The 57671-nt window shown below is 50.6% G+C and carries 54 protein-coding genes and 1 tRNA gene (1 of these 55 only partly in view); 27 read left to right on the top strand and 28 right to left on the bottom strand.

Features of this window, described 5'->3' with window-relative positions:
* Positions 1-852, bottom strand: partial view of a hypothetical protein gene (locus tag ACFMKP_RS13845; RefSeq protein WP_382292556.1) — the beginning only. Its footprint begins 1488 nt before the window's first position; only the first 852 of its 2340 coding nucleotides appear in the window; it begins with the start codon at positions 850-852; its stop codon lies off the left edge, out of view.
* Between the two features lie 347 nt (positions 853-1199).
* Positions 1200-1850, bottom strand: coding sequence for an NAD-dependent epimerase/dehydratase family protein (locus ACFMKP_RS13840; RefSeq protein ID WP_382292555.1), 651 nt, complete (start codon positions 1848-1850; stop codon positions 1200-1202).
* Positions 1851-2332: 482 nt separating this feature from the next.
* Between ACFMKP_RS13840 and ACFMKP_RS13835 the strand changes: the two genes are divergently transcribed.
* Positions 2333-2869 (top strand): methylated-DNA--[protein]-cysteine S-methyltransferase, encoded by a 537-nt coding sequence (locus ACFMKP_RS13835; protein ID WP_382292554.1) that lies wholly within the window; start codon positions 2333-2335, stop codon positions 2867-2869.
* A gap of 11 nt (positions 2870-2880) precedes the next feature.
* Positions 2881-4344 (top strand): DNA-3-methyladenine glycosylase 2 family protein, encoded by a 1464-nt coding sequence (locus ACFMKP_RS13830; protein ID WP_382292553.1) that lies wholly within the window; start codon positions 2881-2883, stop codon positions 4342-4344.
* A gap of 134 nt (positions 4345-4478) precedes the next feature.
* Here ACFMKP_RS13830 and folK read toward each other — a convergent pair whose 3' ends face one another.
* The 3 genes from folK to ACFMKP_RS13815 all read right to left on the bottom strand — a co-directional run bounded on the left by folK (position 4479) and on the right by ACFMKP_RS13815 (position 7378).
* A complete protein-coding gene (gene folK / locus ACFMKP_RS13825) occupies positions 4479-4964 on the bottom strand; it encodes a 2-amino-4-hydroxy-6-hydroxymethyldihydropteridine diphosphokinase (protein ID WP_382292552.1) in 486 nt (161 codons plus the stop codon).
* Positions 4961-6088 (bottom strand): patatin-like phospholipase family protein, encoded by a 1128-nt coding sequence (locus ACFMKP_RS13820; protein ID WP_382292551.1) that lies wholly within the window; start codon positions 6086-6088, stop codon positions 4961-4963. Before ACFMKP_RS13820 ends, folK begins: the two co-directional genes overlap by 4 nt.
* Before the next feature lie 87 nt (positions 6089-6175).
* Entirely contained in the window at positions 6176-7378 is a 1203-nt protein-coding gene (locus tag ACFMKP_RS13815; protein ID WP_382292550.1) for a hypothetical protein, read from the bottom strand.
* Positions 7379-7575: 197 nt separating this feature from the next.
* Here ACFMKP_RS13815 and ACFMKP_RS13810 point away from each other — a divergent pair, with 197 nt between their 5' ends.
* Positions 7576-8601, top strand: a complete 1026-nt coding sequence (locus ACFMKP_RS13810; protein WP_382292549.1) for an AAA family ATPase — start codon at positions 7576-7578, stop codon at positions 8599-8601.
* Here the strand turns inward: ACFMKP_RS13810 and ACFMKP_RS13805 are convergent.
* From ACFMKP_RS13805 to ACFMKP_RS13790, 4 genes are all read right to left on the bottom strand, one after another.
* Positions 8598-8894, bottom strand: a complete 297-nt coding sequence (locus ACFMKP_RS13805) for a hypothetical protein (protein ID WP_382292548.1) — start codon at positions 8892-8894, stop codon at positions 8598-8600. The two genes, ACFMKP_RS13810 and ACFMKP_RS13805, sit on opposite strands and share 4 nt — an antisense overlap.
* A gap of 99 nt (positions 8895-8993) precedes the next feature.
* Positions 8994-9155: a hypothetical protein gene (locus tag ACFMKP_RS13800; RefSeq protein ID WP_160319534.1), complete on the bottom strand. Its 162-nt coding sequence runs from the start codon at positions 9153-9155 to the stop codon at positions 8994-8996.
* A 137-nt stretch (positions 9156-9292) separates the two neighbouring features.
* Positions 9293-9368: transfer RNA gene (locus ACFMKP_RS13795), tRNA-Arg, on the bottom strand.
* A gap of 122 nt (positions 9369-9490) precedes the next feature.
* Positions 9491-10222 (bottom strand): hypothetical protein, encoded by a 732-nt coding sequence (locus ACFMKP_RS13790; RefSeq protein ID WP_382292547.1) that lies wholly within the window; start codon positions 10220-10222, stop codon positions 9491-9493.
* Between the two features lie 1010 nt (positions 10223-11232).
* Between ACFMKP_RS13790 and ACFMKP_RS13785 the strand changes: the two genes are divergently transcribed.
* The 7 genes from ACFMKP_RS13785 (at position 11233) to ACFMKP_RS13755 (ending at position 18947) form a co-directional block, all read left to right on the top strand.
* A complete protein-coding gene (locus ACFMKP_RS13785) occupies positions 11233-12528 on the top strand; it encodes a glycosyl hydrolase (protein ID WP_382292546.1) in 1296 nt (431 codons plus the stop codon).
* A gap of 128 nt (positions 12529-12656) precedes the next feature.
* Complete coding sequence (locus ACFMKP_RS13780) at positions 12657-15131, top strand: DNA translocase FtsK 4TM domain-containing protein (RefSeq protein WP_382292545.1); 2475 nt, start codon at positions 12657-12659, stop codon at positions 15129-15131.
* Positions 15132-15284: 153 nt separating this feature from the next.
* A complete protein-coding gene (locus tag ACFMKP_RS13775; protein ID WP_382292544.1) occupies positions 15285-16469 on the top strand; it encodes a phosphoglycerate kinase in 1185 nt (394 codons plus the stop codon).
* Between the two features lie 233 nt (positions 16470-16702).
* Positions 16703-17056, top strand: coding sequence for a hypothetical protein (locus tag ACFMKP_RS13770; RefSeq protein WP_382292543.1), 354 nt, complete (start codon positions 16703-16705; stop codon positions 17054-17056).
* A gap of 10 nt (positions 17057-17066) precedes the next feature.
* Positions 17067-17651, top strand: coding sequence for a hypothetical protein (locus ACFMKP_RS13765; RefSeq protein ID WP_382292542.1), 585 nt, complete (start codon positions 17067-17069; stop codon positions 17649-17651).
* A 142-nt stretch (positions 17652-17793) separates the two neighbouring features.
* On the top strand, positions 17794-18207 hold the full coding sequence (locus tag ACFMKP_RS13760) for a hypothetical protein (RefSeq protein WP_382292541.1): 414 nt from the start codon (positions 17794-17796) through the stop codon (positions 18205-18207).
* Between the two features lie 299 nt (positions 18208-18506).
* On the top strand, positions 18507-18947 hold the full coding sequence (locus ACFMKP_RS13755; RefSeq protein WP_382292540.1) for a hypothetical protein: 441 nt from the start codon (positions 18507-18509) through the stop codon (positions 18945-18947).
* Positions 18948-18991: 44 nt separating this feature from the next.
* Here ACFMKP_RS13755 and ACFMKP_RS13750 read toward each other — a convergent pair whose 3' ends face one another.
* From ACFMKP_RS13750 to ACFMKP_RS13740, 3 genes are all read right to left on the bottom strand, one after another.
* Positions 18992-20386 (bottom strand): glucose-6-phosphate isomerase, encoded by a 1395-nt coding sequence (locus ACFMKP_RS13750; RefSeq protein WP_382292539.1) that lies wholly within the window; start codon positions 20384-20386, stop codon positions 18992-18994.
* A 101-nt stretch (positions 20387-20487) separates the two neighbouring features.
* Positions 20488-20796, bottom strand: coding sequence for a hypothetical protein (locus ACFMKP_RS13745; RefSeq protein ID WP_382292538.1), 309 nt, complete (start codon positions 20794-20796; stop codon positions 20488-20490).
* 411 nt (positions 20797-21207) lie between these two features.
* On the bottom strand, positions 21208-22896 hold the full coding sequence (locus ACFMKP_RS13740) for an ABC1 kinase family protein (protein ID WP_382292537.1): 1689 nt from the start codon (positions 22894-22896) through the stop codon (positions 21208-21210).
* Positions 22897-23263: 367 nt separating this feature from the next.
* Between ACFMKP_RS13740 and ACFMKP_RS13735 the strand changes: the two genes are divergently transcribed.
* Entirely contained in the window at positions 23264-23899 is a 636-nt protein-coding gene (locus ACFMKP_RS13735) for a bifunctional 2-polyprenyl-6-hydroxyphenol methylase/3-demethylubiquinol 3-O-methyltransferase UbiG (RefSeq protein ID WP_204755693.1), read from the top strand.
* A 171-nt stretch (positions 23900-24070) separates the two neighbouring features.
* On the opposite strand, the gene ACFMKP_RS13730 is transcribed toward ACFMKP_RS13735, so the two are convergent.
* Together ACFMKP_RS13730 and ACFMKP_RS13725 are read right to left on the bottom strand one after the other, a co-directional pair.
* On the bottom strand, positions 24071-25339 hold the full coding sequence (locus tag ACFMKP_RS13730; protein WP_382292536.1) for a sensor histidine kinase: 1269 nt from the start codon (positions 25337-25339) through the stop codon (positions 24071-24073).
* Positions 25332-26012: a response regulator transcription factor gene (locus tag ACFMKP_RS13725; RefSeq protein ID WP_382292535.1), complete on the bottom strand. Its 681-nt coding sequence runs from the start codon at positions 26010-26012 to the stop codon at positions 25332-25334. The genes ACFMKP_RS13730 and ACFMKP_RS13725 overlap by 8 nt, the downstream gene beginning before the upstream one ends.
* A 145-nt stretch (positions 26013-26157) precedes the next feature.
* Here ACFMKP_RS13725 and ACFMKP_RS13720 point away from each other — a divergent pair, with 145 nt between their 5' ends.
* The 6 genes from ACFMKP_RS13720 to ACFMKP_RS13695 all read left to right on the top strand — a co-directional run bounded on the left by ACFMKP_RS13720 (position 26158) and on the right by ACFMKP_RS13695 (position 33605).
* The gene (locus ACFMKP_RS13720; protein WP_382292534.1) at positions 26158-27018 is read left to right on the top strand and encodes a PepSY domain-containing protein; all 861 of its coding nucleotides are present in this window, start codon (positions 26158-26160) and stop codon (positions 27016-27018) included.
* Positions 27019-27029: 11 nt separating this feature from the next.
* On the top strand, positions 27030-27458 hold the full coding sequence (locus ACFMKP_RS13715; RefSeq protein WP_382292533.1) for a hypothetical protein: 429 nt from the start codon (positions 27030-27032) through the stop codon (positions 27456-27458).
* A gap of 10 nt (positions 27459-27468) precedes the next feature.
* Positions 27469-28368: an FAD:protein FMN transferase gene (locus ACFMKP_RS13710; protein ID WP_382292532.1), complete on the top strand. Its 900-nt coding sequence runs from the start codon at positions 27469-27471 to the stop codon at positions 28366-28368.
* 5 nt (positions 28369-28373) lie between these two features.
* The gene (locus tag ACFMKP_RS13705) at positions 28374-29300 is read left to right on the top strand and encodes a hypothetical protein (protein WP_382292531.1); all 927 of its coding nucleotides are present in this window, start codon (positions 28374-28376) and stop codon (positions 29298-29300) included.
* 73 nt (positions 29301-29373) lie between these two features.
* Positions 29374-32292, top strand: coding sequence for a VWA domain-containing protein (locus tag ACFMKP_RS13700; protein WP_382292530.1), 2919 nt, complete (start codon positions 29374-29376; stop codon positions 32290-32292).
* A 35-nt stretch (positions 32293-32327) separates the two neighbouring features.
* On the top strand, positions 32328-33605 hold the full coding sequence (locus ACFMKP_RS13695) for a glycosyltransferase family 87 protein (RefSeq protein ID WP_382292529.1): 1278 nt from the start codon (positions 32328-32330) through the stop codon (positions 33603-33605).
* Between the two features lie 55 nt (positions 33606-33660).
* On the opposite strand, the gene ACFMKP_RS13690 is transcribed toward ACFMKP_RS13695, so the two are convergent.
* The 4 genes from ACFMKP_RS13690 to dnaX form a co-directional block, all read right to left on the bottom strand.
* A complete protein-coding gene (locus ACFMKP_RS13690; protein ID WP_054536454.1) occupies positions 33661-34023 on the bottom strand; it encodes a roadblock/LC7 domain-containing protein in 363 nt (120 codons plus the stop codon).
* Positions 34024-34107: 84 nt separating this feature from the next.
* Positions 34108-34722, bottom strand: coding sequence for a recombination mediator RecR (gene recR, locus ACFMKP_RS13685; protein WP_054536455.1), 615 nt, complete (start codon positions 34720-34722; stop codon positions 34108-34110).
* A 71-nt stretch (positions 34723-34793) separates the two neighbouring features.
* Positions 34794-35102: a YbaB/EbfC family nucleoid-associated protein gene (locus ACFMKP_RS13680; protein WP_382292658.1), complete on the bottom strand. Its 309-nt coding sequence runs from the start codon at positions 35100-35102 to the stop codon at positions 34794-34796.
* A gap of 74 nt (positions 35103-35176) precedes the next feature.
* Positions 35177-36925, bottom strand: coding sequence for a DNA polymerase III subunit gamma/tau (gene dnaX, locus ACFMKP_RS13675; RefSeq protein ID WP_382292528.1), 1749 nt, complete (start codon positions 36923-36925; stop codon positions 35177-35179).
* Between the two features lie 476 nt (positions 36926-37401).
* Between dnaX and ACFMKP_RS13670 the strand changes: the two genes are divergently transcribed.
* The 4 genes from ACFMKP_RS13670 (at position 37402) to ACFMKP_RS13655 (ending at position 41018) form a co-directional block, all read left to right on the top strand.
* A complete protein-coding gene (locus ACFMKP_RS13670; protein WP_382292527.1) occupies positions 37402-38484 on the top strand; it encodes a YihY/virulence factor BrkB family protein in 1083 nt (360 codons plus the stop codon).
* 199 nt (positions 38485-38683) lie between these two features.
* Complete coding sequence (locus ACFMKP_RS13665; RefSeq protein ID WP_382292526.1) at positions 38684-39103, top strand: hypothetical protein; 420 nt, start codon at positions 38684-38686, stop codon at positions 39101-39103.
* A 14-nt stretch (positions 39104-39117) separates the two neighbouring features.
* Positions 39118-40011: a 16S rRNA (cytidine(1402)-2'-O)-methyltransferase gene (gene rsmI / locus ACFMKP_RS13660; RefSeq protein WP_382292525.1), complete on the top strand. Its 894-nt coding sequence runs from the start codon at positions 39118-39120 to the stop codon at positions 40009-40011.
* A gap of 278 nt (positions 40012-40289) precedes the next feature.
* Entirely contained in the window at positions 40290-41018 is a 729-nt protein-coding gene (locus ACFMKP_RS13655) for a PIG-L deacetylase family protein (RefSeq protein ID WP_382292524.1), read from the top strand.
* On the opposite strand, the gene ACFMKP_RS13650 is transcribed toward ACFMKP_RS13655, so the two are convergent.
* From ACFMKP_RS13650 to ACFMKP_RS13635, 4 genes are read right to left on the bottom strand one after another with little or no spacing between them, the layout of a single operon-like run.
* Positions 40990-41691 carry a hypothetical protein gene (locus ACFMKP_RS13650; protein ID WP_382292523.1) on the bottom strand — a complete coding sequence of 234 codons (702 nt, stop codon included), beginning with the start codon at positions 41689-41691 and terminating at the stop codon, positions 40990-40992. The two genes, ACFMKP_RS13655 and ACFMKP_RS13650, sit on opposite strands and share 29 nt — an antisense overlap.
* A gap of 13 nt (positions 41692-41704) precedes the next feature.
* Positions 41705-42361, bottom strand: a complete 657-nt coding sequence (locus ACFMKP_RS13645; RefSeq protein ID WP_382292522.1) for an SDR family oxidoreductase — start codon at positions 42359-42361, stop codon at positions 41705-41707.
* Positions 42358-43131 (bottom strand): rhodanese-related sulfurtransferase, encoded by a 774-nt coding sequence (locus tag ACFMKP_RS13640; RefSeq protein ID WP_382292521.1) that lies wholly within the window; start codon positions 43129-43131, stop codon positions 42358-42360. The genes ACFMKP_RS13645 and ACFMKP_RS13640 overlap by 4 nt, the downstream gene beginning before the upstream one ends.
* 11 nt (positions 43132-43142) lie before the next feature.
* Positions 43143-44345: a WXG100 family type VII secretion target gene (locus ACFMKP_RS13635; RefSeq protein WP_382292520.1), complete on the bottom strand. Its 1203-nt coding sequence runs from the start codon at positions 44343-44345 to the stop codon at positions 43143-43145.
* A gap of 174 nt (positions 44346-44519) precedes the next feature.
* Between ACFMKP_RS13635 and chrA the strand changes: the two genes are divergently transcribed.
* A complete protein-coding gene (chrA, locus tag ACFMKP_RS13630) occupies positions 44520-45686 on the top strand; it encodes a chromate efflux transporter (RefSeq protein ID WP_382292519.1) in 1167 nt (388 codons plus the stop codon).
* 270 nt (positions 45687-45956) lie between these two features.
* Here chrA and ACFMKP_RS13625 read toward each other — a convergent pair whose 3' ends face one another.
* The 5 genes from ACFMKP_RS13625 to ACFMKP_RS13605 form a co-directional block, all read right to left on the bottom strand.
* Positions 45957-48509 (bottom strand): ATP-binding protein, encoded by a 2553-nt coding sequence (locus ACFMKP_RS13625; protein ID WP_382292518.1) that lies wholly within the window; start codon positions 48507-48509, stop codon positions 45957-45959.
* A 63-nt stretch (positions 48510-48572) separates the two neighbouring features.
* Positions 48573-50615: an NAD(P)/FAD-dependent oxidoreductase gene (locus tag ACFMKP_RS13620; RefSeq protein ID WP_382292517.1), complete on the bottom strand. Its 2043-nt coding sequence runs from the start codon at positions 50613-50615 to the stop codon at positions 48573-48575.
* Between the two features lie 130 nt (positions 50616-50745).
* On the bottom strand, positions 50746-50988 hold the full coding sequence (locus tag ACFMKP_RS13615) for a hypothetical protein (protein WP_054536469.1): 243 nt from the start codon (positions 50986-50988) through the stop codon (positions 50746-50748).
* Positions 50989-51022: 34 nt separating this feature from the next.
* On the bottom strand, positions 51023-51889 hold the full coding sequence (locus ACFMKP_RS13610) for a hypothetical protein (RefSeq protein WP_054536470.1): 867 nt from the start codon (positions 51887-51889) through the stop codon (positions 51023-51025).
* 20 nt (positions 51890-51909) lie between these two features.
* Positions 51910-52593, bottom strand: a complete 684-nt coding sequence (locus ACFMKP_RS13605; protein WP_382292516.1) for a hypothetical protein — start codon at positions 52591-52593, stop codon at positions 51910-51912.
* Between the two features lie 361 nt (positions 52594-52954).
* Between ACFMKP_RS13605 and ACFMKP_RS13600 the strand changes: the two genes are divergently transcribed.
* The 5 genes from ACFMKP_RS13600 to ACFMKP_RS13580 all read left to right on the top strand — a co-directional run bounded on the left by ACFMKP_RS13600 (position 52955) and on the right by ACFMKP_RS13580 (position 56818).
* Entirely contained in the window at positions 52955-53938 is a 984-nt protein-coding gene (locus tag ACFMKP_RS13600) for a zinc-dependent alcohol dehydrogenase family protein (RefSeq protein ID WP_382292515.1), read from the top strand.
* Between the two features lie 10 nt (positions 53939-53948).
* Entirely contained in the window at positions 53949-55112 is a 1164-nt protein-coding gene (locus tag ACFMKP_RS13595; RefSeq protein WP_382292514.1) for a methionine aminotransferase, read from the top strand.
* Positions 55112-55630: a hypothetical protein gene (locus tag ACFMKP_RS13590; RefSeq protein ID WP_382292513.1), complete on the top strand. Its 519-nt coding sequence runs from the start codon at positions 55112-55114 to the stop codon at positions 55628-55630. The genes ACFMKP_RS13595 and ACFMKP_RS13590 overlap by 1 nt, the downstream gene beginning before the upstream one ends.
* A gap of 604 nt (positions 55631-56234) precedes the next feature.
* A complete protein-coding gene (locus ACFMKP_RS13585; RefSeq protein ID WP_054536475.1) occupies positions 56235-56492 on the top strand; it encodes a GlsB/YeaQ/YmgE family stress response membrane protein in 258 nt (85 codons plus the stop codon).
* Positions 56493-56560: 68 nt separating this feature from the next.
* Positions 56561-56818, top strand: coding sequence for a GlsB/YeaQ/YmgE family stress response membrane protein (locus ACFMKP_RS13580; RefSeq protein WP_054536476.1), 258 nt, complete (start codon positions 56561-56563; stop codon positions 56816-56818).
* Positions 56819-56883: 65 nt separating this feature from the next.
* Here ACFMKP_RS13580 and ACFMKP_RS13575 read toward each other — a convergent pair whose 3' ends face one another.
* Positions 56884-57663: a polysaccharide deacetylase family protein gene (locus ACFMKP_RS13575; protein ID WP_382292657.1), complete on the bottom strand. Its 780-nt coding sequence runs from the start codon at positions 57661-57663 to the stop codon at positions 56884-56886.
* Positions 57664-57671: the final 8 nt, after the last annotated feature.

Below are 57671 nucleotides of genomic sequence, written 5' to 3'. Positions count from 1 at the left end.
TTGGCCGTTAGCTGGCGCGCGCCACGATTGAATCCGTGGCTTGATATCGCTGGGATCGTTGTTGCGTGGAAAGTCGTCGTTGAAGGCTAATTGATTGCCATTGCTATCGTAGAGCGTCAACGAAAGGTCGAGGCCATCGGTCATTTGTGTAACATCGATGGTGTAGACTTTGCCCTCTAAACCGCCAAACAAAAGCCAGTCTTCATCGCCAACTGGACAAATTGCATGGATTTGCGGCACATCGACTTCAATTCGGCGCGCTTGGCTGCGGGTGTTATCAGGCTCGAATTTATCGTTGAGCGTGCCACCACTGCCATTACATACGCGGCCCGGTGTACCAGTCGTTGTGCCTGTTGGTGCTGTTGCGGTTGGTGTTTGGGTTCGGGTTGGTGTTGCAGTTGGCGCTACAATTCTAATTTGAATATCTACAATACGGGTAATTTGAGTTGTGCCTGACGTACCACGTACGCGTAAGCGTAATGCATATGTTTGTAATGCAACCGTTGTGCCAACATTTACAGTTGCAACAATTGTAATAGAGTCCCCAGTAGGTACTCCGGTCACTGGATTAATAGGATCGTCAGTAAAACCTGTGGGCAGGGGATCAAAGAAAAAATCATAATTCAGAGATTCAAATCCTGGTCCGTTTGACGTATTATAAACTTGAAATGTAAATTGAACAGTTGATCCTGGAGTTGTAACAACTGAGAACGAATTTGGATCAACATAAAAATTAGGCACATTTGGGGCTTGGGGCTGAACTGGGGGCGGCGTGACAGGCCGCGCCAACACGCCAAGCGGCGTTAATAGGCCAGCGAGCACCACAAACATCAATAAACGCATCCGTTTCATAGGCAACTTCTCCGCTTCAAGGCAGGTGATTAATTGAAAGACATAGGGTTAAAAAGAGCAGCATTGCTATTCTGGCCCATTATAACGTCAAATATTGATTTTGGGGCAAGTGATTAAAGGTTCCCTCACCCCAACCCCTCTCCCGTGGCGCGGGCGAGGGGCTTTAATCATGTGGTTCTTGCAAAATGCGTTGGTGTACTATAGATTCCCTCACCCCAACCCCTCTCCCGTGGCGCGGGCGAGGGGCTTTAACACGCTGGTTCTTGCGCAATTCCTTGGTGAACGACGGATGCTCCCCCTCGCCCGCGTTCAGTGGGAGAGGGGGCTGGGGGGTGAGGGAATCTCACTTACAACTGGTTAATCATGCTGTTTTCGAGAATTGGCTGGGCTGCGCCATTTTGGGCCACGCGCAGCATGGCTTGGGCTAATTGATCAGTCGTGGTCACATATTGGGGCATGAAGCGTTTTAATACAGGATACAACGGGCCAATCAGGCGATAGAGCAGTCGATAGAGCCGCGTTTTGGAAACCACGCCATGCTGCGGCTGAATAAAGCCCGGGCGCAGCATAAAAGCCTCAAACGGCAGTTTCAACAACTCTTGCTCGGTTTGGCCTTTGATTCGTGCCCACATTGTGCGCGAATTGGGATTGGTTCCAGAGCCAGAAACATACAAAAAGCGCGATTGCGGATTAAGCCGCGCCAAGGTTTGAGCCACATGCATGGTTAAATCGTAGGTGATTGAACGATAAGCAGCCTCAGTCATGCCCGCTGCCGAAACTCCGAGGCAAAACAAACATGCATCATAACCAACTAATTCATGTTCAATCGGCGCTAAATCATAGAGATTGCAATGCACAATTTCACCAAGCTTGGGGTGGCTTTGGCCTGTCGGGGTGCGGCCAACACACAACACTTGCGCAACCGCCGGATTCAACAAACTCTCGCGCAACAACCCTTGCCCAACCATGCCAGTTGCCCCAAAAATGATTATCTTCATCGGCAGTTCCTTTATTTTTTAAGCTAAAGCCTAAAAGCCTTAGCAATCCACAAGCTAAATAGTAGATGTAATGGTACATGAGGTTAACCACCGCCTGATCCCCTCACCCCAACCCCTCTCCCGTCGAACGGGAGAGGGGCTTTACCGCCGTGGTTCTCTCCCAATTCCTTGGTGCACCACGGATGCTCCCCCTCGCCCGCGTTTTCGTGGGAGAGGGGGCTGGGGGGTGAGGGGACACGGTTGCCAAGCCAATGAACCATTACAAGTAGCCCAGTACAGGCAATGAAAGATCATCGCCTAAGTCCCTCGCCCGCTCTGTGGGAGAGGGGTTGGGGTGAGGGAACGCAGCTGTGTCATTTAAGCCTAGCACGATTTATTGCCAACCGACAGCCAAAATTAGTGCGAAGAAAAACGGTAGCCGCAAACCCCAACCATCGCTATACTGAATTCAGTCAATCGGTCATAACCACAGGAGTGTCGCAATGCAACAACTAATGCTCGAACAAGTCGCAACGCCGATTGGCGATGTGGTCATTATCAGTAGCCCTCAGGGCGTGGTGTATCTCGATTTTGGCGATAATCAAGCTCGCTGCCAACGCTTGCTTGGCCATCGCTATGGCACGTTTGAATTGATTCCAACCCCGCAAAGCGCTTTGAGCGCAGCAGTTGCCCACTATTTTGCTGGCGATCTGGCGGCACTTGATCTAATTAAGGTTGATCTGGCAGGCAGCGAGTTTCAGCGCAAAGTTTGGTTGACCCTCCGCGAAATTGGCGTGGGTCAAACGATGAGTTATGGCCAATTGGCGGCCAAAGTTGGCACGCCCAGCGCTGCCCGCGCCATCGGCATGACCAACGGCCTAAATCCAATTAGCCTTGTGTTGCCCTGCCACCGCGTGATTGGAGCCAACAAAAGCTTGACTGGCTATGCTGGCGGCTTGGAACGCAAACGCTGGTTGTTGCGCCACGAAGGCGCTCAATTTAAAGATCTGCCCAAGCAAACGAGTTTTGAATTAGTCTGAAAGCAGCAAAAATGTTAACTGAAATTGAGCCAACGCTTCCAAGCCACAACGAAATGGTTGCGCATATGTTGCAATCGGATGCCAGCTATAACGGCAAATTTATTACCGCCGTCAAAACCACAGGCATCTATTGTTTGCCAAGCTGTCGTGCGCGCAAGCCCAAGCCCGAGAATGTTGAGTTTTTTCATAATCCCAATGCGGCCCAAGGGGCGGGCTATCGTGCCTGCAAACTTTGTCGGCCTGATGATTTTTATCGTGGCTTCGACCCTGAAGAACATTTAACCGAGCAATTGATCGAATCAGTGCTGGCCCAACCTGCTGCGTTTGGCGATGTTAAGGCTATGGCCCAAGCAGCGGGCGTTGGCCAAACCAAATTATTCGAATTGATGCGGGTTTATTATCACACCACGCCAGCAGATTTGTTGCTGCATGCGCGCATTGAGGCTGCCTGCGCTTTATTGTTGAACAGCGACCAAACGATTATTGCGATTGCGAATGAGGTTGGTTTTGATAGCCTTTCGAGCTTCAACGAAAATTTTCGCAAGCAGACGTTGCTCACGCCAAGCGATTATCGGCGCATACCCGAAACTGGCCATTTTAGCCTTAGCTTGCCGAGCGATTATCCAAGCCGCCAAATTTTGGGCCAGCTTGGCCGTGATCCAGTCAGCTTAACTGATCGGGTTGTGGATCAGACGTGGCTCAGCACGTGCCGCTTGAATGGGCAAACTGGGGTTTTGCTCAGCGTCACAATCAACCAAAATCATGCAGAATGTTCAATCGTGGAGCAGCCAACGCTCACGCCCAGCGACTATGCCACAATTCACCAGCATATCGTCGCTGGCTTGGGCTTGCGCAACGATCCTAGTCGCTTCGAGGCTCACGTTGCCAAATCGCCAGCACTTTTGCCCTTGATTGAGCAACAACGCGGCCTGCGCATGCCTTTGGTGCATAATCCGTTCGATGCCTTGGTTTGGGCGATTTTGGGCCAGCAAATCTCGCTCGCAGTAGCCTATCGCTTGCGCCAACGCCTAACTGCGCTGGCAGGGCAACCATTAATCAATGATTTTTACCTTGCGCCAACCCCAAGCGCCGTTGCCGAACTAAGCATTGAGCAACTGCTGCCGTTGGGCTTCTCCAATTCCAAGGCGCGTTATTTAATTGATACGGCGCAGGCGATTGTGGCCGGAACCTTGCCCTTGGCCAGCTATGGCAGCAAATCGGCCACGCGGATCGAGCGCGAACTGTTGGCCTTGCGCGGCATCGGCCCATGGACAGCCCAATATGTGCTGATGCGCTCGTTTGGCTTTAGCGATTGTGTGCCGGTGGGCGATAGTGGCTTGACCAGTAGTTTGCAGGCATTTTTTCAGCTTGAGCAACGGCCTGATCGTTCAACAACTTTGGCGTTAATGGCCGCATTCAGTCCTTATCGCAGCCTAGCAACCTTTCACCTTTGGCAACGCTTGAAGCCAATGTAACGAAGTTTTGATCCACGAAGGACACGAATCTACACGAAGACTGGCTCATTGGTTCGCTCGTAGTTCACTAAAACTCAGCGAACCACTAAACCCAACATTCGTGCTCTTCGTGCTCTTCGTGGATCAAAATGCCATTACTTTGTTGGTAGCAATTGCGTGGCTGGGTAGGCGATTGCCAAGACGCTGCCTTGCGTGGCTTGGGCTAGTTGGTCACGATTAACGTGGTTGGGGGCAATTTCAGCTAGTGGTTGTAGCACAAAATCGCGCTCGAACATCCGCGGATGCGGAATGATCAAATCAGCGCTATTCAATTGCTGATCGCCATACAACAAAATATCGAGATCAAGCGGGCGTGGCCCGTAGCGTAAGCCTGGCCGTCGCCCACAATCGTGTTCGATCTGTTTGAGCAAGGCGAGCAGCGCATGCGGCGCTAAATCGGTCATACCAGCAACCACCGCATTCAAAAACGGCGGTTGATCTTCTACATAGGCGGCGGCTGTTTCGTAGACGCTCGAATAGGCGGTTAATTGAACTGCTGGCGCTAAGGCAGCCAAGCCAGTTTGCAAGTTGGCGAGCCGCTCGCCTTGGTTGCTGCCAATCGCTAAATAGATTGTAATCACGCTGATACCTGTCGTTGATCTAAGGCTCGCAGGGCATCGCGATAGCCCATTTCAAACAAAGCTTGATGATTTTTGCCCTCATAATCGACAATCCATTCTAAGGGCATCAGTTTTTGCGGCGCAATCACCAATGGCTCGGCCACGCGATAGGGCATCGTGCCCGGCCAGCGCAATGATTGGTCGCCAGTTTTTTCGGCGGCGGCTGTCAGGCGATGCGCCGCTTCGGCAATTTGGTTATAAACTTTGAGTAGTTTAAACGATGCCCGATACGAAGCCAACAAAGCCCAATCCAAAGTCAACCACAACGATTGCGCCAAATCGCTAGGCATGGCTTCGAGATGTTGGTCGCCATCGTTAGGGTCGGCATCCCACGGAGTCATCATCACCACAATAATTTCTACATCGCCGCCAGCATGCTCAATGACTGGGCCAAGCGGCGTATTGGCCAACACCGCGCCATCCCAATACATATCGTCGCCAACTTGGGTCCACGGGTAAACCGCCGGAATGCTCGACGAAGCCATAATATGCTCGATGTTGAGCTGATCTTGGGCTTGGCCATCGAGCTTGTGGTTGCAAAACACCCGCAACGTGCCGCGTCGCACATCGGTGGCGGTCAGCAGCAAGGTTGGTGCAGCAGCGCTATTGATGCGCTCAAAGTTCATCCATGTGCTGAGTGTGCGTCGCCATGGCGCGGTATCAAGCAAACTTTTGAATGGCGTTGTGCTAAAAATGCTGCGAAATTTATGCCAAATGCTGGGGCTATGCAAATTGCGATCAGCCTCAGGCGTTTCCGCTTCAATCTGATCATCGCCGCCATGCTCGTCAGAGGTCAAAATCGAGCGCAGCAAAAAACGCATCAGCGGGCGGCTAATCGTCGGCAAATCATTCGAAAGCTGTTGCACATCCTCAGAGTGCATATGCAGCCAGCGTTGGCGCAGGTTGGCCACGGTCATGCCTGAGGCGAGGGCCGCACCATTAACTGCGCCAATCGAAGTGCCAGCAATAATATCTGGCCCTTGGCCATCGCGCATCCAGCCGCGTTCGACGAGCGCTTGCATCACGCCAACGTGATAGGCTCCTCGGCCCCCGCCCCCAGAAAGCACCAAGGCTTTTTTCGTCATAGCACCCTCGCAGCTTGGCAAAACTCAAATACACCATTGCTCAATGTTCGGCAAGGCGTTTGCATCTGTCAGTTATTAGAACGCGATTTAGAAGATGTCTTCCTCGTCTTCGTCGTCGCTGATGCCAAGATCAAGCAGCACCAAATTATTCAGGGTTGGCGAATGGCCAAAGGCTTCTTGACTACTGCGGGTCAGTTGGTTGCCCCACAAATCAAGCTCTTGCAACTGGCCAAGGTTGCTGCTGTTGGCCAAACTGGTTGCACCAGCATCGCCAATCGCATTTTCGGCCAGATACAGCACTGCCAAATTGCCCAAGCTTGTGCTGGTGGTCAAGGCTTGCACGCCAGCATCGCCAATTGCATTATCATTGAGCAACAAGGCCTTGATGTTCGTAACATGTGCTGATTCAGCCAAGGCAGTTAAGCCTTCATCGCCAATCGTATTCGAGCGCAAATCGAGCCGTTCGGTGTTGGCTAGCACTGGCGAGTTGGCCAGAGCGCTAACCCCATCAGCATCAATATTGGTTGATGAGAGATTGAGGGTTACAATGCTGCGCAGATAGGGCGATTCGGCCAACGCTTTGGCTCCAGCAAAACCCACATCATTATCGCTCAGGTCAAGGTGGGTCAAATTGCTCAATTGCTCGTCGGCGGCGAGGGCTTTAATTCCATCAGGGCCAATATTGTTGTTGCTCAAGTTGAGGGCAGTTAATTGATTGAGATGTTGGGCTTTGGTGATTGCAATAATTCCAGCATCGCCCAACTCATTGTGATCAATATCGAGCAATTGTAGGTTGACTAGGGCTTTGCCTGCGACTAAGGCTGCGCCGCCCTCAGCGCCAAGTTGATTGCGATAGAGCCGCAACTTGGTTAATTGAGTCAGGCTGGTCGAGGTGCTCAAGGCTTGCACGCCAGCAGCACCAATTCGATTGCGATACAGCTCTAGTTCGGTGAGTTTACTCAGGTGAGGTGATTGGGCCAAGGCAATCAGGCCTGCATCGCCAATTTGGTTGCGTTGCAAGCGCAGAGTGCGCAATTGGCTTAAGTGGGGCGATTGCGCCAGCGCGATCACTGCGTCATCAGTTAATTGATTTTCGCTGAGATCAAGCACGCGGACTGTGGCCATGTGTGGTGAGCGTGCCAACGTATGAGCGACAGCATCACCCCAATTGCGACCATTGAGGGTTAGTTGGGTCACGCCAACTAAACGCCGTTCACGTAAGGCGGCCTTGAGTTCTTCGACGGTGGACACATCATCCAAGGAGACTATGTAATTTTTAAGCTTTGCCATCGTAACGACCTCTGTGTCGGGTTATTTCATTGTTGGTTCATTGTAGCATACTGCCCTTGGCGATTGATTCCCCCGCAATGGCTAGGCTACGAAGCGTATTCGTAAGGGGTGTTGCTAGTTCGCGTCAGCATTCGCCTGCTTGACGTTGCCTACACTCTACCGTACACTGCAAGCAGTCTACTCAGGAGTTGTATCCTATGCCTCGCGTAATTGCCGTCACCAACTTCAAGGGCGGTATTGGTAAGACGACTACCACAGTCAATGTAGCCGCCGGTTTTGCCATCAAAGGTGCCTCAGTGCTTGTGATCGATGTTGATCCACAGAGCAATGTGCGTATGTGTTTTGGGCATGCCGAACCCCGCCGCTCGCTGTACGATGTTTTGATCGATAATAAGAAAATTCCTGATTGTGTCGTGCAAGTACGCCCAAATATCGACCTACTTGCTTCGAGCGATGCCTTGTTGCAGGCGCAATCGGATATTGGCAAACGCCCAGATTGGGGTCGGGTGCTCGAAAATGCCCTACGCCCTGTCGTGCGTAATTATGATTTTGTGTTGATTGATTGTAGCGCTTCGTTGACCGTGCTGAACTTAAATGCGCTCATGGCGGCCTCGGACATTATTGTGCCAACCGCCTTGGAGCACTTGGCCTTGCAAGGCTTGCGCCAACTTGGCCGGAATATCACCCGCATCAAAGGCACAATGGGCGCGCTGCGCATGATTATCCCAACCATGTTCGATGGGCGTAATCGCCAATCGCATCGCTTGCTCGCTAGCTTGCGTGAAGAATATGGCACTTTGGTTACTGATCCTGTGCGGGTTAATGTGCGACTTTCTGAGGCTACCGCCGAAGGCAAAACAATTTATGAGTATGATCCACGCTCGAATGGGGCGATCGATTATGCTGCCTTGGTCGAAAAGCTCAGCGAGGTGTTTAATTTCCAAGCCAAGCCCATGCCGGAGCAAGTTGCGCAACCTGTGAATAATGGTTTGTCGAATCCTGCCCGAACGGTTGCGCCAGTTGAAATTCCCCCGCCACCACAACCAGCGCTGGTGAGCAATTTGCAAGCTGAAGAAAAGCCCAACTTTCGTGGCCCAGTGCGCGAGGAATGCCCGCATTGTGGCAGGCCATTAGAGCAAGTGATGCTGGCAGGCTATCGGGTTTATTTTTGCGACCATTGCAAATACAAGCGCCAAGAATTGGCCTCGGGCGTGCGGCGCTAAGAATATTTATGCACTCGTTGTAAGCCAAAGATGATAGCAATCATCCAAATTGCAGCAAAGCCAAGCCTTAAACGGGCTAGGTTGGTTGGGCTGACTGTCAGCCATGAACCTAATAACTGATCAAGTCCACTGGCAATTAATTCAACTCCAGCCAAGTTTAGGCCAAATAAGCTGGCATAAATTGCGAAGGTGATGATTCTTCGCCGCCGGCCATTGCTGATGCGCCAGGCTAAAATAACGCAGCCAAGCACCACAACGCCGCTGACTAGCCAACTCCAAAATTCAATTGTCATTGAGGTACCTTAAATCAAACACACCTGAGGAAGTATAGCATGGGGCAATTGCAAGGGGAGATAAAACACAACCCTGTGTCGAATCAATAACAATTAAGCTTATTGGCCGCAAAATGTGCAAACAGCTTGGGCTTGTGGTTCAAACGCTGCTGCCAATGGCGCAGGATTGATCAGGCTGGTTGCCAAAATCAACAACGCCAAGGCGGTGATGATTGCCAGAGCCAATGTGCGATTGAATGGTTGGGTTTGGATGTTCAACATAGCCTGCCTCCGAATTAACATTGCGTTAGAACTAAGGCTAGTATCGCACCCTGCTGTGACAAACAACGTCACACTGGTTTAGGCCTTTGCAAAGCCAAAAAAAAGCCCTACTTACGTGATTCGTAAGTAGGTGCTATTGGCGCGACCGGAGGGACTCGAACCCCCGACACTTGGTTCCGAAGACCAATGCTCTATCCACTGAGCTACGGTCGCAACGCCTATAGAATACCCTAAACTAGGCTTTGTTGCAAATGCTAAAAACCAAACGCCCATGGAATTCCATGGGCGTTTGGCTGTTCTCAATGCTGTGTGGAGGAAACCGAGGGCGAACTGGCTTATTTGGTCAAGGCTTCGCGAGCGCGTTCAAGCTCGGTGTTCAAGCGTTCTTCGCCTTTGGCGCGCAAGTTGGCAATGATGTCGTCAACGGTTTTGCCATTGGCTTGAGCCACTTGCTCCAAGGTTTTGCCTGCTTGAACTTCGGCTTTTACTTGTTCAACCGTCAAGCCGGTTACTTCAGCGGTTGCTTGCACCAGCAAATGTTGGCCCCGCCCGCCACGACCTGGGCCTTTAGCGTCAACCACGCCTTTTTGGTTCATCAGGGTTGGTGCTTCGGTTTTGGCGTTGCTCAAGCGTTCGGTTTTTTGAGCTTCAGTAATTTTGCCGCTGCTGACTGATTCGTTCAGTTTGGTTTCTAATTGGGCCACAGCTGCGTCAATCACTGCTTGTTCGCTGCTGCCGTTGGCGGTGGCGATTTCGGTCAATGAAGTGCCTTCAACCAACTTGATGCGTACATCAGCAGTGGTCAGTTTGGTCAAGGCTGCGGTTTGCTCAACCAATTGATGATGAATGCCCATGCCGCCGCGTTGACCCATACCACCACCACGTCCGCCACGCTTGCCAAAGCCAAAGCCTGGGCCGACGTTTGTGCTATCAGGTGTGGTTGGCTGAGTTGTGGTGCTATCAGGCATGGTTGGGGTTTGGGCGCTGGTGTTGGTTAAGCGCCCACCAACAAACACTAAGCTAAAAGCGATTGCCACAATTGCTAGCCATTTTCCGATTGTTTTCATACAGCCTCCGTTGTGTCGTGTTTTTCGATATGGCTTGAGCATAAACCACTGCTGTGAAGAACGTATGAAGTAAAGTGTGAAGAATGAAAGCGAAGAACATAGAACATAGAGCATAGAGCATAGTCTTTGATAGAAATTAGAACCACAAAACGAACACCCCTCGCCCGCGTCCAGTGGGAGAGGGGCTGGAGGTGAGGGATGAAGGGCAAAAGTCAGAAGTCAGAAGGGATCAGTCGCTAGGCGAGGGGTTGATGGGGAAAATCAAACAAATCTGTGCTAACCTGTGGCGAAAACAGCCTTCGTGGTCTTCGCGGTTACAGCTCCTTCGTGCGCTTCGTGCGCTTTGTGGATCAACTATTTTGCAGACTTTGGTTAGATTTGCGGCGTATAGCGCTTAAACAACCGATATGGCATAAAATAGAATTGAAAGATACATTGAACAAGATAACTAAGAATAAAGGTAAGAATTTTTGTGTGATCATAATCATCAACAATTAACCAATACGCTACGCCTATCCACAGGAATAGACTCCAAAATCCAATCACTATTACAGCTTTTCGATAGCTATTGAGATCGACTTCTTTTGCTCGAAACCTATAACAAAGCACAACTGCATAGATTAATCCTGCGATTACATTCATTGGTAGAAAAATAAATAACCATGCAATGAATATTAATTGAACAATCGATGTCTGTTGAACTTCAGCGGGCGTTTGGGTAACAATATAGTGAATTGTGTAGAGTAATGCTGCTATAATACTCGGCTTGAATTGCTGAATCATAACGAATAATAGAAATTTTTTGAAATTTTGAAGCAAAAATTGATTATTGCTATGATTAATTCTATACATTGATTGTGCTCCAGATCTTTTTTTTGATTAGAAGCACAGTTTACATTTGAAAATAAAAATCTGCTGTAACAAATCTGTAATAAATATGCTGGCTAAAGCGCTCTTGCTTATCAATACTTAACGTTGTAGTACGTTATGCAAATAGTAGGAGCAAGCTTATGCGACGAATATACCAACGCTTATTGGGCTTTATGCTCATGATTTTTTTGCTGATGCAACTGCCAGCAATGAGCCACGCCGAGCCGCCAACCAACCAGCCAAGTGATTGGTGGGGCATTGTTGTGCGCGACCCAGCCTACGACTGGGGAAAAAATCCAGCCTATCCTAATGCCGCCAACCAAGCGTTTATCAATCGTATGTTCGATGAGATTGTGACCATGGGCGGGCGCTGGGTGCGCTTCGAGTTTCATGGTGAATGGGATGGCTCAAGTTATGGCAGTTTTAATTTGGCTCAAGCTGATTATTTCGTTAGTGCTGCGCATAGTCGGGGTTTGAAGGTGCTGGCCTTGCTGGGAACCGATATTTTGCGCGGCCCACAGGCTGGCGTGCAGCATTTTGATGGCGGCACGGTTTCAGGCAGCATTCCAACCAGCAATCCCGACCGCGAGCTGAATCCCTGCCCAGCAGCGCCAATTGGCTGCGGCGTAAATGCTTATCAAAAAGCATGGCTCGAACGCGCGATTAGCATCGCCGATTATTATCGTGGCCGCATTGATGCCTATGAGATTTTCAACGAGCCAAATTTCTATTTTGCCTTGCGCGATGCCACAAATGGCCAGCAAGATGAGATGAATCCCTATTATGTGGCCCAAACCATCACCAAGCTGTATCGGATCTTGCGCGATGTCAACCGCAATGATCAAACGCCGCTGATTGTTGGTGGCTTGCACCCGTTGACTTCTAGCGAATCGAATCGCACTGATCGCAACTATCTGCAAGCGCTCTATCAAGCTGCGCCGTTTAGCAATTGGGCCAATAGCCATAACGGCAAATACCCAATCAATGGCGTGGCCTATCATCCCTACCCAGCAGAGATGCGGCGTTTGGTCGATGATAACGACTTTTTGCATTTGGTGGGGCCGCGCTTGGATAGTTTGGTTGCGACGCTGCGCACGTTTGATCAAACCAGCAAGCTTTGGCTGACCGAAATTGGCACTCGTGGCGACCCAACCAATGCCAGCGAGCTGCAACGCCAAGCAGATTTTATGCGTCAATTTGTAGCAACGATTTATGGTCGCCCAGAAATTGCTAACTGGTTTTGGTTTAAATATGAGGATTTTCCGCCTGCTAGCGAGGCTTGGGGCGTGGTGCATATCAATTACGATAGCAACGGAGCCTACGATCTGAATGGTGCGGTAAGTTTGTATAAACCAAGTTTCTATGCCTACCGCGATTTAGTCCACAATTTTCGTCAGCGGGTTTGGATTCCGCAAGTGCTCAATAACGTTAATTAGCGCATTCTGACGGCCTAAAAAGCGTTTGCAGGCCAGCAGTAACAGTCTGCTCAATTCGACCGTGTGTGCTATAATCGAAGCAAACAACTGCCAACGAATTGAGTACATCACTTGGGGATAGAGTAGCAATGTCAACGCGAAAATCTGCGCCAAAGCGCCAAAGTGGCAAAAAGCCAGCCGCAACTGCCCGCAAACGTGGCGCAGCCAAACCAACCATTACCCCGCAAATCCAGCTTTCCCAGAATCTTCAGCGTGAGATTTTTGCGGTTATTTTGGTGTTTCTGGGTTTATTGACCTTGCTATTCAGTACATTTAGCGGCGATCAAGGGGTCATTGGCACGCAGTGGAATACCGCTGTGGCCCGCGCTTTTGGCACTGGCAAGGTGCTGGTTCCGGTTGCGCTTGGCATTTTGGGCGGCTTGATGATCTTTCAAGAGCGATTTAGCGACAATCGCCTGAGCGGCGCGAATATTCTCGGCACGCTGATGGTGCTGCTTTCGCTCTTGATGCTGCTGGAATATCCAGGCTACGAGATTCATCGCGAACATCCTGAGTTTCATGTTGGCGCTGGCGGCGGCGTGGTCGGCCAAACCTTGCTTACGATCTTGATTAGTGGCATCGGCAAGGGCGGCGCATTGCTCTTTTCGGTTACTGTCGGCCTGATCGGCATTATGCTGACCTTCAATTTAACCTTGCGCCAAATTATGGCTGCGCTGTTGTATTACACTGGCGGCTTGCGTATTTTAGGCCGCCGCTTGGTTGGTGCGCCGGTGCAGCGTGCGCCAATGTTTGATGATTATCCCGAGGAGCACTACCGACCGCTGGAGTTGCCCGCGCCTCAAGCCATGCCCAAGGTCAGCAACAAACGCCGCCAAGCGATTATTGAAGATACAACCAGCCAAGAGGTGATGCTTACGCCGATTGCCGAGCGCCCTGCGCAAGCCAGTTTGTTCAATCGTGATTTGCCTGACCCAAGTCGGCCAGCCCGCCGCAAAGAGGTTGCGCCGCCGCCAGTTGTGCCAACCACAATGGCTCCAACCAAGCGGCTTAAGCCAGCCGATGAAGCCAAGCCGAATCAAGCTAACGCTAGCGCCGAGGAAGCTGCTTTTATCGAGCCAGACGAATCCTTGACCCATCGCGCATGGCCGTTGCCAACCCTGCCAACTCTCGATGATTTTGTCGAAGGCCAGATTGGCGATGAAGAAAAGCGCGAAAAAGCCCGCATCATCGAAGAAACGTTGGCCTCGTTTCGGGTTGAAGCGCGCGTGGTCGAGGCCAACACCGGGCCTGCTGTAACCCAATTTGCGCTCCAGCCAGCCATCGGGGTCAAAATTAACAAAATCACCAGCCTACAAAACGATTTGGCCTTGGCTCTTGCTGCGCCATCGTTGCGAATTGAAGCGCCAGTGCCAGGCCGCTCCGTCGTGGGCATCGAAATTCCTAACTCGGCGATTGCGACCGTGGCGATGCGCGATGTGATTGGCAGCGAAGATTTTGATGCCAAACGTGGTAAGCTCAAAATTCCGCTTGGCAAAGATGTTTCGGGCAACGTCGTGATTGCCGACCTCGCCAAAATGCCGCACTTGTTGGTTGCTGGCAGCACTGGCTCTGGGAAAAGTATTTGTATCAACTCGATCATTATTTCGCTCTTGATGAAGCACACGCCCAATGAGCTAAAATTCATCATGGTCGACCCCAAAATGGTCGAATTGATTGTCTACAACAACATTCCGCATTTGCTCACGCCGGTGGTGACTGAGCTTGAACGGGTGGTTAGCTCACTCAAGTGGGCAGTGCGCGAGATGGAGCGGCGCTACAAGGTCTTTGCCAAGGGCGGTTTCCGCAATCTCGAAAGCTATATGCAAGCGGCGCGCAAACGCCCCGACCTTGAGCCAATGCCCTATATCGTCGTTATCATCGACGAGTTGGCCGACTTGATGATGCTCGCTCCCGATGAAGTTGAAACCTTGATTTGTCGTTTGGCCCAAATGGCGCGGGCCACTGGCATCCACTTGATTTTGGCGACTCAACGCCCATCGGTCGATGTGGTAACTGGTCTGATTAAGGCCAACTTCCCAACTCGGATTGCCTTCGCCGTGACCTCACAAATCGATTCGCGGGTTATTCTCGATACGCCTGGAGCCGAGCAATTGCTTGGGCGGGGCGATATGCTCTATCTGGCGGTCGATGCAGCCAAGGCGATTCGGGTGCAAGGCACCTTTGTTTCCGATGGCGAAGTGGAGCGGGTGGTGCAATTCTGGCGTTTGCAAATTCCCCCAGAATTAGCCCAAGCGAACGGAGCCAATGCTGGGAATACAACCACTGCTCAAGCCGCGCCAGCAGCCAATAGCCAAACCAGCATGGGCGATGTATTTTTGCAAGCAGACGAGCAAGATGAACTGCTACCCAAGGCGATTGAATTGGTGCGCCAACATCAACGAGCCTCGGCTTCGATGCTGCAACGACGTTTGCGAATTGGCTATAGCAAAGCTGCCCAATTGATCGAACTGCTCGAACAACGCGGAATTGTCGGGCCAGCAGAGGGCAGCCGCTCGCGCGAGGTATTGAATCCAAATCAAGGTGCGCAAGCTAGCGACGAATAACGGTGATATTCCTGCACCTGTGGCGTAGAGCCTGCTACCCAGCAAATCGACGAAATCGTTTATCATGGGAGCATAGGCTATGCGGTTCTTGGTTCGTAGTACTGATAGCGCCCAGTTAGCCTATCACCTATAGCCTTGTACAAGGAGATCACTGTGAACAAGCAGACCATTCGTGATGTAGCGTTGAGCGGAAAACGAGCTTTAGTTCGGGTTGATTTCAATGTGCCTCTTGATGAAGCACGCAAAGTCACTGATGACACACGGATTCGGGCAGCGTTGCCGACGATCAACTATTTGCTCGAACAAGGTGCCAGCGTGGTTTTGATGTCGCACTTGGGTCGACCGAAGAAAAAAGTGGCCGAAGAATTTCGGCTCAAGCCAGTTGCCGATCATCTCCAATCACTGCTGGATGCCCCAGTGAACTATATTCAGACCACAACTGGCGCTGAGGCCGAAGCAGCTGCGAAAGATTTGCAGCCTGGCCAAGTGTTGTTGTTGGAAAATACCCGCTTCGACCCGCGCGAAGAATCGAACGACCCCGCCATGGCCGAAGAGTTGGCCAAACTTGGCGATGTGTATGTGAACGATGCTTTTGGTGCTGCTCACCGCGCCCATGCCTCAACCGAAGGCGTAGCAAAATTCCTGCCTGCTGTAGCTGGTTTCTTGATGGAAGCCGAGTTGGCAGCCCTTGGCAAGGCCTTGGATGATCCTCAGCGCCCCTTCGTGACGATCATCGGGGGTGCAAAAATTAGCGACAAAATCGGCGTGATCGAAAACTTGCTTGGCAAAGTCGATTCGTTGCTAATCGGTGGCGGCATGGCCAATACCTTCTTGTTGGCTCAAAATAAGGCAGTTGGCGATTCACTGGTCGAATCAGAGAGCGTAGCCGAAGCAGCCCGTTTGATCGACGAAGCTCAAGGCCGTGGCGTGAAATTGTTGTTGCCCAGCGATGTGGTGGTGGCCGATGCCTTCAGTGCCGAAGCCAATACCCAAGTGCTGAGCGTCGATGATGTGCCCGATGGCTGGCGGATTCTCGATATTGGGCCTGAAACGCGCCAAACCTACTCCCAAGTTGTTAGCGAAGCCAAAACCGTGATTTGGAACGGCCCAATGGGTGTGTTTGAGCTAGAGCCGTTTGCCGCTGGCACGCGCGCCGTTGCCCAAGCCTTGGCCGATAGTAGCGCAATCACCATCATCGGTGGTGGCGATTCAGTTGCAGCGATTGAGCAGATGCAGCTTGGTGAAAAGATGAGCCACATCTCAACTGGCGGTGGAGCCAGCCTCGAATTGCTCGAAGGCAAAGTGCTGCCAGGCATTGCCGCGCTCAACGATAAATAACCTGTTCGATTCATCTAGCACTCAGCCCCGCAGAACCTAGGCTTCTGTGGGGCTTTTTGTTATTTTTAAGTACCAAATTCATAAAAATGATTTTTAGTAATAAATGTTATGACTTCTAATAATTGTTGTTGTTTATATACCTGAAAAGCGGATAAATAGCATCTTGACGAACTCTAAAACAGCATGATAGCATGATCTTACTGTTGTTCAATAAGTATCAAATAGGAGCCGCTATGTTAGGTATCTTCAAGCGCACTGTTCAACTCTTTGTAGGCATTTGCTTGGTGGTTACGTTAGGCGGTTGTGGTAGTAGTGTTGAAAGTCTTGTTGAAGGACGTTGGAGTGATGGTTCTACCATGATGGAATTCAACGAAAATGGTACGCTGGTTATGACACACCTATTTGGAAAATCTGAAGGCTATTGGAAGGCTAGCCCTGACATCGATGATCATATTGATGTTCAATTTTCAGGTGTATTTATGACATTTGCAAGTGGGACATGGGGCGTAAACGAAGGTGATAATGATACGCTGATTGTTACATTGCCTGATAACAATAGCTTTGTGTTACGAAAATTTGAAAATTAGGTGAATATACATGAATAATAATAATATTACAGATTCTAATGTAGCTACAGGAAATCACATAAACGGAGATCTTAAACAAAACAATGTGAGAGGGAATCAGACAAATATTGGAGGAAACCAAAATAATGTGAGAGGAAATCAGACAAATATTGGAGGAAACCAAAATAATAATACGAAAAATATAGGTGTTTTAGGCGTACTTGGAACTTTAATCCTAATAGCGATATTGACAATTATAACATTTTATTTTTTAGGAATAGATAAAAAAGATATTTGGAGTATTTTTGAATCTAATTCAGGCTTGAGTGATCAGCAAAAAATATTGATGAGTATTCGAGGAACCTACCTAGACGAAGAAAATAATGAGTTAGTTTTCTCTCCAAAATCAGTTAGCGGGATGGATGGATCAATTTCAATGAATGGAAAGGTTGTTTCTTATTATAAGTTAATAAGTGAAAATTCGATCTATATAGGTGCACAATTTAGCAGAGATAGAAGTGGCATACCCTTTACTTTGAATGGTTCGCAATTAGAACTATTTGCTGGGGAAGGTGATGAAACTAGAATATTTACAAAAATTAGTGATAGTTATTGATGTTGGCTAAAATATATCTTTATCATACTTGAAAAGAGAAATTCTCTAATAATCTAGCCCCGTAGAACCTAGGCTTCTGTGGGGCTTTTGGTAGCAATAACCTTTGAAGAGCAGCATTCTTTGAACTGAGAGGAGCAGCGCTATGTATGAAGTACCACATAACCTGAAACCTATTAGCAAATGGCCAGTTTCGATAATCAGTTTATATTATATGGTTTTAGGGAGTTTATCGGCAATCAACAGCATCTCTTTCTTTTTCGCGATAATTTATAGTGATATGTTGGATAGCCATCGAATTATGAGTACGCTTTGGCTTGCGCTGATAGTAATTGCGAATGCTGGCCGTTTGATTTTCTTTATAGGATTAATGAATTATCGCTGCTGGGCATATTGGGGCAGTATAGTTATTGAAACGCTGATGATTATGCATGCTGGCTATACTTTAGTCTTCAGTAACATTAGAATCTATGAATGGATAATCATCAGCATTGGAATGATTGGCATTGTAATTCTTGGCTATCTCTTTCGACCTCGGGTTAACCATCAATTTCTGTAATCACATAAAGCATAAGTGTAATGGTACATCAGGTTAACCACGGCCTGATCCCCTCACCCCCTAGCCCCCTCTCCCGCCCGCGGGCGAGGGGGAACCACGAGAACAGTGCTCCCCTCGCCCGCGTTCAGTGGGCGAGGGGCTGGGGGTGAGGGCATGCTTCTGGCTGTTAATCGAATAACCATTACACATAAGTGTTACACGCAATTAATCTGCGGACACTCGGCGCATTGATATGCTATGGGTGTTTTTTATTGGCAATTGGGCGGCAATCACATACGTCTCTATCTAAAAAGGAGCGAATGATGTATCAAGTGCCCAAAAACCCTCAGTTGCAACGCCAAGGGCCTATTTTATCGATTTGTGGCTACAATGCGATTGTGGGCAGTTTTTTTGCGCTCGCTAGTTGCTCGTATATCGGCACAACGCTGATTGGGATTGCTGTTTCGCCGCCAGCAACCTTGAGCAGTGACATGAATGCTGAAATCTTCTGGAAAGCGCTGTTGTTATTGCTCAATGCCAGTCGTTTGGCCTTGGGTGTTGGTTTATTGTGGGCGCGGCGCTGGGCCTATCGAGGAATCGTGCTGGTTGAAGGCATTACAATCATCAATATGGTCTATGAACTTTTTGTGGGCCAAGCGCCAATGACGATCTGGCCTTTGTTTACTATCGTAACGGGAGTGGTTGCGGTGCTGATTTTGAGTTATCTTGCGCAACCCCATATTCAAAAAGCAATTAACTAAAAAAACCTGCCATGCAAGCAACATGGCAGGTTTTTTAGCACGATTTAGATTACGAATTCGCTGCGGCTGCGGCCCCGAGCTTGCTCAATTTCGTGACGGCGAGCATCGTAGCCTTCGCGGCCCATCAAGGCGTAGGTGGCGATTTTGCCAGCCTCAACCCCAGGTTGGTCAAAGGCATTGATGTCGTACAGCTCGCCAGCAAAGGCGGTTTGCATTTCGAGCATGTAGTAGAACTGGCCAAGCGTAAAGGCATTAACCGCTGGGAAGTGGTGGGCAATGCTTGGGCGACCAGCTTCGGCAATGGCCAACTGGGTTGCTTCGCCTTCGGCCTTGAGCAATTGGCTAAAGCTCTTGCCATCGAGATACGAAAGCTCGTTGATGTCGGGATAGGCGTTGCTCAGCGGTGCTTCAACTTGGAACTGATCGACAAACAAGAAGTGCATTAATTTATCGAATGGGCCTTCTGCATACAATTGCACTTGCGAGTGTTGGTCGGTTGCGCCCAACGATTTGATTGGCGTAGGGCCAACATTAACCACATTGCCAGCTCGATCAACCCGCTTGCCCAAACTTTCGGCCCACAATTGGCGAAACCAATCGGCCACATCGCGCAAACGCTGAGCATAAGGCATCATCACGACCATATTTTTGCCCTTTTTATCGAGCAAAAATTGAATCAAGGCGCACATTGCGGCTGGGTTTTTGCGTGGGTCGCGCTCTTGGCTACGTTTGTCGGCATAAGCAGCGCCAGCCAACAATTCATCAATATCAATCCCGGTAACCGCTGCCGGGAACAAGCCAACCGAGCTAAGCTCCGAGAAACGCCCGCCAACGCTGGCTGGAATTGGCAGCGTTGGATAGCCTTCGCGATCTGCAATTTGGCGCAAAGCACCCTTTTTGGGATCGGTGGTCAGCACCAAGTGATCGACCAATTTATCTTGGCCGAGGCGTTTGGCTAAGGCTTCGCGGAAGTAGATGAAGGAGGCCATGGTTTCGGCGGTCGTGCCCGATTTGGTGATCACATTGAAGACGGTGCGCTCAAGATCAAGCACATCGAGCAAGCCAGCATTCAATTCTGGGTCGACGTTATCGGGTACAAACAAGGTTGGGCCACGGCGCAATTCACGTGGCAAATTATTGTAAAACGGGTGCTGAAGCGCTGTTTGGGTGGCGATTGGGCCAAGTGCTGAGCCACCAATGCCTAAAACGACCAAGGTATCGGCGCGGGCACGCACAGCTTGGGCTTGGGCAATAATTTCACTCGTATCTTGGTAGGGCAGATCCATCCAGCCTAATTCGGCGCGTTGGGCATAGACAGCCTCAATCGCGGCGGCGGCGTGGGGCAATGCTGCCTCAATTTCAGCCTCAGTTAATCCATGTTCACCAATCACATCGGCCATCACATTGTTGTAATCAAAGCGAATAGCTTGAGTACTCATGACACTCCTTATCGTTGCGAAAGTGGGTCTTTGTAGCAGGCTGCTGCGGTGCAGTTTCTGGCTTCGTTGCCAAGCGACCAACTATGCCAATCGTACCATACTCAGTGGCTGCTGGTGGTAGTATTCTCTTCACCAGCCACAAGCGTGCCACCATTGATCTCGCAATTAATCAGTTGCCGTTTAGGACTAAATACCGCCTCAAGCTCAATCCGGCTGTAGCAGCGGTCGTCAACCAGGGTTTTGCGCACAAAGAAATTCTCGTCGTCATCGCGCTGCGACAGATCGTTGCGGCTATCGATGCGCAGCCGAATGACGCTGCTACAGCGTTTGCAACGCACTTGTAAATAAATTCCAGCATCGCTGGTTGGTTGGCTACTGCCACCACCAAAAAGCTTGCGAAAAAAACTCATAAACACTCCCCAAGAAAGGATGAAGGATGAGGGATGAAAGCAAAAGTCAAAAGTCAAAAGTCAGAAAGCAAAAGTCAAAAGTCAGAAAGCAAAAAGCAAAAGTCAGAATGCAAAAGGCAAAAGTCAAAAGGGATAAGGCTATAGGCTATATGTACTGATACATCAGGTTAACCACCGCCTGATCCCCTCACCCCAACCCCTCTCCCACGGCGCGAGCGAGGGGCTTTAACATGCTGGTTCTCCCGCAATTCCTTGGCGAAATATGGTCGGCTCCCCCTCGCCCGCGCCGTGGGAGAGGGGGTTGGGGGGTGAGGGAACATGATTGCCAATCCAATGTACCAATACAGCTATAGGCTATCGGAACGTTTTGTGGTAAGTCAAGAATTCCCGAAAGCTTATAGCCTTCGTGGATCAATTATCTTTAAACCGTGGCAACAAGGCCCAGAGCAGCAAGCCACCAGCCAGCCACCACATCCAAGGATTATCGATGTGCATGGTTTGCAAAATACTGGCGCTAATGAGCAGCGCACTGGCGGCGATGCCCGCGGTAAGCCGTGTAAATGCCCGTTCGATGCGTTTGGTGGTGCGCTCGAGCTTGACAATCTCGGTGCGCACTTGCAGATCGCCTTGGGCGGCCTTAGCATAAAATTGCTTGGCATGGCGCGGAATTTGGCTGAGATCGGTAATTAATTCGCGGCCTTCATTCACCACCCGTTCACGCAAATCGCGGCCACTGGTTTGCTCGCGAATAAAGCGCAAAGCAAAAGGCTTGGTCACACTGAAAATATCGAAATCTGGCGCTAAACCAGCCGCTACGCCGCCGATAATCCCAACCGTGCGGCCCAAAAAGAGCAACGATTGCGGCAACTGAAACGGCAAATCATAGAGCAATTCGCTTAATCCGCCGACGAAGCCCTCAACATCAATCTGTTGTAGCTCGCGAATCGTGCGGCCATAGGTATAGGAAAACCAAATTTCCAAAGCTTGGCGCAATTGCTGATCGTTGGCGTTGGCCATCACCACACCTATCGAGCGTGCACCATCGATTATACGCTGTGGCTCACGCATTACCACGCCTGCGGCCATTGTGGCGAGTCCATCCATCACATATTGAGGAATTGCATCGACCATGCCAAAATCGAGGAAGGTGATTACAAATGCGCGTTTGCCATTGGCCAACGGCTCGCCAACAGGTCGCACAAACAAATTGCCTGGGTGCGGGTCGGCGTGAAAAAAGCCATCAGTAAAACATTGTTGCAAATAGGCCAAATAGAGCTTTTCGGCCAAATCTAGGCGATCGATTCCTGCTGCATCAAGCGCCGCATATTCCGAAATCTTAATGCCCTCGATCCGTTCCATCACCAAAATGCGCTCGGTCGAGTGCTCGCGATAGATTTGGGGCACGTAAATATGCTCGTTGCCTGCAAAATTGCGCCGAAATCGCTCGGCATGCTCGGCTTCGCTCAGGTAATCCAGCTCGCGCAAGGTGATGCGCGAGAATTCTTCGATCAGCGCAGGCAAATCGGTGCGGCGGCGAATCGGGCCATAATATTGCATCCAACCAGCAACCCAGCGTAGCGCGGCAATATCGATCGCAACAAATTGCTCGATCTGTGGACGTTGAATTTTAATCGCAATTGGTTGCTTGTCGTGAAGCGTGGCGAAATGCACTTGACCAAACGATGCCGCAGCAACTGGCTGACGCTCGAAATGAGCAAAAATTTGGCTAATTGGTTGACCCAATTCTGCTTCAATGGTGGCTTGAATCAAGCCAAAGGGCACAGGCGAAACTTCATCTTGCAGGCCAATTAAATCTTCGACAACTTCTGGCGGCAGCACATCGACCCGCGTTGAGGCAAATTGGCCAAGCTTGATCATCACGCCGCCAAGATCGATCGCCAAATCGCGAAAACGCCGCGAAAAGCGCCGATAGCGCTCGATCCGCGTGCGATCCGCGTACCAGCGAAACCAAAATTGCCGTCCAAGCAACAGATCCCAGACGATGATATGGGCGACTAAGCGCACAAAAAACCACGCGACCCGGAAGAAACGGCGGCGACGTGGAACATTCGGCAACGACACCAACTCTGTTTTACTCATACTCGGTATTATAGCAGGCTAGGGATGCCGATGTAAGGAATCAAGTGCAGACTAAAGAACATAGAACAGAGAGAAATTATGAAGGATGAAGGATGAGGGATGAAAATCAAAAGGCAGAAGGCAAAAGTCAAAATGATGAATTATGAAGGATGAGGGATGAAGGATGAAATGTGGGGCATATCAGGATAATCATCATAATCTGTGGCTAAAATAATTATTCGTGCAATTCGTGGAATTCGTGGCAAAAACGGCCTTCGCGATCTTCGTGGTTTCTGCCCTTCGTGCTCTTCGTGGATCGATCATGCGGTTTGATGCTACACTGGATTAGCTTCAAAAACCTTCTAGATCTATTGAAAGGGTTAGTTCAATGCCCGATGGAAATGCGTATGATCAGGCCTACTATGCCATGTCGCGGCCTGAAGCTGGGCGCAAAAGCCTTGTTGATACCTTGCGCGACCGCTATATTCGTCGCCATGTATTGCGCTTTCGCCAAACTGGCCGTTTGTTGGATATTGGCTGTGGCTTGGGTTTGTTTTTGCAATCGATGACCCCGCCGTTTGAGCCATTTGGCACCGATATCTCGGCCTATGCTGTGGCGCAAGCCCAACAACGCCTGCCCAATGCCAAGCTGTTTGTTGGCAGCATTTTGGATGGCATTCCATTTAGCGTTAATTTCGATGTGATTACGGCGATCAATGTGGTGGAACACTTGGAGCAACCAGCTTTGGCGGTTGCCGCCATTCGCGAACGCTTGCAATTGGGTGGTTTGTTTGTGGCCCACTTGCCAACAATTGGCAATCGCCTGCAAGCGCGCATCTATCGCGGCTCGTATGATGCCGACCCAACCCATATCTATCGGCCAAGTGGCCGCGAGTTTCGCGGGGTTGCCGAGGCAGCAGGCTTTAAAACCGTGTTTGAAACCTACTCGCCCTTTGCGCCTGCGCTGCTTTGGCGCAACCTGCCTTGGCATCCAGCCTATTTGGCAATTTTTCAAGCGCGCTAATGTGCGAAATTCCCTCACCCCAACCCCTCGCCCGTGGCGCGGGCGAGGGGCTTTAATGGCATGGTTCTTATACAATTCGTTGGTACACAATGGTCGGCTCCCCCTCGCCCACGTTCAGTGGGAGAGGGGGCTGGGAGGTGAGGGGACGTTTACTCACCACGCTTTATTAAATTATTTTGGCAACTTAATCAGCATCGTTGTGCCAGTGCCAAGCTTGCTTTGGGCCTCAAGCGTGCCATTATGGGCTTGGATGAGCGCTTGCGCAATCGATAAACCTAGCCCATTGCCGCGCCCGCCTGCCACTCGTGCGCTATCAACCCGATAAAAACGCTCGAAAATATGCGCCAAATGCTTGGGATCGATGCCTTTGCCAGTGTCGATCACGCTAATTTGATAGCCGCTTGCTTGGCGTTCTGCATGAATCACAACGCTACCACCGCGTGGTGTATGCGCAATTGCATTATCAAGCAAAATTAACAACACTTGGCGCAAACGAGTGCGATCAGCCTTGATCTGGCCCTCGGCATGAGCCACTCGCACCTCAACTCCAGCATCGTGGGCCAAGCGCTCAGCTGCATTGGCAACATCGTGGCATAACTCAGCCAAATCAAATACTTCACGTTGCAAGCTTGTTTTGGCGGCATCCAGGCGCGAGAGCAACAATAAATCTTCAACCAAGCGACCCATATGATACGTTTCGGCCAAAATATCTTCAAGCAATTCGTGTTGCTCGGCGGAGTCGGTCGATTCGCGCAGGGCAATTTCGCTGCTAGCCCGCATCAAGGTCAGCGGCGCGCGCAATTCGTGGCTCGCATTGGCGATAAAGGCTTGTTGGCGCTCCCAAGCTTGTTGCGCCGGACGCAACGAACGCCCAGCCAGCCACCAACCAAACCAGCCCAAAACCACCACACTGCCAGCCCAAAGCGCTACCAAGCTGGTTAATAAGGTGTTGAGGGCTGCTTCTTGTTCGTTGAGCACCCGTCCAACTTGCAAAAACGCTGGGCCATCGGCGCGGGTTAATTTCTCGGTCAGCAGCTCAACCCGCGAGCCATCAGCCAAACTGATTGTGCGCAGATCAAGCTTGCCAGCGCGGGCCGCTTCAATCGCCGCTTGGTCTGGCTGAATTGGCGGATTCCACGGATTGGGATTGAACACTTGGCCGTTTTGATCGATTGTAAAGACAAAGGTGCTCGCCAAGGTTCCATTATCAACTGGCCGTTCGTCGGGCAATTGTTGTGGGCGATAGGCTTGCAAGGCCGGTGGCAAGGGCGCTGCCAATTGCTCAAACTCCAAGGTCATGCGTTCGAGCAAGGCGCGTTCGGTCGCAAAGCGAAAATAGCGCACCGTCATCCAATAGACGCTGCCGCCAACCGCCGCCAGCAGCAGCAACGCCGTGCATGCATAAATCAGGGTTAAACGCCAGCGCAAACGATTAAGCATACTCGCTCACCCAGCGATAGCCAACCCCACGCACGGTTTGAATCGGATCGCGCTTGCCTGCTTGCTCAAGTTTGCGCCGCAAATACGAAACATAGACATCGACCATTGATGGCTGCACATCACGCTCATACGACCAAACATAATCGAGCAATTGTTGGCGGCTCAGGGCTTGGTTGCTATTGCGAATCAAGCATTCCAGCAAATTCCATTCAGTTGCCGTGAGATCCAATTGTTGCGCTGCTCGTCGCGCAGTGTGCGCCCGCAAATCAAGCACCAGCTCACCTGAGCGCAATTCTTCGCTATTCAAATTGGGATTGAAGCGGCGGCCCAAAGCCCGCACCCGGGCTAATAATTCCTCGAACGCAAACGGCTTGCTCAAATAATCATCGGCTCCGCTATCCAAGCCCGCAACCCGATCTTCGATTTGGCTGCGCGCAGTCAGCAACAACAAACTCGTATTGAGTTTGGCGGCTCGAATTGCCCGACAAATGCTGGGGCCATCGCGCTCAGGCAGCATCCAATCGATCACCGCCACATCATACATGCCATGCAGCGCCATATCCAAGCCACTATCGCCCTCGTAGGCCACATCGACAAGATGGTGCTCATCACGCAGTGCCCGCTCGATCAAGCGAGCCAATTTGCGATCATCTTCTATCAACAACACGCGCATGCTGCTTCCTTTGTGATTCGGGTAGGTCACGCTAGTTTAATCATTAATTCTTGGAAGATTCTTGGAAAATTCATCTGCCTCGTCAAGCATATTCCAAGAAAGGCTTGCTATGCTTGGGTCAGATGTTCGACAACAGGAGGTTTTGATGAAACCCAAGTTTGCTCTGTTAATTGCCGCCGTATTGACAGCCTTTGTGTTGGTGATTGTCGCTGGCGTTGTGCGTTCGTTGGCTCAGCCAAGCCCAATTGAATTAGCCGCAGGATTGGATAATAGCCTGCCAAACAATAATGATGTTCAAGCAACTGCAACGGTTCAGGCCTATCAACAGCAATTGTTGGAAGCCAATCAACGCATTGAAGAAGCGAACCGCACCATCGACGAGGCCAATGCTCGCTTGCAAGAGCCAATTGTGGTACGCGAGCCAGCTCCAGCCCAACCGCCAATTGCCCAAGCGCCAGCTCAACCGCAGCCAGCAGCCCAAGATCCATTGCCAGCAACTCAAGCACCTGCCGTGCCGCAATATCCAATTTCTGCTGAGCAAGCAAGCCAATTGGCTTTAGCGGCGGCACCTGGTGCAAGCTTGTTGGCAACGCCAGAGCTGGTTAATTATGCTGGCACAGCTGCCTACGAAGTGCGGCTTGATCGAGGCTTGGTGTATATCGACGCTACTACTGGAGCGGTGTTGGCTAATAATGCAGTAGCGCCGCCAACCCAAGCACCAGCTCCACCAGCACCAACCAACGCTCCTGCACCATCAACCATCTCGGCGGATGCAGCTGCCAGCGCTGCCGTGGCCTACCTTGGCGGCGGAACGGTCGAGCGCGTTGAGTTGGAGGAAGAGCATGGCGCGTTGGTTTACGAAGTTCGCTTTACCAACGATAGCCGCGTCTATGTCGATGCCTATAGCGGCAGCGTCGTTTACGCCAAAATCGAGTCATCAAAAGATAGTAGTGGCAGCGGCGGTGATGATAAAAAAGATGACGACAAAAAAGACGATGATAAATAAGGAATACCAGTATGAGCAATGCTTCTAAACGCCGTGGCAGTTTGCTGCTCAATACCAGCATGAGCGTGGCTGCGGTTGCCGCAACCTTGAGCGGCTGGGCCATCTTATCCAACCAACAAGCAACGCCTAGCAATAACGAAATTGTTACGCCTGAGCCAATTGTGAGTGTTGCCCAACTGCCAGCAGTTGAGCTACCAGTTTTGCCAACTGTCGTGCCACTCACCAGCAATAGCCCACGCATTATCCGAATTCCTAATGCGAGCGCTGGTGGCAGCACCCAGCCCAGCGCCCCCAACCAACGTGTGCCAGCAAGCAGCGGTAATGGCAGTAGCGCCCCAAGCCAAGCGGCTCCACCGCCAGCAGCGCCGCGCCAAGTTGCGCCAGCGCCAGCTCCAGCAGCCCCTGCTGTGCCATCACGCGATACCCGTTCATCACGCTAAAAGGTGCTTTATGGGCGAATTAATCTTTCGGGCAATGGGTTGTGAAGTTGCAATCCTCAGCGATCAGCCGATTGATCTGACTGCTGTGCCGCAATGGTTTGAGGCTTGGGAGCAAACGCTGAGCCGCTTTCGCCCAACCAGCGAACTGATGAGCCTCAATCGGCGAGCCGGACGACCACTTGCGGTTAGCCAAACTTTGTGGGATGTGCTTGGCCTAGCGCTCGATGCGGTGGTTTGGAGCAATGGCTTGGTTGTGCCAACCATTTTACCCGCGCTGTTGAACGCTGGCTACGATCGCTCGTTTGAATTATTGGCCACTGCACTGGGCAATTCAGCAGTTTTGCATGCTCAGCCACAAACCGCCTTGGCAATTTCGCTGCGTGAGCAAGGCCGTTTGGTGCAGCTTGCCCGTGATACAGCGCTTGATTTGGGTGGCATTGCTAAAGGCTGGGCCGCTGACCGGGCCGCCCAGCAGTTGGGCCAACAGGCTGCTTGTTTGGTCGATGTTGGTGGCGATTTGGCGACTGCTGGTCAGCGCCACGATGGCCTAGCTTGGGCGGTTGGTGTGCCGAATCCACGTAGCCAACAGCGTGAAGCCATGCTCTGGTTTGCATCGGGCGGAGTGGCAACCTCAGGAGTCGATTATCGCCGTTGGCGCAAAGGCGATCGTTGGCAACATCACATCATCGACCCGCGCACTGGCGAACCAAGCACCAGCGATGTGCTAAGCGCAACCGTGATTGCTCCAAGCGCAGCGCAGGCCGAAGTTGCTGCCAAGATCGTCGTCTTGTTGGGCATTGAACAAGGCTTAGCCTGGATTAATCAACAGCCAAGTTTTGCCTGCATGGCGTTTGAACATAGTGGCCAAAGCCACACCTGCGAACGCTTTAATCAATATCGTTGGGAGTAACGTAAATGAGTACTTCAGACCAAGATAAAGCAGCCAGATTAGCGGCGATTCGCGCGCAAAATGCTGCCAAAAAAGCTCAATCAGCCGAGCCAGTTTCGCCAGCGCCGCAGGATAAAGCGGCTAGATTAGCGGCGATTCGTGCCCAAAACGCTGCCCAAAAAAGCGAGCCAGTTACAGCTCCAGCTGTAGCAGCGCCAGCAATGGTTAAGCAGGCTGCGCCAGTTGCTGCGCCTAGTGCCGATGAATTGATCGAAGATGCGAGCGCCAGCCTGATGAGCTTGCTGCTGGCTTTGATTATCGGCATTGTCGCTGCTGTGCTGGTGCTGCCGCGCTGGATTCCTGGCCTCAGTAGCTCGCTGCTTGGCGCGCAACCCAAAGCTTTTTGGTATCTTTCGCGCTCAAGCGGCTTGGTGGCCTATAGTTTGGTCTGGCTTTCGATGCTGTTTGGGCTTTCGTTGACTGGCAAAGTGGCCCGTTTGTGGAATGGCGGCCCAACCATGCTCGATCTGCATCAACATGCCAGCATATTGGGCATTGGCTTTGGCCTATTTCATACCGTGATTTTGCTTGGCGATGGCTATAGCAATTACATATTAAAACAATTGCTCGTACCATTTGCTAGCAGCCAATATAAACCATTGTGGGTTGGCTTGGGCCAAGTTGGGTTGTATGGATTGGCGATTGTGACCGTAAGTTTTTGGCTCAAACGCTGGATTGGGCGCAACGCGTGGCGGATCATTCACTACGCCAGTTTTGGCTTATTTTTGCTCGTTTTGGCCCACGGCATTTTCAGCGGCAGCGATACCAGCATGCCCTTAGTGACGCTCTGGTATTGGGCAACTGGAGCCAGCGTCGTGTTTATGACCATCTATCGGGTGTTGATTATGCGCCGCAAAGCCTTGCCACCTGTTGCTGTATCGCCGCACGCTTAATATGCTAATGCTTGCCAAACGTGATACCATAGCAGCATTGATTGATCGAGAAGTTTGATTAAAAGGTGTTGCTATGGGCATGTCGTTTGTTACGCCACATTATTTATGGCTATTATTGTTGTTAGTTCCAATTGTGGCTTTGGGGTGGTTCAATGGGCGGCGCTTTCAACGCAGCCGCTTAATTGGCTCGTTGCTGTTGCGCAGTTTGTTGCTGATCACGCTGATTGGCTCCTTGGCAGGTGCGCAAATCATCTCGCCCGTTAAGCAACTCACGACGATCTTTTTGGTCGATACCTCCGACTCGATAACTCCCAACCAACGCAGCCAACAAGACCAATTTATTGCCGATGCCTTGCAAACCATGCCCAAAGATGATCAAGCAGCGATTATTGTATTTGGTCAAAATGCCTTGATTGAACGCTTGCCCTCGGAAGTGCGCACGCTCAGCCGCATTCAATCGGTGCCAATTGCGGCCCGCACCGATTTAGAGCAAGCCATGACCTTGAGTTTTGCCCTGTTTCCCGCTGATACCCAAAAACGGGTGGTACTGCTCTCTGATGGTGGCGAGAACAGCGGCCAAGCGCTCAAAGCCTTGGAATTAGCCCAAGATCGCCAAATTGTGGTCGATGTGGTTACGGTTGAGCAAACTGGCGGAGCCGAAGTGGCAATTACCGCCTTGCGCATGCCCGGCCAAGCCCGCATTGGCCAAGAGCTACAAATCGTCGCGCAGATTGATAGTAACGAAGCGCAGGATGCCACAATTCGGATTTTGATCGACCGTGAATTATATGCAGAAGAAAATTTGGCCTTGCCCAAAGGCACTTTAGAATATACCTCAACCGTGGTATTGAATGACCAAGGTTTCCATAAAGTTTCCGCTCAAATTATTCCAACCAACGATATTCGCAAGCAAAATAACGAAGCAACAGCCTTGGTGAATTTGCAAGGGCCACCAAAAATTTTGGTGGTGGCCAACGAGCCTGCCGACGCAGAAAATATTGCGCCTGCCCTCGAAGCTGCCAATTTACAAGTTACCGTTGTTGGCCCAACTGGCTTGCCTACAATCTTGGCCGATTTAGCCGATTACGAAGCGGTAATTTTGGCCAATGTACCCGAACGCTTGGTTGCCGATGAATCGCAACAAGCACTGCAAACCTTTGTGCGCGATCTTGGCCGTGGCTTTGTGATGATTGGCGGCGAGAACAGTTATGGAATTGGTGGCTATGCAAGCACACCAATCGAAGAACTATTGCCTGTCGAAATGCAATTGCGCAATCGCGAGAAATACCCGCCGGTGAGCGTTGCAGTGGTGTTTGATATTTCTGGCAGTATGAGCGAGCAAGTTGGCGGTCGTCAAAAAGTAACTCTTGCCTCAGAAGGTGCGGCGCGGGTGGTGCAATTACTGCGCGATTTCGATGAAATAACCGTGCTGCCGTTTGATAGCGCTGTACAAAATCAATATGGCCCAGTGGCTGGCTCGGAGCGCGAAGTAGCCCAAGGCGAAATTATTGCCCGTGGCGTAACTGGCGGCGGTGGGATCAACGTTCACGATTCGTTGGTTGCTGCTGGCAGCGTGCTGAAAGGCCGCGATGCACCAATTCGCCACATTATTTTGCTTGCTGATGGCTCGGATTCGCAGCAACAAGAAAATGCTGTTCGGCTGACCGATGAGCATCGGCGTTTGGGCATTACGACCAGCACGATTGCGATTGGCAATGGTGGCGATGTAAGCTTTTTGAATAATGTGGCGGTTGCTGGGGGCGGGCGGCACTTTTTAGTTGAAAATGCGCTGGCGCTGCCCGATATTGTGTTGCAAGATGCCCAACTTTCGCTGGCACCGTATATCGTTGAAAAAAGCTTTTTGCCCTTGCTCGGCAGCGATAGCGTGATTATGGCCAATTTGAATACGGCGAATTGGCCGCAACTGCTTGGCTACAATGGCACAATGGCCAAAGATAACGCGAATATGGTTTTGTGGGCCGATGAAGATGCTCCGCTGTTGGCTCAATGGCAATATGGTTTAGGCCGTTCAGTTGCTTGGATGAGCGATATGAAAGGCAAGTGGGGCACAAACCTCACGCGCTGGGATCAATTTCCACGCCTCATTGCCCAAATGGTTGGCTGGACGCTGCCGGTTATCTCGAATGAAACGATTAGCGTCAATGCCAGTTTTGTTGGACCCGAAATGGAAGTAACGCTTGTTGCTCGCGATCCCAACGATACGCCGATTACTGGCTTGATTGTTGATGGCAATGTGGTGAATGATGGTGGTTCGCAAGCTGGTATAAGCTTGGTCGAAGTCAGTGCTGGTATTTATCAAGGCCGCATCAATAGCCCTGGCGCTGGCACCTACTTTTTGCAGCTCGCTGGGCGCAATGGCGAAGGCCAAGCGGTGTTTCAAGAAACTGCTGGGGTCATCGTGCCCTATTCGCCTGAATATCGCCAAGGCCAATCGAACCCCAACTTGCTGAACACGATTGCCCAACGCAGCCAAGGCCGAGTGTTAACCGATCCAACCACAGTGTTTGAGCATTCGCTAGAACTAGTAACTAGGGCTACCCCAATTCACTTCAATTTACTTTTGGCTGCGCTGCTGCTTTTATTGCTGGATATTGCTGTGCGCCGTTTGCGCTTTGGCCAATTGAGCAAGGTTTGGGCAGGCATGGGTCGTCGCCAAGCTGCGCCATCACAAACCATGGGCGATTTAGCCGCAGCCAAGCAAAGAGCGCGCACTAAAATGGGCCAAACCACGCCAGAACCTAGCCCAATTGCCACCAAGGAAGCGCCAGTCTATAAGCCTGGAACCAACTATACGCCACCAGCCGCTCAAGCTAAACCTGAGGCTGCGAGCGCAGTGCCGCCACCAGCCAAGCCCAGTGCTCCGGCACCAACGCCAACCCAAGGGCCACCGCCCAAGCAAACAAATCTCGATGAGATTACTGATCCATTAGAGCGTTTGCGAGCTGCCAAAAATCGTGCCCGCCGCCAATAGCCTAGCTTAAATAGTATCTGAAGAGGAGAAAACCCATGTTAACGCCTGTCAAAGGCAATGCTACAATCCTGCGCTTTATCAAGCCCACATTAATTATCATAGCGCTTGGTAGCTTCATTCAATTTACTGCGATCTATGGGTTCATGGTTGCGATTGCAAAAGATATGACAGACTTTCCATCATTTTATTGGGCCAGCGATGCTTTTTTTAATCAAGGTGTTTCACCATACAATATTGAAGTTATTCAATCATATTTTGATAAAACCATATTTCCCTTCATCTATATTCCACCAAGCATCCTTCTATTTTATCCATTATCGTTAATGAGTTATAATAATGCATTTATTGTTTATTTAATAATTAATCATATTGCATTATTATTTTTTGTTCTACTTTTGATTAAATATTTTAATATCAAGTTATTATCAAATAAAGCATTATTATTGATAATTTTGATCTATAACTCACAGCCAATTTTATTGAATATTTATTATGGACAGATAAATTTATTTGTAATTATATCTCTGTTATTATTCATTATTTTACGTAATAATATGCAATTTATTGCTTGTGCGTTTTTGGCTCTGGCGACAATTATAAAAATGTATCCAATTATTATTATATTAATTTTATTAGTAACGAGAAAATATAAAATTTTTATGAAAACAATGCTAGCACTAAGCTTAATTATCGGTACATCAATGATCTTTATTCCAAAATTTGTATGGCAAGATTGGTTTTTTACGGTAGTTCCTACTGGAAGCTATGGAGAATCGCCCAAAGGCTTGCCTGCAATATCACAAATTATTAATCAGGGATTTAATGGATTTTTTGCAAGAGTATTTACATATCAAGAGGATTCATATTACATTATGAATTATCCTTGGTTAGCGAAGATGAGTACCTATAGTGTTTGTGCAGTAGTATTTGCTATTACAGTATTTATTTTTTATAAATACTTGAATATTAATCATGATGATATTACTGAGAAAATAGTTTTTGCAACTACGCCATTAATTTTTTTAATCGCACCTCTTTCATGGATTCATCATATTATTCTCGTTTACCCAACTATTATTTACTTGTTTGAAATTTATTATGCCGAATATCCAGTGAAAATGAATATTCGATTTATTGGAATTAATAGTATTGCAGTCTGTTTATCACTATTTCAACTCGGTATACCGAGAATCCAAGCCTTGCCGCTGGTATTTATTCTCTGGGTAATGATGCTAGAAGTTATTGTTAAACAACAATCATTGCGACCAAGCGCAAGCCCAGTCCAACCAATCCATGTTGCTAGCCATGCTTAAATAAAATAATCCTACGAGGCGTAGCTATTGCACAACCCTCATAGGATTATTCTGTTTAAAGTGTATCTTGGAGTTTTACGACCAATTGTTTGAGGGCAAAGCGGGCGCGGCCAAGGTTGCCGCCACCATTGACTGCCAACACAGCGAAGTAGCCGGGGATGATTTGCGATGCCAAGTAGGTGGCATTGTCGGTCTCAACCGCGACATCACGGACTTGGCCAGCCTTTAAGCGCGAGGCGGCTCCTGCAGCGGCGGCAGCAAGGCCACCAAGCTCCACTTCAGCAACATCTTTGCTAAAGTTTGCATCAACATCGTTGAGGAGCATTTCAACGCCCAGCCCGTCTGTCCCCACGACTCCGGCCAATTTAACACCGGGTACGTTTTCAATCGCGCTGGCCAAAATGTCTTTCATCCCCATAGTGGCTCCTTATCAACAAACTGTGCAGTGAGTTCTGATGTTTGAGCTATCATACCACACCGCGCCCGCTCTGCAATGTGCTGCTTACATTTCGCGGCGGCCTTGCAGCGCGCGGCCCAAGGTTACTTCATCGGCATACTCTAAATCGCTGCCCATTGGCAAGCCCCGCGCCAAGCGGGTTACTCGAATGCCCAAGGGAATAATCTCCCGTGCCAGATAGGCGGCGGTTGCATCGCCCTCAAGGTTGGGGTTGGTCGAAAGAATTACTTCTTCGATTGGCTCAACTCGCAAACGGCCAAGCAACTCGCGAATCTTCAAATCTTCGGGGTTAATGCCTTCGACAGGTGAAATTGCGCCGTGCAGCACATGATACAGGCCTTTGAACTCGCCAGTGCGCTCCAACGCCACTACATCGAGCGGCTCCTCGACCACACAAACTTGGCGTTCATTGCGATTGGCATTGGTGCAAATGCTACATGGATCGTCAACCGTAATATTAAAGCAGCGATTGCAAAAAATCGTTGTATCTTTCATGGCCATAATTGCGTTGGCCAAGCGCTCAGATTGCTCGCGTTTGGCGCGCAGCAGATAAAAAACTAAGCGCGAGGCCGATTTTGGCCCAATTCCAGGCAAGCGATTAAATTCATCAATTAATTTCGAAACTGGTTCTGGTGTAATTGTATCGTACCCAAATGCCACAGTACACGCTCCACAGTTAAGTTAAAACAGGGTGGTCGCACGACCACCCTGAGTCGGGGTTAGCCGCCGTTTTAGAATAAGCCAGGAATGTTCAAGCCGCCAGTGAGTGGCCCCATTTTGGCGTTTGAAAGCTCTTCGGCCTTCTTCGAGGCATCGTTGATCGCCAACATCAGCAAATCTTGCAGCATTTCAATTTCGTTGGGGTCAACCGCTTCTGGGGCGATGGTAATGCTGATAATTTCGCGGTGGCCGTTCATTTTGACTTCGATCACGCCGCCGCCAGCGCTACCTTCGACCTGGGTTTTGCCCAAATCTTCTTGAGCTTGCATCAATTTCTTTTGCATTTGTTGCAATTGGTTGAGCATTTTGCGATCCATTATGATACTCCTTTGTAGAAAATTGCTATCCTAAAGCAGTGCAAGTATAAGAAATTCAATCTAAATGTCAAAGTAGTTTAGCTGCCATCCTCTTGCACGCCAACAATGCGGGCATCGAAGATGTTGCGCGCTGCTTTGACAATATGATCCTTCATAATCTCTTCGCGCTGACGACGGGCATCGCGGGCACGATTTTGCTGATCGCGGTTGGCTTCTTCCCCTCGTACAAACATTTGGCGACCAACTGCCTTGGCAAGCAAATCTTCGATCAAACGGCGCTGGGTTTGATCATCAAGTTGCTTGGTGTGAAATGGCGAGGGCGTACCAATCAGCAAGGTATTATCTTCTAAGCCCAATGGTTCGCAGCTTTTGAGCACCGCTTGCAAGCGTGGATTGTAGGGCTTCAGATCTTCGATAACCTGCAACCAAACCGCCTCAACTTCGGCCAGCAAAATCTCTGATTCGGCCAAAACAATATGTTGTTCGGCTTCGGGCAGCGGTTGAGCCGCTACGACCGTTGCCACGGCTACCGGCGCTGCTTCAACAACCTGTGCTGGTTGCTCAACGCTTGGTTGCTCTACTTTCGCTGCTGGCGCGACTGGCGTTGGCCGTTCTGGCGCGACTGGCGTTGGCCGTTGCGGCGCTGCTGGCTCTGCTTGGCGTGGTGCTGCTGGCGTTGGGCGGGCTACTGGCGCAACTCCGCCGCGGATTGGGCTGGCTGCGGCAACCGCAACTGGCGCTGGCACAACCAAGGCTTCGACAACCGCCATCTCCAAGGGCAACTGGCCATAAGGCGTGGTGCGCAATTGATGATCCAGCCCACTAAAGATTTTGAGCCACGCCAAAATCGAGGCCAAGGCTAATTGCTGCGAATGGCTTTGCATCGTGGCTAAGACATCGTGGCCAACATCGAGCAAATCGGCGGAGCCGCCCGATTTGAGCAGCATCAGGCCCCGCAAATAGCTCACCACATCGCGGGTAAATTGGCGTAAATCAGCGCCTTGGTCAGCAATTGTGTTAATCACGCTGAGCGCTGCGGCCACATCTTCGCCAGCAAACGCCGCAACCAGGGTTTCGACCTCGCGTGAGGCAGTTGCCCCTAGCAAACTTTGGACGCGGCTTAATGGAATTTGCGGCTCGCCATAGCCCATGAGTTGATCGAGGATGCTCATTGCATCGCGCATCGAGCCAGTTGCCGCCCGGGCGATCGCTTCAGCTACGCCAGGCTCTAGGAAAACGCCTTCTTCGCCAGCAACCCATTCGAGGTGGGCAATCGTGTTGGCAATCGTATGCCGATTGAAGACAAAGCGCTGACAGCGCGAAAGAATCGTCGCTGGCACTTTGTGAAATTCGGTCGTCGCCAAAATAAACATCGCATGATCTGGTGGTTCTTCGAGGGTCTTGAGTAGCGCATTGAAGGCAGCAGTGCTCAGCATATGCACTTCGTCGATCACATAGACTTTTTTGCGAAATTGGGTTGGGCGAAATTGAACTTTTTCGATAATTTCGCGTGCATCATCAACGCTGGTATGCGAGGCTGCGTCCATCTCAATCACATCGACGGCGCGACCTTCGACAATTGCGCGGCAGGCGCTGCACTGGCCACAAGGCCGCAAGCGTGGGTCGCTTTGCTCGCAATTGACTGCTTTGGAGAGAATCCGCGCGGCACTCGTTTTGCCGACTCCACGTGGCCCGGTAAATAAATAGGCATGACCAATCCGATTGGCGGCAATTGCATTGCGCAACGCCTGCACAATATGGGCTTGGCCAACCAGATCATCGAAGGTCTGCGACCGCCATTTTCGATATAACGCTTGCGACGACATCTATACTCAACCCTTTTGAAACATCAGTCTCAATTATAGCATGCCCACCGATATGAATTATGAAGGATGCGGGATGAATTATGAAGGATGCGGGATGCGGGATGCGGGATGAAGGCAGAATAAAGGATGCGGGATGAGGGATGAATTATGAAGGTAAAAATCAAAAGGCTTTGGATCGAGATTAGAACCACAAAACGAACACCCCTCGCCCGCGTTCAGTGGGGGAGGGGCTGGGGATGAGGGAGGAAGTCAAAAGCACGATGAGTTTATAGGCTATTGGCTATCGGAACATTGTTCGGGCAATTCGTGGAATTCGTGGCGAAAAATAAATCTTCGTGACGCTTCGCGTGCTTCGCGGTTTTCGTCCTTCGTGCGCTTCGTGTCCTTCGTGGATCATTAACTCCGTGGTATACGAGTTGCAATTAACCAAGCTAGCACGAATTGAGGATTTAACTTATGCACGCGAGGAGGCCCACATGCAGCCGAGCATCCTGAATTTATTTAAGCAAACCTTCAAAGAATGGGGTGATGATAAAGTGCCGCGCTTAGGCGCTGCCTTAGCCTATTACACGGTATTTTCCTTGGCCCCGCTGTTGATTATCGCGATTAGCATTGCTGGCTTGGTGTTTGATCAAGAGGCGGCGCGCGGCGAAGTAACCCGCCAATTATCGACCCTAATCAGTGACGATGCTGCCAAAGCGATCAACGAGATTATTGAGCAATCGAGCAACCAGAAATCTGGCATTATTGGTACCATAATTGGTATCGCAACCTTGCTCTTTGGTGCTTCGGGAGTGTTTGGTCAGCTCAAAGATGCCATGAACACCATTTGGGGCGTTGAGCCAAAGCCAGGCCGTGGGATTTGGGGCTTTGTGCAAGAACGCTTTTTCTCGTTCACGATGGTGCTGGGTGTGGGCTTTTTGCTCTTAGTTTCGCTCATTATCAGCACGATTCTTGATGCTGGTAAAAATTGGCTCTTTGGCGAAGAGATTGGCATCGTGTTTCAAATGATCAATATTATTGTTTCATTTGGCATTATCACGGTGGTGTTTGCGCTGTTGTTCAAATTCTTGCCCGATGTCAAAATGGCTTGGCGCGATGTTTGGATAGGCGCAGCGCTCACGGCCTTGCTATTTACGATTGGTAAATTTGCGATTGGCCAATATTTGAGCCGTAGCAGCACGGCCTCGACCTTTGGTGCAGCTGGCTCATTGATTATTATCTTGGTGTGGGTGTATTATTCGAGCCAAATTCTCTTTTTTGGGGCTGAATTTACCCAAGTGTATGCCAACATGTATGGCTCGCATGTGTTGCCTGATGATAATGCCGTTGCAGTTACCGATGCTGCCCGGGCTGAACAAGGCTTGAGTAATCGCCATTCGCCCCGTGATCATCGTACGCCACGCCCGGCTACCAGCGCTGGCACGCCACAAGTTATTGTGACTGAACGCTTCAAGTCATTGGAAAAACAACGTTATGTGGCGGCTGTTTTGGGCTTTTTGCTGGCAGTTGTTGCTGGTGCATTCAAAAGCTTGCTCAAAGATAAACCGGTATCCTAAAAAAACTAACGCGACGCAAAACGGCGGGGCTTAGGCTCCGCTTCGTTATTTTAGGTTTAGGTGGAAATTCTTGGGGGACTTATCTGATTTCATGATACCATGCGCGACAAGCCTGAGTCAATCGGCAATTCGATCAGTAGACAAATCAAACTGGCTGCCCTACGATAGCCGTTCAAGCCATCAAAGAGGAGTGTATGCTATGACAGACCTGCGGCAGTCCGAAGAAGCATATCAAGTCGAGCGCGAATACAAGCGCATGGAGCGTGAATTGCAGGAGGCCAAAGTGGCCAATCGCGAGTTGCGCCGACGGCTGGAAAAGGTTCAGCAACAGCTTAACGAAACATCGAATGCCTACAATAAAACTGTCAAAAATATGCTCGATATGATTCGTGAGAACAATGAATTAACTGTTGAATGCGAACGCCTGCGTTGGTACACCGGGCGCTACGATAGCGAACAGATTCGGGTTGAAACCAAACAATTGCCCAAACTTAGCCCCGATGAAGCCCGCGCAATTCGCAAGGCCATGGCCCGCTTGCATCACCCCGACATTGGCGGCAGCATCGAACGCATGCAATTGTGGAATAGTCTCTTGGATCAGATTGAGCAAGGCCATTAAGCACAAGGAAGGTTATGGCTGTACTGTATGTGGTTGCCACCCCAATTGGCAACCTTGAAGATATTAGTCCGCGTGGTTTGCGTATTTTGCAAGAGGTTGGCTTGATTGCCGCCGAAGATACGCGCCACACCCGCAAATTGCTGCAACGCTATCAGATTGAAACGCGGCTGATTGCCTACCACGAGCACAATAAACTTGCCCGTTTGGATACGATTTTGCTGGCCTTGGCCAACGGCGAGGATGTGGCTTTGGTGAGCGATGCTGGCACGCCCGCAATTTCCGACCCAGGCTACGAGTTGGTTGGGGCGGTGATTGGCGCTGGCTTTGCGGTGGTGCCAATTCCTGGGCCAAGCGCGGTGATTACTGGGCTTAGCGCTTCTGGCTTGCCTACCGATCGCTTTTATTATTTGGGCTTTCCGCCGCGCCGTTCGAAAGAACGTATTGCCCTGTTTAGCGAAGTTGTCGATATTCCAGCAACCTTGGTGTTGTATGAAGCGCCACACCGCATTTGCGATTGTTTGGCCGATGCCCTAAGTGTGTTGGGCGATCGTCCGGCAGCGGTGGCCCGCGAATTAACCAAACTACACGAGCAGTTTGTGCGTGGTACGCTCAGCGATTTGGGAGCGCATTTCAACGCTACCGAGCCACGCGGCGAATTTGTGTTGATGATCGGTGGAGCAACCCGCCCTGCCAAACGCAAACCAACCAGCACCATAACCAACGAGCTTGGCATGAGCGTTGCCAACGCCGAAACGCCAGCTGAAGTCGATTGGGATTTAATTCGTGCTGAGTTGCAACGCTTGCGTGCTGAAGGCTGGACGGGAACCAAAGCCGCCAAACAGCTCGCCAAACAATACGAACTTGATCGCCATCAAGTCTATAACGAATGGAGCAACTTGCCAGAGTGAACCATAGCGATTTTGAAAGCTGCTGATGGATCGTATTTGATTCATGCACTCTGTTATGGATAGTCCCCAGAATAAACATTAGGGGTGCAGGGGGATGAAAACCCCCTGCGTTTCCCTCCAGGAGAGCGACGGAAGGGTGGCGAATTCGAGTTGAAGCAAAAAGCTGTAGCTTGCCAGAATAAGCCCAAAGTCGCACTCGTGACTGGTCATTTAAGGCGTATGATTAAGCTTGGGAATTAATCGAACTGTCCTAAGTAGTGTGTGACGAAAGGTCTTTCATGAGCGAGCAAACATTTACACCCAAACGGATTTTGGTGGTCGTTGCCCACCCAGACGATGCAGAGTTTGTCTGTAGCGGCGCGTTGTCGCGCTGGTATCGCGAGGGCCACGAGATCCATTTTTGTCTCTGCACCGATGGCAATCATGGCTCAAGCGACACCAACATGACTTCCGAGCGTTTGGCTGAAATTCGCCAAGCTGAGCAACGGGCCGCTGCGGCGCATGTTGGGGCCGATGTGAGCTTTCTGAGTTTCGAAGATGCAGCCTTAGAGCCAACCCAAGAATTGCGCAAGGCGATCACGCGGGTGATTCGGCGCTTCAAGCCCGATATTGTGGTCTGCCAAGATCCATCCTTCCGCTATAGCGATGATTATTTGAACCATCCCGACCACGTGGCAGCTGGCAATGCAACCTTTGCAGCCATTATGCCCGCAGCTTCAACCCGTTTGATCTTCCCTGAACTTTTGGAAGAAGGGCTTGAGCCACATAATGTCCGTCAGGTTTATTTGATGGGCGGTGCGCAAATTGATACGTGGATTGGCTTGACTGAGGATGACTTCCAATTGAAACTCAAGGCTTTGCGTGAGCACAAATGCCAGTTGGGTGATTGGGAGCCAGAGCAGATGATGCGGGAGTGGGCAGTGTCTACCGCGAAGTTGGCGCGCGAGGCTGGGGTCGAGTGCGAATTGGCCGAATCGTTTAAACTCGTGACCCTTGTTCGAGATTAAGCAAACGTTGGGCTGAACTGATAAAGCGAGGATCGTAGGCCGCAATTTCGTGCCAACGGTCCTCGTCGTTTTGCATGCCGTTTAGCAAACGCTGCTGTACATCGAGCAAGGCATTGCGAATAGTTGGATAGGCGCGTTTTTGCTCGAAACGGCCAACATCAAGCACCTCGCGCGCTAGTTCAACGGTGTATTTGGCGATCCAGCGTGGCTTAAGCCGTTGCCAATCGAGCAAGGGCATTGGTCTGGTGTTGCTCAAAAGATCGCTGGTTTTAACCCAAAACGCTTGTGGTGGCAAGATTGCAATCGTTGAATAATATTGCTCAGTCGTTTTGTTATGCCGATCGAGGCCATCCAACAAGGGAAAGAGATCGCCAAGCCGTACTAAAGCTGGCCGGGTGTTGATGTATTGGAGCAGTTCGTCGCGGCTAATTTGATCATCTTCAAGCAAATCGTGCCATAGCGCAATCACCGTGGCAATTTCATCGCGAATGCCAAACACCTCGACAATTTGCAAGGCAACTTCAACTAAATGATACAAATAGGGCTGATCGCTGAGCGGACGCATGCGCCCAGCGTTACGTTCCACTGCCAGTTGTAAGGCTGGCTCGACTGCTGAGCCAAGGTGCGCTGCTCGCAGCCTTGCCAGTAATGCTTCAGTTGGCAGATGTTGCATCAGAATCTCCTTGTTAGCGAATTAATCGCCAGAATGAGCGCCCTTCAAGGGTCTTGCCAATTGTGGTTGGGTCTTCGAGGCTCTTGAAAAAGCTCAAAGCCAAATCATTCACATCAACAGGTCGCATTACCGCACCCAAGCGGCCAATAAGTGGCAATTTGCTGAGCAAGGCAAAGGGCAAACTTGCCAATTGAATTGCCCGCCGACTTGGCCCGACAATCGCCGCAGGCCGCAAAATTGTCCAATCGAGGCCACTTTCGCGCACGGCCTTTTCGGTTTTGGCCTTCCAGCGCAAATATGAGCCAAGTGGCAAGCCTGCACCCGCCGAGCTAAGCAGCACAAAACGCTTTACGCCCTGAGTCTGAGCGGCTTTAATCAAAGCGATCGTTGTGCCATAATCAACAGTTTCGTAATTTACGTCAGCAGTAAATTGAGCCTGCGTTGTGCCAATGGTTTGAAAAACAGCCTCGCAGCCTTCAAGCGCAGCCTCGATGCTGGCTTGATCGCCAAAATCGCAGATTGCAAAATCTTGGCCCAAGGGAAAATGGCTTTTGCTGGTGGCGCTTTGGCGCACCAACGCTCGAACCTGCCATGCAGGATTAGTGGCAGCTTGGCTAATAATCCGTTGGCCTGTGTAGCCTGTCGCTCCGGCTAAGGCGATAATGGTCATAAACTGCTTTCCTCACGCTTACGTGGCAAGCCCGTCGGCTGGTCTAAATCGTAGTGGCCTGGCTTGAGATCATCATCAACTGCCACCCGTTGATCAAACACATAACACTCGCCCTGCCATTGATTGCTGCTTGGCTCGACGGTTTCGAGATATTTCAAAATCCCGCCTTCAAGATGATACACCTCTTGAAAGCCCTTGCGCAGCATATAGGCCGTCGCTTTTTCGCAGCGAATGCCACCAGTGCAAAACATCGCCACTTTGGGATGCTGCTGGGGATCAAGATTTTGCTCGACAAAGGCTGGAAATTCACGGAATGAATCAGTTTTGGGATTGAGCGCATGTGGGAAGGTGCCGATTTCCACTTCGTAATCGTTGCGGGTATCAATCACAATTACTTCGGGATCGTTGATCAGCGTATTCCACTGTGCTGCATCAACATAGGTGCCAACGCCCTCATTGGGGTTGATTTCAGGCATGCCCAGGGTCACAATTTCCTTTTTTAAGCGCACTTTCATGCGTTGAAACGGAATCTGATTGGTCCATGATTCCTTCCACACCAAATCGGCAAGGCGTTGGTCGCTACGCAGAAAATCGAGCAATTCGCGTATGGCTGGTTCGGGGCCAGCAACGGTTGAATTAATCCCCTCGTGAGCGAGCAAAATCGTGCCTTTGATGCCGCGTTGGTTGCAAAAATTGCGCAATGCATCGCGTTTGGCGGCAAAATCGGGCAGGTCAACAAATTTATAAAAGGCAATGACTAAGATGTCCATAGGTGTTCATTTCAGCTAGAAATAATCGTCTCGATATTGTACCACGATGGTTGTTGGTCGTTCAGCCAAGGGTTTGGCGCATAGGTGATGCTGTAATCGGAGCCGTTTAATTCGGCAATTGTGGTGAATTGTACGCTTGTAATACCATTTGGCTGATTCCACAAACTAATGATTTCTGGCGAGCCATTGATCTCGCGGCCTGTTGCATAGGCAACATGCTCCAAAGGTTTGCCGTTTTGTTCAAAAAAGACAATACTGCCTTCAGGAATTGGCTCGCCTTCACACCACGCTTGACGTTGAGAATGGCCGAGACCTTGGGCCAAAGTCGTATGAACTCTTTCATCTTTGGCTACTGCATCCGCATTTACGGCGTTAGCCTCGTTAAAGACCTTGGTATAGATTGCATCAAGCTCAGCTAGCGAAAGATCGCCTGAAAGTACTCCGATATAGAGCACAAATTCCCAGCAATTCATATTCCAATCAGTATGGGCTATTGGCAATACATCACTAAGGGTCTTATCTATAATTGCAGGATCGACAATCAGTGAATTAACCAGTTGTGTGAAATGCCGACTAACAGTTGGTTGATAGTCAGCATAATCTGAGTTGACTTTGGCTTGATCATTAAATTGACCATCTGTTGTTAATACTAACGAAGCCTGCGACCATGTTAACGAGCCTTCTAGCAAACTAGCAATAATCGTTTGCGGCAACATTCCTGGCAAGCCGCGAATTGCTTGCAACACTATTTGATTTTGCAGCAACGCTTGGCGCTGCTCTGGCGGAATCAAGCGGATGGTTTCGATGATCAGGCTTTGTTGCGGTGTTTGGAGCCATGGCAAAAACTGATTAACGATGGCCTTCATTGCTGCTGATTGCTGTTGATCGTGAATCGGGTTGGGTTGTTCAGATTGAGCGTTGAAGAGGGCTGCTGCTTGTGCTTCGGCCTCGTGAAAAGCCTTGGCAATGGCTTTGAGCACGCATTGGCTCTCAGCGAAAACAAGGGCTAGGCGCTGATAGGCTGGCTCTATTTCATGCTGAAACTGGCTGAAACATGCGTTGGCTGCATCGCCCTGCCAGCCGCCATGTTCAAGCGCCTGCATCGTTTGCCTGAGTTGGTGCACGATGGCTTGAATTTGGCTTTGTTGGTTGGCGCAGCGTTGAATGAGTTGGTCGATCAGCTGATAGTCAATTTGGACAATCTGCATAGCCATGAGCCTATGCTCCGTTGCTAATCGGCTGGTAGATTATTGAAATGTTGGTTGTTGGGTTTATTGAGTGAGGAGTGCAATTAGCACGACTTCACTATACCATATTGGTTTAGCAGTGTAAAGAGGGCTTTTTTGACATACAATGCCAGCGATTCGCCTTTTGCTAAGGAACAGTTTATGGCTGAGCTGCCACCCTCTGTTCGTCCACCCCATGAATCGTATTTGCGGCTATTTCTGCGCTTTTTGCGTTTTGGCTTGTTGGCGTGGGGCGGGCCTGTCGCCCAGATTGCCATGATTCGCCAAGAGTTGGTTGAGGAAGAAGGCTGGATTGAGCGCGAGCATTTTAATCGGGTGCTGGCGGTGTATCAGGCTTTGCCCGGCCCCGAAGCCCATGAGTTGTGTGTCTATTTTGGCATGGTTGCGCGTGGCAGGATTGGCGCTGTGTTAGCTGGCTTGGGCTTTATGCTGCCTGGTTTTATCCTGATGCTTGGGCTTTCGTGGGCTTATGTGGCCTATGGCATGAGCGCAATTGGGATTGGGGCAATCTTATTTGGCTTCAAACCCGCCGTGGCAGCCTTGATTATTCGGGCTGTGCATAAAATTGGCGCGCATGCGTTGCTCAATCGTCAGCTCTGGGCAATTGCAATTGTTGCTGGAATTGCTACCTTTGTGGGCGTGCATTTTATCGCGATTTTGCTGCTGGCGGGCGTGGCCTATTGGTTGTTGCAAAAGCCGCAATTGAACAAAAGCAGTTTACACAGCTCGTGGTTGCCATTATTGGCACTAGCGGTTTTAGCCGCGCCTAGCGTGTTAAGTTTATTCGGTTATGGCTTGCGTACGGGCTTGCTGACCTTTGGCGGCGCATATACGGCGATTCCATTTTTGCAGAACGATGCGGTGGTTGTTGGCGGTTGGATGACCAACGAACAGTTTATTGATGGCTTGGCCCTCTCTGGGATTTTGCCAGCGCCATTGATTATTTTCTCGACCTTTGTGGGCTACCTTGGTGGTGGCTTTGCTGGCGCGTTGGCCTTGACCACAGGCACATTTTTGCCAGCATTTTTATTTACGATTCTTGGCCATCATTGGCTCGAACGAATTATTGCCAATGCTGCAACCCATGCCTTTCTCGATGGAATTACGGCTGCGGTGGTTGGCTTGATTACGGTCACGACCAGCCAAATTATTCTGGCTGCCTGGCCTCGTGAGTTGGCTCCAGCACTGCTGGCCTTGCTGATAGCTGGGCTAAGTTTATGGCTGCTCTATCGTTGGAAGGCCAAGTGGGCTACGGCGGCGGTGGTGCTTGGGGCGGGGGTTTTGGGATTGCTGGCGTTGCTGTTTTAAGTTTGAATCTTGGAAGATCCCCTCACCCCCCAGCCCCCTCGCCCACTGAACGCGGGCGAGGGGAGCCGACCTTTTTTCGCCAAGGAATTACGGGAGAACCACGGCGTTAAAGCCCGTTGGACGGTAGAGGGGTTGGGTGAGCGAAGCTTAACCACTTACCCTTGTAAGCTAGCCCCTCGCCCGCAGCGATTCATGGGGTATCCATAGCATGAAAAAGCCCCTCGCCCGCGCCACGGGAGAGGGGTTGGGGTGAGGGAAGCTTATCTTTATTTAGGCAATGACGCGGGGCGTAAGATCGAGTGTGCCTGCCAATAAATGGGCAACAGTTGTGCGCAAAACAGCTTGATCAAATGGCTTGGCCACAACCACATCTGCGCCGCGCAATTTGGCTTCAGCAGGATCGATCTGGCGTGCCCAGCCCGAGAGCATCATTGTACGAATGCCATGCTCGCGTTCGCGAATCAAGCGCAACACGTCCCAGCCCATCATATCGGGCATGCCAAGGTCGGTGATGACCAAATCGAACATGCCTGGTCGGAATTTGGCCAGCGCATCGCGGCCACTATCGGCGCTCACCACGTCGTGGCCCCAAGCAGCTAACATACGGCTCAGCGCAATCCGCACCAATTCTTCATCTTCGACAATCAAAATACTGCCGCGCACGTTGGGGATGTCGTGGTCGGTGGCTTCGACTTGGGCAAAATCGACTTCGAGAATCGGCAGCCAAATTGCGAAGTTAGTACCGCGGCCTTCGATGCTTTGGACTTCGATGCGGCCACTGTGGCGCGAAACGATTGCCGCCGAAACTGCCAGCCCCAAGCCATTGCCGCGCTCGCCCTTGGTCGTAAAGAAGGGATCGAAGATCCGCGCTTTGACTTCTTCGCTCATGCCAACGCCGCTATCGGCCACTGAAACAAAGACTTCCGAGCCGCGCTGACCAGTCGCAACCCGCAGCATGCCGCCATTGGGCATGGCATCGACAGCATTGATAATTAAGTTGGTCAGCACTTCGCGCAATTCAGCTGCATGGCCGCGAATCGTTGGCACATTCAGAATTTCGCGTTGCAATTCGATGTTGACCCCTTGCTCTTGGGCGGCGTTTCGCCAGCGCACTCTGGTCAAATCGAGCGCATCTTCGGCCAATTCGTGGAGTTCAACTGGCGCGTCAATTTCGCCATCATCCTTGCGAGCAAAACGCTGAATCCGTTTGACGGTTTCGGCTCCATCTTTGGCGGCGCGTTCAATTACACGCAGGGTTTCGCGTTGCTCAGGATTTTGCAATTCGCCCATCAAGACCTGCACATTGCCCAAAATGCCTGCCAACAAGTTGTTGAAATCGTGAGTAACGCCGCTGGCCAATTCGCCAAGCGCGCGTAATTTCTCGACAAACAGCAGGTGATCTTGGGTTTGCTCAAGTTGTTGTAAGGCTTGCGCTCGTTGATTGTAGAGCCGACCATTGACTAAGGCGGTGGTCAGGAAGTGCGATAAACCGCCCAACAAACTGACTTGTTGTTCATCAAAGGCATTCGGGCGGCGGCTGGTCAAATTCAGCGTGCCCAAACGCACGTCGGCGGTGGTCAAGGGCTGAATCAACAGCGATTGCGCTTCATCGGCAAATGGCAATTGCAACGGCTGGCCCGTGTGATGCTCGACCTCGGCAATATACACCGGATGACCCGCTTCGTAGGCGGTGCGCAACGGCCCGTTGCCCTCGGTTTCTTGACCAGCGCTCAACATGCCATAATCGGCATCGTTGGCGGCTAGCACTTGGAACATGTTGCTGCCAACATCATAGGTCGTGACGGTTGCTTGATCATAGGGAATAAGCTGACGAATTTGCTGGAGTGCTGTATCCAAAATCCGCTTGAGATCAAGCGAGGTGCTGATTGCGCGGGCCAAATCGTTGATTGCGGTTAGGTTGGTCGCCCGTTCGCGAGCATTGGCAAACAGGTGGGCGTTGCTCAGCGACGAGGCCAATAATTCGGCAATATCACGCAAATGGTTAAGCGTTTCTTCATCGAGTTTTTGGCTGCTTTGGCTCAACAACACGCCAATGATATGCCCACTATTCATCAACGGATGGGCGACTTGGGTTGCGACGGTGCTTGGCGAGGGCAATTCGGTGTCAAATGGTGGCTGACGTTTGATGATAATTTGGCTTTCAGCAGCAGCTTCGGCGGCAATCCCCGCGCTGAGCGCCAGCCACAACGTCGAGGTCGATTCAATCTGATCAGCTTTGCGAGTAACGCCGTGACGCACCACAATGCTGCTATTTTCAATCAAGCCAACGCCAACAAACGAAAGATCAAATTTCTTGACTAATGATCGCACAAAATCGTTGAGCAAGGTTTCAATTTCGAGCGTGCTATTGAGCAAGCGCGCCAATTTAAACACCGCTTCGTGGCGGCCTTGGGTTGTGTGCAATTGGCTGGTTTGGCTGGTTAAGCTAGTTTGACGCGCCAAGAGATTTTGGCGCAAGGCCTCAACTTTTTGCAAGGTGTTGTCAATCAGCGGGTCGCCCGAATTGCCCGCTTCAATTGCTTGATCGGGGTCGAACTCGCTTGGCAATTGTTCAAATGGCTTGCGAGTTTGGCGCACGCTGCGCATTGTCATAATCAGCGTTATCAGCGCCCCAATCACGGCGGCGGCCCCAATTACGCTATAAATAATCAATTGTTCGTTGGCACTGAGCGCCCTGCCTTGGCGCTGCGCTTGATCAAATGACCACCAAAACCAAGCCAAACCGCCTGCGATCAGCAATAACGAAAGCGTTAATCCAATCAGCAGAGCATTGCGAATCCGAGCAAGTGGCGAACGTCGCATACACACTTCTCAATAGTTGCTGCCAAAACAACAACGTGAGCCAATCCAAAAAGCTGAACCAAGCTACTTAATTTTGGTGTTTGCACCAAGCGCTTGACTTTGATGATTCGGGCTGGAATTGAGCCAACCCATTGCTTGCCATTCGGCATAGGCTGCATTGTACTGAAAAAGCCATGGTTTAGGCAAACGCGCAATCAGCCAAGCTGGCACGTGTTGGCCAATTTTCGCAATTAATGCAGCGCGACTAAACCGCAACCAATCGCCAATCCAGCGCAGCCAATCATGCCAACCAAGCACTTGCCAAGCAACCTGCATAATTCGTGGGTAATAGGCCAGCGTGCCTAATACTACTCGATTATAGTCTTGCCATGTCATTTGATCTTGAAAAAAGCGTCGCGCCAGCTCGTAACCCAAGTTGTTGAGCACATGGGCAAAGACATTTTGCAGTTCGTTGACATCCTGCGGGCGACCCCACGGAGTCATAAAGCGGCTGAATACCCAATTCATGCTGACATTGCTTTGGTAGGCACTGATCAAACTTAGTTGCTGTGGCGTGGTTAGTTGCTGTTCCAAGGCTTGTTCAAGCAAATCGGTGGTGCGCTCAAGGTTGCGCACAAACGAACCAAAACCGCAGAACGTTAATGGCGATTGTTGCGCTGAAGCATCGCCCAACGCCAATACTCCCGCCAAAGGCTTGGGTTTGCTCAAAGCGTGACGAGCCGGAATATAGCCAAAAACTGGCCGCAGATGCTTGGCATTGGGTTGGAGTTGCTTGTAGCTTGGCAATAATTCAAAATAATCTTCAAATAAATCAAGCAGCGAGTGCTGATATTGGGCCTTTGCGCCAACCCGATCATAATAAAATACATAAACGGTCAGTTCCTGATCGCGGCCTGGAAAGCCTTCCCAAATCAATTGACGATCGGCTTGGGTATCGGCAACGCTAATCAAAATATCGCCCAAGCTTTGGTCGTGGTCTGCGCCGCTCAGCACCGTGCCCACGGTTGGGCAGATGCCAGCAAAGGGCTGGGTTGCAAGGGTCAATGGCGAGGTTGCACCCATAGCATCGATTAGCAAACGTGTCGCAATCACATGCGCCTGATCTACCTTGCTCACCGCAACGATGGTTTGCTGGCGCTGTGGATCGTGATAAACATGCTCAAAACTCGTTTCATCCCAAACGGTACCGCCAGCAGCCAAAAATTGTTGGCGCGCATAACGCAGCAAGGCCCCAGCATCAAGCGCAATATCCAAAACCTTGGGTAAGTGCAATTCGGCGGGGGCAACCGCTGAGCCAGCAGCATGAAAGCGCACAACGCCATCGGTATAGCGCGCCATAATAATCTCGCGTTCGAGGGTTTCCCACGAGATAAAGCCAGTTGCCACCAAGCGTTCAAGCTCGGCCTGCGAAATATTCCATTCGCGATGCGCACAGCCAACTTCATGGCGATCAAAGACTAAAACCCGCAGCCCTTTGCGGGCCATCAACGTGGCGTGCAGCAAACCCAAGCCGCCGCCAGCATAAACCAAATCAAACACAGTATCGGCTTTGGGCAATTGATCGGTTTGGCTGTAGGGGAGCTTTGGCAGCTGGCCTTGCTCAAATTGTTGCCAGCGCTGATCGAGCGCTTGAATCCGTTGCAGTTGATCGAGGACGTTCATAGCTTCGAATGCTTGCCATGTGCGCGGATGGCTCTCTGCAAGCTGGTTGCTTGTATGTGCTTGAGCTGGCCATGCTTCACGCCAGCGTTGTAAAACCGCAGCTAATTCGTTGTACAGCCAGCGGCGGCGGTGCCAATAGTGCCATAATTCAAATGCTGTTTTGGGCCATTCGACGTGCAAGGTCGCCCGAATGTGGGTGCTGGAAACACTATCCAGCAATTCGAGCACCAAATCGGCTTTGAGGCTTGGTTGGGTGCTGCTTTGGGCGTGCCAATGCAAGCGTTGCTGCTGATGCTTGCTGCTAATCTGCCAAGCCTGATCGGCCCACTGCCAGCTGCCAGCAACCTCTACCCCCAACAACCAGCCTGGCAACTCGGCCAAGCGGGCATAAATTATTGCTGGGGCGGCGGCCCATTCCAGATCGTAACGAGCGTAAACGTGCATAATTCCCACAATCGCAATAAAACATTCTGTGAGCTTCTACGCAGGTGGGGTGCAGAATGCTTTAGCGCTAGAAACACAAACGCCGCCTTTATGCTAAAAGCGGCGTTGATGCTTGAGCTTGAAACTTGGTCTAACCAAATTCCAGCTGCATGCCTTCTTGAAAGAGATCCCAAATCAGCCAACAGATAGCATCTTGATCTTCGGTGTGGAGATCGTCGATATATGATTTGGTGAGCTGAATAATATCTGGGCGACTGAGCAAATAGACGCGATGACCCATCGTTGCATACAGCCGCATCGACAATTCGTCGGCCAATTCAGTCAAGTCATCATCAATTAATCGTTCATCAGTCGAGCGTAAGCGACCACGCATCGGCCACCTCCAAGAGTATGAGTTAAGTTAAAACCTAGCGTGAGTAACCGCCAGGTCGATCCATGGGCGAGCGATCCATCGAAGTGGTATTGGTTGGCTTGGTGCCAGGGTTCATGGACGTATCCATCAAACTATCGGCAACGTAATCCAAGTACCCTTTGATGTCCTCGTTATCTTCTAACGCTGCGAAGGGTGTTACGGTTCCGCTCACGGCCTTCACACTTTGGGCTAGCTCTTTCATGGTGGTGTCGATGCCGCGCACCAAGCCACGCATAACCGAAGCTAGTTCTTCTTTTTCCTGGACAGTCAAATTCGCAAAACCGATCAACGCCTTCTCTTGAGCGCGGAGCAAAGTATTGCGTAAAATAGCAATATCGGCTTGGGTTTGCAATTCGTAGCGGCGTACCAAGTGGGCTTGGCGAATCTGTTCGACCAGTTCTTCGCTGCTCACTGGAGTCCACAACAATGCAGGAATAAAGATAAAGCCGATCAACCCGACTAAGACTTGCAACAAGGTAATATTGCTATCTTGGACGACTGCTTGGGTTTCCCACCATTGATATTGCAAGGTAAACGAGTAGTACACCAGAATCAAGGCACACACGACCACTACGACATAGCCGAGCGTTCGGGCATTGATTTTTTGCAACAACATACCTGCTGGTGACCATGGAATCAAGAAACTCACCAGGCTGGGCGGTGCTAAAACCAAAATCAATGTAAAGGAGCCAGCAATCAGCTTATTGGGGGTAAGAACGCTCTGAATGCCCCACCAATACACAGCCGATCCGACCATGGCGCATACGGCAAGCACAACCAAGAGGGTTTTCGCCGTAAACTGAAAACCGCCTCCTCGGTTGCGGCGCTGACCGCGAACCATTTCTAAATACCGACTGCTCATATGTACAGTCTCCTTCTGCCCTATTGTGGCGTAATATCGGGCGCAAGATAGACAAATGTTTCAATCACATCGCCGCCGTAGCCAGCACGCCGAATCCGTTGAATCATGCTTGGTTCTAAGGTCAAGCCATAATCCACGTTAATCGTGTATGGGATGGCTAAAGCAGCTAAACCACTCCAACGCAATCGAAACTCGCCGCTTGCGATGAGTGGAGAGCGAATCCAACCAAGGCCAACATATTGACCTGAGTTTGGATCATACCACCAAAGCATGACGGTTCCAGGTGCTGCATAGGTTGTTGGCTCGCTAAATTGCTGAACATCAACTTTTTGAGCCTCCCATGCGGCATTGCCGCTTGGTGGTGGGGTTAGGACAACCGTTGGTACCGCTAAGCTTGGCTCAACTGGCGCGCTGGTTGTAATAACTTGGCTGGTCGGGCCATCTTCCACGGCGGTTGGCACGAGAATTTGGGTTGGCTGACCAGAAACGTTGGTTTGTGATGGTACGGTTGGTTGAATGTTTGGGTTCGAGCCGCTAACGGTTGGATTGGCAGCAGTCAAGGTCAACGATTGAAGGTTTAACCCGCCTGGTTGGGTACAACCAGCAAGACCTGTGCTAACGACAAAAAACCACAGCCACCGATGAACCGATGCTCGTTTAATGCGCTCTGTTGCGTACTGCCAAGCTCTGTGGAAGGTCGTCAATTGCTACCACCATCACTATCCAAATGTGGGCTGAGTTATGCCCTGCTCATGATGTACACACACATTAATTGAGGTGTCGCGAGCATGTGCAGATGAACATAATTATCAATGCCGCGCATTGAAATTATACTACATGTTGGCTAGAGTTTTGTCAATGTTTTATTAGTCCTCTATTAGCCTATCCCTATGGGGGGAATTGGCCATTACAATGGGCTATTTTAGGGGCTTCTTGGCCCGAATCATGATTTCTATACGCCTTGTTTAGCAACTTGTAAGCCGCAAGTATTGATTGACATGTCACCCCATGGGGGATACGATATACTTTAGCACGTCGATGTGTGTTTTATGCCAAAGGGATGCCATGAAAGCAATTGAATTTCATGAATTTGGAGCCTTGGCAGATGTGTTGCAGTTGGTCGAAAAGCCAACCCCAACCGCTGGCGCTGGCGAGGTTTTAGTCCGCCTAACCGCACGCTCGATCAATCCATCAGATGTCTATACGATTCAAGGGACGTATGGGGTGCGCCCAAGCTTACCAGCAGTCCCAGGCAACGAGGCCGCTGGGGTGATCGAAGCACTCGGCGAGGGAGTCACTGGCTGGTCAGTCGGCGATCGGGTTATCCTCATGCTGGGCGCAGTTGGAACCGAGGGTACATGGCGCGAGTATGCAGTCGTCAAGCCCCAATTTTTGGTGCCAACTCCGGCAGCACTCAGCGATGCCCAAGCTGCTTGCACATGGGTCAATTATTTGACCGCCTGGATTATGAGCGATGAATTGCAGTTGCAGCCCGACGAACCGGTCTTGGTAACTGCTGGTGCTTCGCATTTAGGCCGCGCTATGTTGCAATTGGCCGCAGTTCGCGGCTTCAAAGTGGTGGCGACTGTACGCAAAGCAGAACAAGCCCAAGCCTTGCTTGATGCTGGTGCACTTGGTGTCATTACCGTGCCTGGCGATGATCTGGCCGCGCGTTGGAAGGAAATTACTGGCCAAAAGGGCATCGCCAAGGCGATTGATGCAGTTGCTGGTGAAACTGGCACGGCAGTTTTCAATGCACTCGCACCCTATGGCCAAATGATTGTGTATGGTTTGTTGAGCAACCAACCAATTCAGATTGATGGGCGGATTATCTTTAGCGAAGCGACAATTCGTGGGTTTTGGCTTGGCCGCTGGCTCAACCGCCAAACCCCGCAAGTGCTTGGCAAATTGATCGCTGATGTAAGTGCGATGTTTGCCGATGGGCGCTTGGCACCGCACGTTGATACCACCGTCGCACTTGATGATTTGGCTGGGATTGTGCGTGTGGCAACCGAAAGCGGCACTGGTAAAGTTGTGATTACAGGCTAGGAGGCTTGTTGTGCATCCCAAATCCGCCAATCGCTTAGCTGGCTTTGACACTTCAATTTTTAGTGAAATAAGCGCTTTGGCCACGCAATATCAAGCGATCAACCTTGGCCAAGGCTTTCCTGATTTTGCTGGGCCTGCATTTTTAAAAGATGCTGCTTGTAGCGCGATCAATGCCGATCTCAATCAATATGCGCCAAGCACGGGCTTGCCAACCTTGCGAGCGGCGATTGCGCGGACATGGGAGCGCCACACCAAAGCTGCAGTCAATCCCGAAACGGAAATTACGGTCACCAGCGGGGCAACCGAAGCGCTTTTTGCCACAATCATGGCCCTGATCAATCCAGGTGATGAGGTGATTATTTTCGAGCCATATTATGATGCCTACCCGCCAAATGTGCTCATGGCTGGCGGTATTCCGCGCTACGTTCGGTTGAGCGAGCCACGCTGGGATGTGGATTTTGCCCAAGTTCGGGCTGCGATTACGCCGCAAACTAAAGCCATCATCCTAAACACGCCGCATAATCCAACTGGCAAAGTATGGTCGCGGGCTGAGCTGAGCCAGCTAGCAGCAATTGCAATTGAGCACGATCTGTTGGTATTTAGCGATGAAGTCTATGATCGCTTGGTATTTGAAGATCATCAGCATTGCTCGATTGCCACCTTGCCCGGCATGTGGGAGCGCACAGTCACCATCAGTAGCACTGGCAAAACATTTAGCGTAACTGGCTGGAAAATTGGCTATGCGATTGCGCCCAATCCACTAACCGAGGCGATTCGGCGGGTGCATCAATTTGTGACCTTTGCTAGCGCCACACCCTTGCAAGTGGCAGCGGTGGTCGGCTTGAATGCTGGCGAGCCATACGAACGCCAATTATTGCAATTTTATAGCGCACGGCGTGCTCAATTGGTCAAAGCGCTGGGCGATGCAGGCTTGTATGTGTTGCCGCCACAAGGCACCTATTTTGTGATGGCTGATATTCGCGATTTGGGCTGGGATAATGATGCAGAATTTTGCCGCTATCTGATTAGCGACATTGGCGTGGCGGCCATTCCCCCATCAGCCTTCTACCATGATGGCTATCAATCGGGAATGGTGCGTTTTTGCTTTGCCAAAAAGCCCGAAACAATTGCTGCCGCTGCTGAAAAACTCAAGCGCTTAGGGAGCCGAAGCTGATGCATTTTCCAAAATCTCAAGCATTGCAATTACATTCCTGCTTCGAAGAATTGATTCCAGGCAGGATGCATAGCAGCGGGCAGCGCTTTTTGCCCTTAATTGTGCTGGGCTTTAAGCAAGTGCGCTTAGGCGTTGTTGATCGCCATAATCATGTGAATCAAGCTCATGCGGGCCGCTATGGCAAAGCCCAGTTGGTGTTTCAGCTGAGCCGAGTCGCCTTGCAACCAGCAGATACACAGCGCATGGCAATCGAGCCAGAGGTTGGCAATGGGCTGAGCACCATGCCGCTAGCCTATGGCTGCATTCAAGAGTTAATTACTTGGGAGCGGCGCGATGATTTGGGCTATGCAGTCAGTTATCTTGAGGCGATTGTTGCGGTTGGGGTTGGCAGCATTGGCCTGCGCACGACCATAACCGGCCCAAATGTGGCCAAATTGCCCAATGAGCAGCTGCAAACTGGCGATTGGGTGGTGCTTAGCAATTCACGAATCGATATTTTGGGCTTCGAGCCAGATTAGTTTTTGATCCACGAAGGCCTGAAACCGCGAAGGACACGAAGAGCGCGAAGGGAATGAGGCTATGGGCTATGTGTACTGGTTCATGCGTTAACCATGGCCTGATCCCCTCTCCCCCTAGCCCCCTCTCCCGCCCGCGAGGCGAGGGGGAACCAAGAAACCGGTGCTCCCCTCGCCCGCGTTCAGTGGGAGAGTGGCTGGGGGTGAGGGCATGCTCCTCGTTGCCAATCCAATGAACTAGTACATCTATGCTCTTTGTTCTTACTTCATCCCTCATCCTTAATATTCTGGCCACTAGCCCCTGAATCCAGATCCCCAGCCCCCAACACCCGATCCCCACTTTTGCTTTTTGCCTTCTGCCTTTTGGCTTTCAATGGTGGCACACTTTCTGCATTTATATTTCAGCAGAACAGGTTTACAACTGTCGATTACCAACAGAAAAACGCTGGCACACTTTCTGCATTACAGCAACAGTAGGAAAAAGTACATTGATAGGAAACTAAACGATGTACAACTACTGAAAAAGAAATGCTGGCACACTTTCTGCATAAGCAATCACAGTAGTAACAACAAGCACTATTTGAAACAAACTAATGGAGGAATCACAATGTTTTCACTTATCGCTTGGCTTATCTTCGGCGCATTGATCGGTTGGGTCGCTAGCAAAATTATGAACACTGATGCTCAACAAGGCGCAGTATTAAATATTGTCGTCGGTATCATTGGTGCATTCATTGGCGGTTTTTTGGTCAATCGCGACGTAACCGCTAACGTGTTCAACTTGTGGAGCGTCTTGACCTCGTTGATTGGCGCAGTAGTCTTACTCGCAATCGTCAACTTGGTCCAACGTGGCCGCGTTCGCTAAGCTTTGAAACTCAATTAATTAGTATCAACAAGCACTGATATTGAATTAACTATTTGGAGGAATCTATAATGTTTTCACTTATTGCATGGCTTATTTTCGGCGCATTGATCGGTTGGGTCGCTAGCAAAATTATGAACACCGATGCTCAACAAGGCACAGTATTGAATATTGTTGTCGGTATCATCGGAGCATTCATTGGCGGTTTTTTGATCAACCGCGACGTGACCGCTAACGTGTTCAACGTGTGGAGCGTCTTGACCGCTTTGATTGGTGCAGTCGTCTTGCTTGGGATTGTAAACCTCTTCCAACGTGGACGCGTCCGCTAAGCCACAATTGGCTCTGATCTGTGGAATCGCTAGTGATACAACGTCGTATCGCTAGCGATTTTCGTTTAACTACAGGCAGCGACAAAGCGATAGCCTTGGGCAGCTAGCTCAGGCAGTAGAATCTCCAAGGCCTCGATTGTTTGTTGGCGCGAACCACCGCCATCGTGCAGCAACACCACGGCTCCATCGCGCACTTGGCTGCGAATGCGGGCCACAATTTCCTTAGTGCCTGGTTGTTTCCAATCAGCGCTATCCACATCCCATAACACCATGCGCAAACCCAATTGATCGGCGCTGGCAGTAGTTTGCTGGTTGTGCTTGCCATAAGGTGGCCGATAACAATTGCTGGCGGTTGCACCCAATAAGGCTTGGGTTGCGCTCAGCTCGTGGAGTACATTTGCTTGATCAAGTTGGGTCAGGTCGGGATGGCTCCAGCTGTGGTTTGCCAGCAGATGGCCAGCCAAGCGTTGTTGTTCAATAATTTCGGGATAGGCTTGGGCATTGCGTCCGAGCACAAAAAAGGTGGCTTGGGCCTGATGCTGGGCCAGCAAATCAAGTATTTTGGGTGTCCAGGTTGGGTCGGGGCCATCATCAAAGGTCAAATAAAGCACTTTATCGCTGATTTGGCTTGGTTGCATTGGTGGAACCTCGCTCGCTTGCGGCGTATAGGTTGGCCCGATGGTGATTGTGGCGGCAACTGGTTGGGCCAACCGCCATGTGATGGTTGGCCTTGGGGTTGGGGCGTTGGAACCACAACCAATTAAAAGCCAAAGTAGCCCAATTAACACCAAGCTTTGGCGGCAGGCGTGGCGCTTTCTGCTATAATCGCTGCTAGTACTCTGCATCAAAACGA

Origin of the sequence: Herpetosiphon sp. NSE202, assembly GCF_042688385.1 — a bacterium.
In the GTDB taxonomy this organism is placed as follows: domain Bacteria; phylum Chloroflexota; class Chloroflexia; order Chloroflexales; family Herpetosiphonaceae; genus Herpetosiphon.
The sequence above is the reverse complement of the archived record's forward strand: the minus strand, read 5'-3'. Positions and strand labels throughout refer to the sequence as shown.

Coding starts and splice junctions, on each gene's coding strand:
- ACFMKP_RS13655 (WP_382292524.1), top strand. CDS start 40,290: ATGAGCGAGCAAACATTTACACCCAAACGGATTTTGGTGGTCGTTGCC.
- dnaX (WP_382292528.1), bottom strand. CDS start 36,925: ATGTCGTCGCAAGCGTTATATCGAAAATGGCGGTCGCAGACCTTCGAT.
- rsmI (WP_382292525.1), top strand. CDS start 39,118: ATGGCTGTACTGTATGTGGTTGCCACCCCAATTGGCAACCTTGAAGAT.
- ACFMKP_RS13620 (WP_382292517.1), bottom strand. CDS start 50,615: ATGCACGTTTACGCTCGTTACGATCTGGAATGGGCCGCCGCCCCAGCA.
- ACFMKP_RS13835 (WP_382292554.1), top strand. CDS start 2,333: ATGCAACAACTAATGCTCGAACAAGTCGCAACGCCGATTGGCGATGTG.
- ACFMKP_RS13740 (WP_382292537.1), bottom strand. CDS start 22,896: ATGAGTAAAACAGAGTTGGTGTCGTTGCCGAATGTTCCACGTCGCCGC.
- ACFMKP_RS13750 (WP_382292539.1), bottom strand. CDS start 20,386: ATGAGTACTCAAGCTATTCGCTTTGATTACAACAATGTGATGGCCGAT.
- ACFMKP_RS13585 (WP_054536475.1), top strand. CDS start 56,235: ATGTTTTCACTTATCGCTTGGCTTATCTTCGGCGCATTGATCGGTTGG.
- ACFMKP_RS13780 (WP_382292545.1), top strand. CDS start 12,657: ATGTCAACGCGAAAATCTGCGCCAAAGCGCCAAAGTGGCAAAAAGCCA.
- ACFMKP_RS13575 (WP_382292657.1), bottom strand. CDS start 57,663: ATGCAGAGTACTAGCAGCGATTATAGCAGAAAGCGCCACGCCTGCCGC.
- ACFMKP_RS13625 (WP_382292518.1), bottom strand. CDS start 48,509: ATGCGACGTTCGCCACTTGCTCGGATTCGCAATGCTCTGCTGATTGGA.
- ACFMKP_RS13785 (WP_382292546.1), top strand. CDS start 11,233: ATGCGACGAATATACCAACGCTTATTGGGCTTTATGCTCATGATTTTT.
- ACFMKP_RS13725 (WP_382292535.1), bottom strand. CDS start 26,012: ATGCGCGTGTTGTTGATAGAAGATGATCGCAAATTGGCTCGCTTGATC.
- ACFMKP_RS13635 (WP_382292520.1), bottom strand. CDS start 44,345: ATGGCTATGCAGATTGTCCAAATTGACTATCAGCTGATCGACCAACTC.
- ACFMKP_RS13580 (WP_054536476.1), top strand. CDS start 56,561: ATGTTTTCACTTATTGCATGGCTTATTTTCGGCGCATTGATCGGTTGG.
- ACFMKP_RS13700 (WP_382292530.1), top strand. CDS start 29,374: ATGGGCATGTCGTTTGTTACGCCACATTATTTATGGCTATTATTGTTG.
- ACFMKP_RS13665 (WP_382292526.1), top strand. CDS start 38,684: ATGACAGACCTGCGGCAGTCCGAAGAAGCATATCAAGTCGAGCGCGAA.
- ACFMKP_RS13615 (WP_054536469.1), bottom strand. CDS start 50,988: ATGCGTGGTCGCTTACGCTCGACTGATGAACGATTAATTGATGATGAC.
- ACFMKP_RS13770 (WP_382292543.1), top strand. CDS start 16,703: ATGTTAGGTATCTTCAAGCGCACTGTTCAACTCTTTGTAGGCATTTGC.
- ACFMKP_RS13735 (WP_204755693.1), top strand. CDS start 23,264: ATGCCCGATGGAAATGCGTATGATCAGGCCTACTATGCCATGTCGCGG.
- ACFMKP_RS13765 (WP_382292542.1), top strand. CDS start 17,067: ATGAATAATAATAATATTACAGATTCTAATGTAGCTACAGGAAATCAC.
- ACFMKP_RS13705 (WP_382292531.1), top strand. CDS start 28,374: ATGAGTACTTCAGACCAAGATAAAGCAGCCAGATTAGCGGCGATTCGC.
- ACFMKP_RS13645 (WP_382292522.1), bottom strand. CDS start 42,361: ATGACCATTATCGCCTTAGCCGGAGCGACAGGCTACACAGGCCAACGG.
- chrA (WP_382292519.1), top strand. CDS start 44,520: ATGGCTGAGCTGCCACCCTCTGTTCGTCCACCCCATGAATCGTATTTG.
- ACFMKP_RS13695 (WP_382292529.1), top strand. CDS start 32,328: ATGTTAACGCCTGTCAAAGGCAATGCTACAATCCTGCGCTTTATCAAG.
- ACFMKP_RS13600 (WP_382292515.1), top strand. CDS start 52,955: ATGAAAGCAATTGAATTTCATGAATTTGGAGCCTTGGCAGATGTGTTG.
- ACFMKP_RS13745 (WP_382292538.1), bottom strand. CDS start 20,796: ATGAGTTTTTTTCGCAAGCTTTTTGGTGGTGGCAGTAGCCAACCAACC.
- ACFMKP_RS13820 (WP_382292551.1), bottom strand. CDS start 6,088: ATGACGAAAAAAGCCTTGGTGCTTTCTGGGGGCGGGGGCCGAGGAGCC.
- ACFMKP_RS13590 (WP_382292513.1), top strand. CDS start 55,112: ATGCATTTTCCAAAATCTCAAGCATTGCAATTACATTCCTGCTTCGAA.
- ACFMKP_RS13715 (WP_382292533.1), top strand. CDS start 27,030: ATGAGCAATGCTTCTAAACGCCGTGGCAGTTTGCTGCTCAATACCAGC.
- ACFMKP_RS13610 (WP_054536470.1), bottom strand. CDS start 51,889: ATGAGCAGTCGGTATTTAGAAATGGTTCGCGGTCAGCGCCGCAACCGA.
- ACFMKP_RS13830 (WP_382292553.1), top strand. CDS start 2,881: ATGTTAACTGAAATTGAGCCAACGCTTCCAAGCCACAACGAAATGGTT.
- ACFMKP_RS13790 (WP_382292547.1), bottom strand. CDS start 10,222: ATGAAAACAATCGGAAAATGGCTAGCAATTGTGGCAATCGCTTTTAGC.
- ACFMKP_RS13815 (WP_382292550.1), bottom strand. CDS start 7,378: ATGGCAAAGCTTAAAAATTACATAGTCTCCTTGGATGATGTGTCCACC.
- ACFMKP_RS13670 (WP_382292527.1), top strand. CDS start 37,402: ATGCAGCCGAGCATCCTGAATTTATTTAAGCAAACCTTCAAAGAATGG.
- ACFMKP_RS13650 (WP_382292523.1), bottom strand. CDS start 41,691: ATGCAACATCTGCCAACTGAAGCATTACTGGCAAGGCTGCGAGCAGCG.
- ACFMKP_RS13710 (WP_382292532.1), top strand. CDS start 27,469: ATGGGCGAATTAATCTTTCGGGCAATGGGTTGTGAAGTTGCAATCCTC.
- ACFMKP_RS13760 (WP_382292541.1), top strand. CDS start 17,794: ATGTATGAAGTACCACATAACCTGAAACCTATTAGCAAATGGCCAGTT.
- ACFMKP_RS13805 (WP_382292548.1), bottom strand. CDS start 8,894: ATGACAATTGAATTTTGGAGTTGGCTAGTCAGCGGCGTTGTGGTGCTT.
- ACFMKP_RS13690 (WP_054536454.1), bottom strand. CDS start 34,023: ATGGGGATGAAAGACATTTTGGCCAGCGCGATTGAAAACGTACCCGGT.
- ACFMKP_RS13720 (WP_382292534.1), top strand. CDS start 26,158: ATGAAACCCAAGTTTGCTCTGTTAATTGCCGCCGTATTGACAGCCTTT.
- ACFMKP_RS13730 (WP_382292536.1), bottom strand. CDS start 25,339: ATGCTTAATCGTTTGCGCTGGCGTTTAACCCTGATTTATGCATGCACG.
- ACFMKP_RS13640 (WP_382292521.1), bottom strand. CDS start 43,131: ATGGACATCTTAGTCATTGCCTTTTATAAATTTGTTGACCTGCCCGAT.
- ACFMKP_RS13755 (WP_382292540.1), top strand. CDS start 18,507: ATGATGTATCAAGTGCCCAAAAACCCTCAGTTGCAACGCCAAGGGCCT.
- ACFMKP_RS13810 (WP_382292549.1), top strand. CDS start 7,576: ATGCCTCGCGTAATTGCCGTCACCAACTTCAAGGGCGGTATTGGTAAG.
- ACFMKP_RS13840 (WP_382292555.1), bottom strand. CDS start 1,850: ATGAAGATAATCATTTTTGGGGCAACTGGCATGGTTGGGCAAGGGTTG.
- ACFMKP_RS13800 (WP_160319534.1), bottom strand. CDS start 9,155: ATGTTGAACATCCAAACCCAACCATTCAATCGCACATTGGCTCTGGCA.